Genomic DNA, 55,476 nt, shown 5'->3' on the forward strand with positions numbered 1-55,476 from the left:
GCTCGGCGAGCCGGGCATCGAACTCCTTGAGGGCGGTCTGCGCCTGCGCCAGATCGATCTGCGCCACGTCGAGCGCTTCGCGCTTCTCGGCGAGCGCGAAACGGCCGCGCTCGATCGAGGTGGTGACCTCGACGAGACGCTCCTGCGCCGCATCGCGCTCGGCGACCAGCTCGAGCATGCTGCGCGCACCCCCGGCACCGCCGCGCAGCACGTACTCGGTGAGCACGTCGCCGTCGCGCGTGATCATGGTGAGCGCGTCGAACTCGCGCAGCTTCGGCCAGGCGGCCCGCGCCGCGGCGAGATCATCGACGACGACCACGCGGGCGAGCAGCCCGCGCACCCCCGCGGGACCGGTCACCAGATCGGTGGCGGCGGTGACTCCGGCCGGCAGAGCGGCGAGCAGCTCGGGCTCGCGCGCCTCGGCCACCACGATCTCGACCCGACCGACGTCGGCGTCGCGTGCGACCACGAGCGCGTCGCTGGCGGCATCGCGCGTCGAGGCGAGCACCGCGTCGGCGAGCGTGCCGAGCGCCGCCGCAATCGCGGCCTCGAAGCCCGGCGTCACCTTGATCTGCTCGGCCACGCGACCCAGGATGCCCTTGGCCGTCGCGATCAACGCGGAGCCGTCGCGCTGGTCGACCGCCATGCTGAGGGCGCTCGTGCGGGCGGCGAGCGCGTCGCGCTCGCGCTCGGCGGTGTGCAGCTCTTCGCGCAGCGTCTCGACCTCGGCCTGACGCTCGCGCACGGCCTCCTCGGCGGCGACCACCGCGGTTTGCAGCCCCGCGTTGTCGTCATCCGCCTCGGAGTCGCCCTCGACCTCGAGCAGCTCGGCGCGCGCCGCCTCGCGGCGCTGCTCCGCCTCGGCGAGCGCGGTGCGCTGGCGCTCCAGCTCGGTGCGGGTGGCGGTGAGGCGCGACTCGGCGGCCGCGACGACACCCTGCAGTCGCCCCTTCTCGAGGTCGTGCTGCGAGACGAGCGCGCTCTGCGCGCTGATCTCCTCGTCGAGGGCATCGAGGCTCGCCCGCGCGGTGGCCGTCGCGGCGCTGACCCGGCCGAGCTCCGCCTCCGTCTCGGCGACGCCGGCCTGCAGCCGGACCGCCTCCTCGCGGGCCTCCTCGACCATGCGCGGCGAGATCGTCGTCGACATGCCCGGCAGCTCGGCCTGCTGGCTCAGCAGCGTCAGGCGCTGGTTGGCGAGGGTGAACAGCGAGCGCAGGTGATCCTGCACCTGCTCCAGCGCGAACGCCACGCGCCGCGCCTCATCCACGCCCTCCGAGTTCTGCGACTGCTCCAGCCGGGCCTGCCGCAGCTTCGACTGGTCAAGCTGCTCCTGCAGCACCAGCCGTTCGGTCTTGCGCTCGCTCTCGCTGCGCCCCACATCGGCGATCGCCGCCCGCAGCTGCACGACCTCGTCGGCGAGCAGGCGCGACTTCGCGTCGCGCACGATCGCCGCGATCGACTGCGCCTCGCGCGCGATCTCCGCCTGATGCCCCAGCGGCTTGAGCTGGCGCCGCAGCTCCCCCGCGAGGTCGTTCAGTCGCGTCAGGTTGGTCTGCATCGCCTCGAGCTTGCGCACGGTCTTCTCTTTGCGACGCCGGTGCTTGAGGATGCCCGCCGCCTCCTCGATGAAGCCGCGGCGCTCTTCGGGGGTGGCCCGCAGCACCTGGTCGAGCTGGCCCTGCCCGACGATGACGTGCATCTCGCGGCCGAGGCCGGAGTCGGAGAGCAGCTCCTGCACATCCAGCAGGCGGCACTGCTCGCCGTTGATCGCGTACTCGCTGCCGCCGTTGCGGAACAGCGTGCGGGTGATCGTGACCTCGGTGTACTCGATCGGCAGCGCCCCGTCGCTGTTGTCGATCGTGAGGCTGACCTCGGCGCGGCCGAGCGGCCCGCGGGTCGAGGTGCCGGCGAAGATGACGTCGTCCATCTTGCCGCCGCGCAGCGTCTTGGCGCCCTGCTCGCCCATGACCCAGGCCAGCGCATCCACGACGTTCGACTTGCCGGAGCCGTTGGGGCCGACGACACAGGTGACGCCGGGTTCGAAGGCGAAGGTCGTGGGCTGGGCGAACGACTTGAAGCCCTTGAGGGTCAGGCTCTTCAGATACACCTGCTCCCCTTTCCGGCTCCGCTCGGCGTGCTGGGACTACGGTACCCGAGGGTTGCGCTCAATCCGGGGAGCAGTAGGCTGATCGGCTGCCCTGTCGGCGGCGGAAAGGGCTGCCATGGTCACCGTCGAGGAGTTGGAGATTCCCCGGGAGCTGGATGACTCGGGCGCGGCGCGGGACTTCCTCGCCTGCGCCGAGGTGCGCAACACGGTCGACACCCTCAGCTTCGGCAGCGCCGACTTCGCCTATCCGGCCGAGGAGGAGCTTCCCGGCTGGCTCGATCAGGTCTACACACGCCGCCGATCGTTCGCGGTGCGCGTCAACGGCCGGATCGTGGCGCACGCCTTCCATCAGAGCCAGCCGGAGGGCGACGGCGTCGACACGGCGTGGCAGAACGTGCGCGTGCTGCCGGAGTTCCGCAGTCGGGGCATCGGCACCGCGCTGGCCGCGCACCTGGAGGGCCTGGCGCGCTCGGAGGGCAAGCGCCGCATCCTCGGCTGGGCGGCATCGCCGCCGGCGCCCGGGCCGCGCCTGGAGTCGCCCACCGGCCATGGCTCCGTCCCGGCCGGGAACGCGGAGGTGCGGTTCCTGCTCTCCCGCGGCTTCCGCCTGGAGCAGGTCGAGCGCGGCAGTCGGCTGGCGCTTCCGGTCGACGACGACCTCCTCACCGCGCGACGCCGTGACGCCGAAGAGCACGCGGGCGCCGAGTACCGCGTTCACCACTGGGTGGATCGCACCCCGGAGCGCTGGCGGGCCGACCGGGCGATGCTCATGACGCGGATGAGCACCGATGCCCCGAGCGCCGGCATGGAGGAGCCCGCCGACGTCTGGACCGTGCAGCGACTGCTCGACGCCGAGGAGCGCTGGGCGAAGGATCCGCGGCGCCAGCTGATGGCCGTCGTCGAGCACGTGCCGACGGCCACGCTCGTGGGCTACTCGCTGCTGATCGTTCCGCCCTCGCTCGCCCGCCCGGTCGACCAGGACGACACCCTGGTGCTGCGCGAGCACCGGGGGCACCGGCTGGGCATGCTGCTCAAAGTGGCCAACATCCGCGAGCTGCAGCACCGTTTCCCGGGCCACCCGTCGATCATCACCTTCAACGCGGAGGAGAACCGCTTCATGCTCGACGTCAACGAGGCGGTCGGCTTCACGCCGATCGCGTTCGAGGGCGCATGGCGGAAGGACCTGACATGACCGAGGGCGCGAACTACCTCGAGGTGAATCGAGCGAACTGGGATGCGCGCGCGCCGCTGCACGCCGCCTCGCCCGACTACCGTCTCGACGCCTTCCGCGCCGACCCGGCCCACCTCTCCGACGTGGTGCGCTTCGACCTGCCGCGGCTCGGCGACATCGCCGGGCTCCGGACCGTCCACCTGCAGTGCCACATCGGCACCGACACGCTGTCGCTGCACCGGCTCGGCGCGCACGTCACCGGCCTCGACTTCTCCCCCGCCTCGCTCGCCGAGGCCCGGCGCCTCGCCGCCGACGCGGGCGCCGAGATCGACTTCGTCGAGGCGGACGTGCACCGCGCGGCGGAGGTGCTCGAGCCGGGCACGTTCGACCTCGTCTACACGGGAATCGGCGCGATCGGCTGGCTGCCGAGGATCCGCCCCTGGGCGGCCGTCGTCGCGGCGCTGCTGAAGCCCGGCGGCCGGTTCTTCATGCGGGAGGGGCATCCGCTGATGTGGACGCTCGACGAGAGCGACGAACAGCGGCTGAGCACCCGCTTCGTCTACTTCGAGCACGACGAGCCCCTCGTCTTCGACAGCGCCGAGACCTACGTGGAGACGACCGGCACCATCACGGCCACCCGCACGATGGAGTGGAACCACGGCCTCGCCGAGACGGTGCAGGCGCTCCTCGACGAGGGACTGCAGCTGGAGGCGATCGCCGAGCACGACAGCGTGCCGTGGCTCGCGCTGCCGGGGCACATGACGGGGCCGGGCCCCGACGGCGAGTTCCGGATGCGCGACGACCGCCCGCGACTGCCCCTCACCTGGACGGTGCAGGCCCGGAAGCTCTGATCAGCGGCGGACCGCGCGGAGGCGCTGGCAGCTCGGGCAGAAGTGCGATCCGCGGTTCATGAACACCTCGCGGACGATCGGCCGCCCGCAGCGCGGGCACGGTTCGCCGTGCCGCCCGTAGGCGTTCAGCGAGTGCGAGAAGTAGCCACTCGCGCCGTTCACGTTGACGTACTGGGCGTCGAAGCTCGTACCGCCCTCGGCGAGGGCCTTGGCGAGCACCACGCGCACCTCGTCGAGCAGGCGCCGTGCGCGCGGCCGCGACAGCGTCTCGGTCGGCTGCTCGTAGTGGATGCGCGCCGCCCACAGCGCCTCGTCGGCATAGATGTTGCCGATGCCGCTCACGAGCGTCTGGTCGAGCAGGGCGCGCTTGATCGTGGTGCGCTTGCGGGCGAGCGCGGCGAAGAAGGCGCGCTCGGAGAAGTCCGGGTCGAGCGGGTCGCGGGCGATGTGCACCACCTGGCTCGGGATGCGCTGCTCGGGTCGGTCGCGCGTCGGCACCCGATCATCGAGCGCCATCGATCCGAAGATGCGCTGATCGACGAAGTCGACGCGCAGCGGGCCGTGCTCGGGATGCTCGAGGTCGAGCACGATGCGGGTGAGCCGGTCCCGGGGAGCCTCGGGTGAGCGCAGCAGGACCTGGCCGCTCATGCCGAGATGCACCACCACGGCCTCGTCGGCGCGCTCCGCGGCGAGCGGGATCCAGAGGAACTTGCCGCGACGCTCGGGGGCGTTCAGGCGCGCGCCGGTGACGCGGTCGACGAAGTCCTCGCTCGGACCCTCATGGCGGCGCAGGGAGCGCTCGTCGAGCACCGTGACGGCGCGGACGAGCGACGCGGTGACCGCCGGGACGAGCCCCAGGCGAACCACCTCGACCTCGGGCAGTTCCGGCATGTCGGCTCAGCGCTTGCGCGGCTGCAGGCGCGTCCAGGCTTCGAGCGCGGCGGCCATCTCGGCCTGCTTCTTGCTCGACCCCTCGCCCGTGGCGACGCTGTCGCCGGCGACGACGACGGTGGCGTGGAAGCGCTTCGAGTGGTCGGGGCCGCTGTCGGCGACGACGTAGCTCGGCAGTCCCTTGCCGAGGCGGGTCGACAGCTCCTGCAGGCTCGTCTTCGGGTCCATCGCGGCGCCGAAGCGATCCGGATCATCCAGCAGCGGGGCGATCAGGCGCAGCACGAGCGTGTTGGCCGCATCCTGACCCGCCGAGAGGTAGGCCGCGCCGATGATCGCCTCGACGGCGTCAGCGAGAATCGACCCCTTCTCGCGGCCGCCGGTGAGCTCTTCGCCGCGGCCCAGGCGCACGTGCGCGCCGAGTCCGATGTTCTGCGCGACCTCGGCCAGCGCCACCGCGCTGACGAGCGAGGCGCGACGCTTCGCGAGCTCGCCCTCGTCGAGGTGCGGGAAGTCGCGGTAGAGCATCACCGTGACCGACTGCCCGAGGATCGAATCCCCCAGGAACTCGAGTCGCTCGTTGTGGGCGATCCCGCCGTTCTCGTAGGCGAACGAGCGGTGCGTGAGCGCGAGCTCGATCAGCCCGGGCTCGATCTCGAGGCCGAGCTCGTCGACCAGTCGGGCGCGCAGCGCATCCGCGGATTCGCTCACGACGACCGACGCGTCGGGATCCGAAGGCGCGCTCGCACCGACAGAGCTACTCATGCCCACGACTCATTCGCGTCGCCCGAAGGCGTGCGAACGACTCAGACGTCAGCGACCTTGCGGCCCTTGTACTCGAGGAACAGCGGGGTGCCCGCGGAGTCCTCGACGACCTTGGCGCGGTGCGGCAGGCTGTAGACGGTCTTGCCGTTCTCGACGGTCTTGACCAGCGTGGGGACCTCGGCCTTCCACTGCGAACGACGGCTGCGCGTGTTGGAACGCGATTGCTTGCGCTTGGGAACCGGCATGGGTTTCTTCTTTCTTCGCGGCGCGCGGTCGCACCGCACACGTCTGGGTGGCTCTCGCGAGCCTCACTCTTCGGTCTGGAAGCCTTCGAGGGCGGCCCACCTGGGGTCGACTTCCTCGCGCGCTGGTCCTTCGGACGAGGAGGTCCGCTTTTCGCCCGTTTCCGGGTCAAGTCCTGGACAGTCCTCACGACAGACCGGCTGGAAGGGCAGTGCCAAGACCACCGCATCCCGCACGACCGGTTCAAGATTCACGTGATCTTCTTGAACCTGGAAGTCGAAAGCTTCGTCCTCAGAGTACGCGAAAAGCTCCTGGAATTCGACTTCGAGGTCCAGGCTCACCGGGTCGAGGCAGCGAACGCACTCCCCCGAGACGGTCGTGCGGATGTCCGCGCTGACGAGGATGCCGTCGTGCAGGCCCTCCAGGCGCAGGTCGAGCTCGACCGAGTCGCCTTCGCGCACGTACGCGGCGCCGGCGCCGAGCTGCTCGGGCGCGGTGAGATCCAGGTCCAGCTCGCGCATCGCGCCGGGGCGGTGCATGAGCTCATGGACGGGGATCAGGAACGGGGATGCAGGGGTGGCCACGGTCGCCGATTCTACGCGCCCGACGGCGCTCCCGCCCGCGCGGCGGGCGGAAGATCCGGTCACGCGGAGACGGCGGCGAACGCCTCGTCGTAGATCGCGAGGGCGCGGGCGACCTCGTCGTCCGTGACGACGCACGGCGGCACCACGTGCACGCGGTTGTCGGCGACGAAGGGAAGCAGTCCGCGGGCGAGCAGCTCCGCCTTCAGCGCGCCGATCACGGAGGCCGGAACGGGTTCGCGCGTCGCCGGGTCGGCCACCAGGTCGAGGGCCCAGAACACGCCCAGACCCCGCACCTCGCCGATCATCTCGTGCTTCTCGGCGAGCGCGCGCAGGCCCGGCCCGAGGAGGTCGCGGCCGATGCGGGCGGCGTTCTCGAGGATGCCCTCCTCCTCCATCGCGTCGATCGTGGCGACGATCGAGGCCATCGCGAGCGGGTGACCCGAGTAGGTGAGCCCGCCGGGGAAGACCTTCTCGTCGAAGCTGTGGGCGATCGCGGGCGAGATGATCACGCCGCCCGCGGGCACGTAGCCGGAGTTGACGCCCTTGGCGAAGGTGATGAGGTCGGGAACGATGCCGTCCGGGTTCACCGTCGTGTTCTGCCAGGCGAACCAGTCGCCGGTGCGGCCGAAGCCCGACATCACCTCGTCGAAGATCAGCACGATGCCGTGCTCGTCGGCCAGCTCGCGCACCCCGGAGAGGTAGCCGGGCGGCGGCACCAGGACGCCGGCGGTTCCGGGAATGCCTTCGAGGATGATCGCGGCGATCGAGCCGGGGCCCTCCGACTGGATGACGCGCTTCAAGTGCTGCAGCGCGCGCTCGGACTCCTGCTCCACCGACTCGGACCAGAACTCGCTGCGGTAGGCGAACGGTCCGAAGAAGTGCACGTGACCGCGGGCGAATTCGTTGGGGATGCGGCGCCAATCGCCGGTGGCGACGACCGCCGCGCCGGTGTTGCCGTGGTAGCTGCGGTAGGTGCTCAGCACCTTGTCGCGCCCGGTGAACTGCCGCGCCATGCGGATCGCGTTCTCGTTGGCGTCGGCGCCGCCGTTGGTGAAGAACACCTTCTCGAAGCCGGGACCGGCCTTCTCGACGATGCGCTTCGCGGCCTCGCCGCGCGTGAGGTTGGCGTGCGGCGGCGCGATCGTCGGCAGGATCGCGGCCTGCTCCTGGATCGCCGCCACGACCTTCGGATGCGTGTGCCCGATGTTGACGTTGACCAGCTGGCTGGAGAAGTCGAGGTAGCGCGTGCCCTCGAAGTCCCAGACCTCGCTGCCCGAGGCGCCCGCGATGACCAGCGGGTTGAGTGCGCCCTGCGCCGACCAGGAGTGGAAGACGTGCGCCCGATCGAGGTCGTGTGCGCGAGTGCCGTCGGAGGGGTCGAGGTGCGTGGTCATGGTGCGTCCTTGCGAGTGAAGGGGGTCGATGGCGACCGGGTGGTGGAGCTGGGCGAGGAGCCGCGTTGCGGTGCCTCGTGGTCAGAATACGGTCTCGATACGCCCTGCGGGCTACTCGACCAGCTGAGTCGTGCGAGCCGGTCAAGTAGCCGCGCCGCGGCGTATCGAGACCCGCCGAGCCGAGCCGGTCGAGCAGCCGCTGCGCGGCGTATCGAGACCTCGTCAGCCGAGCCGGTCGAGTAGCCGCGGAGCGGCGTATCGAGACCTCGGTGGTGGGGTCTCGATACGCCCTGCGGGCTACTCGACCGGCAAGGTGGCCCTGCGGGCTACTCGACCGGCAAGGTGGCCCTGCGGGCTACTCGACCGGCAAGGTGGCCCTGCGGGCTACTCGACCGGCAAGGTGGTGCTTACTGACCGCCCTCGGTGAGGACGACGTCGAGCGGCGTGTAGTCGCCGCCGACGACGACGCCCTCCTCCGCGAGCGCGTCCAGCGCCTGCTGGATGTAGATGTTCGAGTACGCGGAGGCCGCGGGCTCGGTGGTGATGAGGTTCAGGCCGTCCTGGTTGACCGCCGCGAGGGCGCCGGTGACGGTCTTGTCCCAGGCCGCCGAGTCGATGAGACCGAAGTCGCCACCGGCCCAGATCAGCTTGTTGACCTCGTTCATCTGCCACAGCTGGTGCGTCGGGCCGACCGGGAAGGCCGCCTCGGCGTTGATCGCGGCGTCGTAGGTGATCGCCGCGGCCTCCTCCGGGTTGTCCCGGGCGAAGATCCAGCCCTTGGTGACGGCCTTCAGGAAGCGCACCGCGGCGTCGGCGTAGGCCGGGTCCTCAAGGCGCTCGGTGTCGGCCCAGATCGCGTCCTGGAGCATCGCTCCGGCCGTGTCCTCGTACGAGACGACGTTGAAGTCCTCCGGCTGGTACAGCTCGCCGGTGTCGGGGTTCACGACCTCGAGGATCTGCGCCCACTCGTTGTAGGTCATCGCCTGCGCGGCGTCGACATCCCGGTCCAGTAGCGCGTTCATGCTGAAGTCCTGGGTCGTGATCGACACGCTGGTCGAGTCGAGGCCCTCGTCGGCCATGGCCGCGAAGATCTCCCACTCGTTGCCGAAGCCCCACGAGCCGATGCGCTTGTCCTCGAAGTCGGCGACCGAGCTGATGCCGCTGTCGGCCCACGAGACCTGCAGCGTGCCGGACTTCTGGAAGACCTGCGCGATGTTGGTCAGCTCGACACCGGTGGCCTCGAGGGTGCCGAGCACCTTCGGAACCCACGCGATGGCGAAGTCGACGTCACCGGCGACGAGCGCATCCTGCGGAACGATGTCGCCACCGGACGGGACGACCTCGACGCTGTCGAAGCCCTCCTCCTCGAAGTAGCCCTGGTCGAGGGCGACGTAGTAGCCCGCGAACTGCGCCTGCGGAAGCCACTGCAACTGCAGCTTGACCGAGGTGATCGGCTCGAACTCTCCCGAGTCGGTCGTGTCGGTCTCGGCGGTGGTACACGCGGCGAGGGTGAGCGCCGTGACGGCCGCAGCGGCGACGGCCGCGAGGCCGCGGCGAGTGCTGTGTCTCATGGTGTTCCTTTCAGGTGGGTGGTGCCGGGTGGTGCAGGGGGTTCCCGCCGGTCAGACCGGCGGGCGCCTCGTCGCCAGCTTCTCCAGAAGCGAGGTGACGAGGAAGAAGACGAGGCCGATCAGGATGCCTCCCGCGACGAACGCCCAGGCCAGCGCGGCGCGCCCCGACTTGGCGTAGGTCGCGATCGCGGTGCCGATGCCGTCTGCGGGTCCGCCGAAGTACTCGGCGACGAGGGCGGCGATGACCGCGAGCGAGCTCGCGATGCGGAGCCCCGTCATGAGGTACGGCAGCGCCGTCGGCAGGGTGAGCACGCGGAACGTCTGGCCGGGGCTGGCGGCGGAGGCGCGCAGCAGGTCGCGATGCACCGGCGTGGTCTGGCGAAGGCCGCGCAGCACGTTGACGAAGACCGGCACGAAGGCGGCGAGCGCCGCGACCGCCTGCCGTCCGAACTGGCTCGAGGCGCCGAACATCGTGTTGAGGATAGGGGTGAGGGCCACGATCGGCACGACGGCGATCGCCGCCACGATCGGAGCCAGCATCCCGTCGATCGGCTTCACGGCGGCCGCGAGTGCGGCGAACACGACCGCCACGACCGCCCCGATGACCAGGCCGATGAGGGCGTTCGTCGCCGTGATCAGCATCGCGTCGCTGATGATGCCCCAGCGCTCGACGATCTCGGCGCCGATCGCCGCGGGGCTCGGCAGCATGCGCGGCGCGGCGCCGAGCACGTCGACGTAGACGATCCACGCGGCCACCCCGACGACGCCCACGGCGATGGGCGCGGCGACCCGCAGCCAGGAGGGCAGCACGCGCGCGGTCACCGTTCGTTCGCTCTCTCGACGGGGGCGCCGTGCAGCGCCTCGCGCACCGCGGTGACGCGCTCGAAGTAGGCGGGCGACTCGCGCAGCGCCTCGTCGCGCACCACGTCGCCGAAGCCGGTCGCGAGCACCTCGGTGATGCGGCCGGGGCGCGGGCTCATGACGACGACGCGGTCCGAGAGGAACGCCGCCTCGGGGATCGAGTGCGTGACGAATACGACCGCGGCGCCTGTCTCGGCGGCGATGCGGGTGAGCTCCGACTGCAGGTATTCGCGCGTCATCTCGTCGAGCGCTCCGAAGGGCTCGTCCATGAGGAGCAGGCGCGGGCGCGCGGCGAGGGCGCGGGCGATCGCGACGCGCTGCTGCATGCCGCCCGAGAGCTGGTCGGGGTAGCGGTCGATGAACTCGGTGAGGCCGACGAGCTCCGCGAGTTCGGCGACCCGCGCCTCGCGCTCGGCCTTGTCGACCTTGTGCAGCTCGAGCGGCAGCGCGATGTTCGCCCCGACTGTGCGCCAGGGCAGCAGGCCCGCCTGCTGGAAGACGATCCCGTAGTCCTGGTCGATCCGGGCGCGCGCGGCCGGCTTGCCGAAGATCTCGAGCTCGCCGCTGGAGGCCTGGTCGAGGTCGGCGATCAGCCGCAGCAGGGTCGACTTGCCGCATCCCGAGGGGCCGATCAGGGAGACGAACTCGCCCGCCGCGACCTCGAGCTCGACCCCGCCGAGCGCGATCACGTCGCCGGAGGCGGTCGGGAACACCCGCCCGACCCCCGCGGCGCGGACGGCGGGCGCGGAGGCCTGGGGAGTTTCTGTGGTGGTCATGCGGCGGCTTCTCCCCTGCGGTAGTTCTTGAGTCCGAGTCCGACCAGGGCGACCGAGCCGGCGGCGATGAGGCCCAGCGCGATCGAGCCGAAGGTCGGTCCCCATGGTGCGGCCGGGTCGCTGGAGGCCTGCCCGGCGAGCTGGATGAGCATGCGTCCGATGCCGCCGCGCATGCCGATCGAGACCTCCGCGACGACGGCGCCGAGCACGGCGTTGGCCGCCGCGAGGCGCAGGGCCGGCAGCAGGTGCGGCACGGCGGCCGGCAGGCGCAGACGCAGCAGCGTCGGCCAGTAGCCGGCCGCGTAGCTGCGCATCAGGTCGACATGGATGCGGTCGGGCGCCTCCAGTCCGCGCAGCATCCCGACGGCGACCGGGAAGAAGGCCAGATAGGAGGCGATCACGGCGACCGAGAGCCACTGCGGCCACGGCATCACGTCGCGGTCGATCTGCAGCCCGATGCTGTTCATCACGGGGGCGAAGGCGATGAGCGGCACCGTCTGGCTGACGACGATCCACGGCAGAAGGCCCCACTCGACGACCCGCCAGCGCTGCATGAGCGCCCCGAGAAGGGCGCCCACGGCGACCCCGATCAGCCAGCCGACGGCGGCGATCCCGAGCGTGGTGAGCGCGGCCGTGATGACCGGGACGATGAGCGGCGGCGTGTCTCCCCCGCTGGTCGACTCGAACAGCCGCGTGAACATGTCGGAGATGTGCGGCATCGCACGATCGTGCGTGCGCGGCAGGATCATGACGCCCGAGCCGGTCTCGCCCTCGACGGCGCCGATGGTCACGCCCTCGGCGGGGCCGAGGAACTTGTAGCCCTCCCAGAGCAGGCCGACCGCGAGGACGCCCAGCGCTCCCCAGAGCGCGGCGATTCCCCGACGCGCGGAGCTCCGGGAGCGACTCATGCCTTGGCCGTGAGGTGATCCTGGAGTGCCGGGATCACGGTCTCGCCATAGACACGCAGTGTCTCTTCCTTGTTGTCGTGCTGCAGATAGCCGGCGAACTGGTGCACCCCGATCGCCTTCAGCTCTTCGAGCTTGGCGATGTGCTCCTCGGCGGTGCCGAGCACGCAGAACCGGTCGACGATCTCGTCGGGCACGAAGTCGACGTGGTCGTTGTCGGCCTTGCCGTGGGTGTTGTAGTCGTAGCCCTCGCGGCCCTTGATGTAGTCGGTGAGGGCCTGCGGCACGGCACCCGAGTCGCCGTACTTGGCGACGATGTCGGCGATGTGGTTGCCGACCATGCCGCCGAACCAGCGCGACTGCTCACGGGCGTGCACCAGACCTTCGTCGGTGCCGTCGGTGATGTAGAACGGCGCCGCGACGCAGAACGTGATGTCGTCGGGGTTGCGGCCCGCCTTCTCGGCGGCGTCGCGCACGACCGCGATCATCCACTTGGCGATGTCGACATCCGCCAGCTGCAGGATGAAGCCGTCGCCGACCTCCCCGGTGAGCTTGAGCGCGAGCGGGCCGTACGCGGCCACCCACACCTCGAGCTCGCTGCCGACGCTCCACGGGAAGCGCAGCTGGGAGCCGTTGTACTCGACCTCGCGGCTGTTGCCGAGCTCGCGGATGACGTGGATCGACTCGCGCAGCTCCTTGAGCGTCGTCGGCTTGCCGTTGGTGACCCGCACCGCCGAGTCGCCGCGTCCGATGCCGACGACCGTGCGGTTGCCGTACATCTCGTTCAGCGTGGCGAACACCGAGGCGGTGACCGTCCAGTCGCGCGTCGCCGGGTTGGTGACGAACGGCCCGACCGTGACCCGGCGGGTCTCGGCGAGGATCTGGCTGTAGATCACGTACGGCTCCTGCCACAGCAGGTGCGAGTCGAAGGTCCAGACGTGGCTGAATCCGTACTGCTCGGCGAGCTTGGCGAGGTGAACCGTCCGGCTGGCCGGCGGGTTGGTCTGAAGTACTGCTCCGAAGTCCATCGTCTACACCAGGTACTGCGACAGGCCGCGCTTGAGGTAGCGTCCGTCGCCCTTCGTTCCGAGATAGGTGTCGTCGTCGACGATCACCTTGCCGCGGCTGAGCACCGTGTCGACACGACCGTCGATCTCGAAGCCCTCCCACGCCGAGTGGTCCATGTTCATGTGGTGCTTCTTCTCGTAGCCGATGCTGGTGTGGCCGTTCGGGTCGTAGATCACGATGTCGGCGTCGGCACCCGGCTGGATGACGCCCTTCTTGCCGTACAGCCCGAACATGCGCGCGGGCGTGGTGCTGGTCAGCTCGACCCAGCGCTCGAGCGTGATCTCGCCGGTGACGACGCCCTGGTACATGAGGTCCATGCGGTGCTCGACGGAGCCGATGCCGTTCGGGATCTTGCGGAAGTCGCCCAGGCCGAGCTCCTTCTGATCCTTCATGCAGAACGGGCAGTGGTCGGTCGAGACCATCTGCAGGTCGTTGGTGCGCAGCGCCTGCCACATCGAGTCCTGGTGGCCTTCGGCACGCGAGCGCAGCGGCGTGGAGCACACCCACTTGGCCCCCTCGAACGCGCCGGCCTCGTCGCTGGAGGCGCCGAGCTGCTCCTCCAAGGAGAGGTAGAGGTACTGCGGGCAGGTCTCGCCGAACACGTTCTGCCCCTTGTCGCGCGCCCAGGCGAGCTGCTCGACCGCCTGCTTGGCGCTCACGTGCACCACGTAGAGCGGGGCGCCGGTGAGGTTGGCGAGCATGATCGCGCGGTGCGTGGCCTCTTCCTCCATCTGCCAGGCGCGCGCGATGCCGTGGTAGTACGGGTCGGTCTTGCCCTGCGCGACGAGCTGCTCGGCGAGCACGTCGATCGCGGGACCGTTCTCGGCGTGCATCATCGTGAGCATGCCGGTGTCGCGCGCGACCTGCATGGCCTTCAGCACCTGCGCGTCGTCGGAGTAGAAGACGCCCGGGTAGGCCATGAACAGCTTGAAGCTGGAGATGCCCTCGTCGACGAGCTTCGGCATCGCGGCGAGCGAGTCCTCGTCGACGCCGCCGATGATCTGGTGGAACGCGTAGTCGATCGCGCAGTTGCCGGCGGCCTTGGTGTGCCAGGCCTCGAGCCCGTCGAAGACGCGCTGGCCGTAGGTCTGCACGGCGAAGTCGATGATCGTCGTGGTGCCGCCGTGCGCGGCGGCGCGGGTGCCGGTCTCGAAGGTGTCGGAGGCGGCCGTGCCGCCGAAGGGCAGCTCCATGTGGGTGTGCGCATCCACGCCGCCGGGGATGACGTACTTCCCCTTCGCGTCGATGACCGTGTCGACGCTGTTCTCCAGGTCGACGCCGAGGGCGGTCGAACCCGGCTGCAGCACCGCGACGATGGTCTCGCCGTCGATGAGAACGTTGGCGGGGGTCCGGCCCGTGGCCGAGACGACCGTGCCGTTGATGATGAGGGTCTTCATGATGTCCTCCCGGGAGTCCGGACTACGGCTGGGGGATCGACGTGTAGGACTCCGGACGACGGTCCCGGTAGAACTGCCAATCGTCGCGCATCTGCTTGACCATGTCGAGGTCGAGGTCGCGGATGAGGACCTCCTCGTGCTCGCCCGAGCCGCGCTCGCCGACGAAGTTGCCGCGCGGGTCGATGACCTGGCTGGTGCCGTAGAAGTCGACCGCCAGGTCGCCGTACTCGTTGTCTTCGCGACCGACGCGGTTCGGCTGGAGCACGAAGTAGCCGTTGGCCACGGCGGCCGCCGGTCCCTCCACCTCCCAGAGCCGGTTCGAGAGCCCCGGCTTGGTGGCGTTCGGGTTGAAGACCATGTGGGCGCCGTTCAGGCCCAGCTCGCGCCAGCCCTCCGGGAAGTGCCGGTCGTAGCAGATGTAGACGCCGATCTTGCCGACGGCGGTGTCGAAGACGGGGTAGCCGCCGTTGCCGGGACGGAAGTAGAACTTCTCCCAGAAGCGGTCGAGGTGCGGGATGTGGTGCTTGCGGTACTTGCCGAGGATGGTGCCGTCGGCATCCACCACGACCGCCGTGTTGTAGTACACGCCGGTCATGTCCTCCTCGTAGATCGGGAGGATCATGACGACGCCGAGCTCCTTGGCGAGCGCCGCGAAGCGCTGCACGATCGGGCCATCGGCCGGCTCGGCGAACGCGTAGTACTTCTTGTCTTCGGTGATGCCGAAGTACGGCCCGTAGAACAGCTCCTGGAAGCAGACGACCTGCGCACCCTGCGCCGCGGCCTCGCGGGCGAAGCCCTCATGCTTGGCCAGCATGGACTCTTTGTCACCGGTCCAGGTGGTTTGGGTGATCGCGGCTCGAATGATCGACATGCTGGCTCCCTCGGTCGTGCTTTTGTTATTGTTCGCCGAAAACATTTCTCTGACGTTTCTGCACGTGACAGCGGCGTAAAACTCAGCATTGGGTATTCGGCCTCATTCGCAATCTACGACGGGACGCATCAACTTGGTAGCCCTCGAGCTCGACGAGCGCACTCCGCGCGGCATCGCGGCCGCCCTCGCCCGGCTCATCACGAGCGGCGATCTGGCGCCGGGTGATCGGCTTCCGACGGTGCGCGACCTCGCCGCCGAGCTCGGCGTCAGCCCCGCCACCGTCAGCCACGCCTGGCAGACCCTCGCCGCCGCCGGGCTGATCACGAGCCGGGGGCGCAGCGGCAGCTTCGTGCGCTCCGCCCCGCGCGAGTGGCTGCCGACCCGCTACCGCGGGCTCGAGGGCGGCGACGCGGCGCGGCTCGACCTCTCGCGCGGCACCCCCGACCCGGAGCTGCTGCCCGAGCTCGGCCCCGCGCTCGCCCGGGTCTCGGACCGCGCCTCCCCGGTCAGCTATCAGTCGAAGCCCGACATCCCCGAGCTCCACGACCTCCTGCGGGCGACCTGGCCGGCCCCCGTCGAATCCCTCACGGTGACCAACGGCGCCCTCGACGCAATCGACCGGGCGCTCGGTGCGCTCGTGCGCTTGGGCGACCGGATCGTGCTCGAAGACCCCACCTTTCCCCCGTTCCTGGACCTCGTCGAGCTGTACGGCCTGGAGGCGATCCCGGTTCCCGTCAACGCCGAGGGCATGCGACCGGAGGAGTTCGCGCGCGCCCTGGCGCGCGGCCCGGCGCTCGTGCTGCTGCAGCCGCGCGCACACAACCCGACCGGAGCCTCGATGAGCGCGGAGCGCGCCGAGCGGCTGGCCTCGCTGGTGCGCCGCAGCCGCATGGCGGAGCGCACCGTCATCATCGAGGACGACCACTCCTCGATGATCTCCCGCTCCCCCGACGTGTCGCTGGCCCGCTGGCTTCCCGAGCGGGTGCTGCACGTGCGCAGCTTCTCCAAGTCGCACGGGCCCGACCTGCGGATCGGCGCCCTCGGCGGCCCGCGCACCCTCATCGACCGCGTGGTCGCGCGGCGACTCCTCGGGCCGGGCTGGACCTCGCGCATGGTGCAGGCGCTGCTCTTCGAGCTGCTCACCGACCCCGAATCGATCGCGCAGCTCGACATCGCCCGCGAGAGCTACGCGGCGCGGCAGGCGGCGCTCTCGGCCGGGCTCGCCCGGCACGGCGTCGAGGCATCCGCCGCCGACGGCATCAACATCTGGCTCGAGGTCGACAACGAGCGCCAGGCGATGGTGCACCTGGCGGCGGCGGGCATCCAGGTGGCCCCCGGCTCGCCGTTCCAGGCGGGCGACCCGCTGCCGCGGCTGCGGGTGACGGCGGGGGTGGTGCCGGTCGAGACCGCGCAGGATGTCGCCGCCGTGCTCGCGACCGCAGCGCGCAGCTGAGGAGCGCGCCCGGCTACGATGGACAGACGGACCCCCGGGGCACTCTTGCCCCGGTGCGTCGCCCGGGGCTTTCGGGCGGCACGGCCCGCGCAGCCTCTTTCTGCGCCCTGCCGACCACCTCGACCCCCGGGAATCCCATGCCTCACACCCCCACCTCTTCGCCGACGACCGGCCCCGCCCTCGAGCCGCGGGCTCGCCGTGCGTCGCGACCTCTCATGGCGTCCGCCCTGGTCGCCCTCGGCGCGCTGACGCTCGCCGGCTGCGCGCCCGAACCCGCGTCCGGCGTCGACCCCGACGAGGGAAGCGCCGCCACGGCACTTGAGCTCTCGAACTGCGGGGTCCCCGTCACGATCGAACGCGCCCCCGGAGCGCGTCATCACGATCAAGTCGACGTCGACCGAGATGCTGCTCGCGCTGGGACTCGGCGACCGCATCATCGGCACCGCGTTCCCCGACGGCCCCGTGCCCGAGGAGTGGGCGGATGCCGCCGCCGACCTGCCCCTGGTGAGCGACCGGGTGCCGGGCGAGGAGGCCGTCCTCGAACTGGAACCGGACTTCATCTACGCCGGCTGGGAGTCGAACTTCTCCGCCGACGGCGTCGGTGAGCGCGCCGAGCTCGCCGCCCTCGGCATCGACACCTACGTCTCCCCCGCCGCATGCCGCAGCGCCGACGTGCCCGCCGAGCTCGACTTCGAGGAGGTCTTCCGCGAGATCGCCGAGGTCGCCGCGATCTTCGACGTCGATGCGAGCGAGCTGATCGAGGCCCAGCGCGCCGAGCTCGACGCGATCGTGCCCGACTCGCGCGGGCTGACCGCGCTCTGGTACTCCTCCGGCTCCGACACCCCCTACGTGGGCGCCGGGACGGGTGCCCCGCAGATGGTGCTGGACGCGATCGGGCTGCGGAACATCGCGGGCGACATCGAGGGCGGCTGGACCGCGCTCAGTTGGGAGGCCGTCATCGAGGCGGACCCGAGCGTCATCGTGCTCGTGGAGTCCGACTGGGGCAGCGCCGAGAAGAAGATCGCGCAGCTCGAGGGCAACCCCGCGACCGCGCAGCTGACGGCGGTGCTCGGCCAGCGCTACCTGATCGTGCCGTTCGCGGCGAGCGAGGCGGGGGTGCGCAGCGTCTCCGCGGCGAGCGACCTGTCTGCGCAGCTGGCTGGTCTGACGGCACCGTGAGTCCGGGCGTCGAGCGACTCTCCCCGGGACGAACCCTTCGCAGTTCGTCCCGGGGAGACGCTCGCCGCCCCGCTGCGCGCACGGCGGGACGCCTGCGCCTGCTGCTCGTGACGACGATCCTGGGCGCGGGCCTGCTCGCCTCGATCGCGGTCGCCGTGACGATCGGCCCGGCGGAGCTCTCCCTCGCGGAGGTCGCGGCCGCGGTCGGCGCCCATCTGACCGGCGGCGACTCGGGGCTCAGCGTGACGCGCGACGCGATCGTGTGGGAGCTGCGGTTTCCGCGCGTGCTGACGGCGGCGGCCGTCGGCGCGGGCCTCGCCCTCTGCGGCGCCGTGATGCAGGCCCTCACCCGCAACCAGCTCGCCGATCCGTACCTGCTGGGTCTGTCATCGGGAGCCTCGCTCGGGGCGGTCAGCGTGCTGCTGCTCGGGGCGGCCATCGTGCTGCCGCTCGCCGCCTTCGCCGGCGCCCTGCTCGCTCTGGGGGCGACCCTCGCGCTCGCCAACTCGCTGGGACGCATCACACCCACCCGCACGGTGCTCGCCGGGCTCGCCGTCTCGGCGCTCGCGGGCGCCCTGACCAGTTTCGTCATCTTCTGGTCGGTGACCGGCGACTCCTACCGCGAGATCCTGAACTGGCTGCTCGGCTCGCTCGCCGGTGCGCGCTGGTCCTCGGTCGCGATCGCGGGCACCGCTCTCATCGTGATCGGGATCCCGCTGATGCTCACGGGACGCCTGCTCGACGCCTTCGTCTTCGGCGACGCCACGGCGGCCTCACTCGGCATCCCGGTGCAGCGGCTGCGCTGGACGCTCCTGGCGGCCTCCGCCCTGCTCACCGGCGCGCTCGTCGCGGTCTCCGGCTCGATCGGCTTCGTCGGCCTGGTGCTCCCGCACGCCGTGCGGCTGCTCACCGGGCCCGGGCACCGCGCGCTGCTGCCGCTCTCGGCGCTCACCGGCGGCATCTTCCTGGTGTGGGCCGACACGCTCGCCCGCACCGCGTTCGACCCGCGCGAACTGCCCGTCGGCATCGTCACCGCGCTGATCGGCGCGCCCGTGTTCGCGCTGCTGCTGGCGCGCCGGAGGTCGGAGGCATGAGCGCGCAGGGGGCCACCGGCCCCGGACTCGACGCGCGCGGCATCACGGTCGTGCGCGATCACACGACGCTGCTGACGGACGTCTCGTTCCGCGCCCCCGCGGGCGCCCTCACGGCCCTTCTCGGACCGAACGGCGCGGGCAAGTCGACGCTGCTGCGGGCCGTTGCCGGCGTCGAGCGTCCCGATGCGGGCGAGATCCGCTTCGAGGGCGACGACCTCGCCGCGCTCGGCCGCCGCGCGCGAGCGCGACGGGTCGCGCTCGTCGAGCAGGATTCCTCAACCGATCTCGCCGTCACCGTGCGCGAGACGGCGCGGCTGGGGCGCACCCCGCACGAGTCGTGGCTCGGCGGCGACGACCCGGACGCGGTCGAGATCGTCAACGAAGCACTCCGCCTGTCGGGCGCGCACGCCTTCGCCGACCGCACGGTGCCGAGCCTCTCCGGCGGCGAGCGGCAGCGGGCATTCCTCGCCCGGGCTCTCGCCCAGGATCCGCGACTGCTCCTGCTCGACGAGCCGACGAACCACCTGGACGTCGCCGCGGCGCTGGAGGTGCTGACGCTGCTGGAGCGCCTCAGCGCGAACGGGATGACGGTCGTCGCCGCCCTCCACGACCTGAGCCTCGCCGCCGCCTTCGCCGACCATGTCGTGATCGTGCAGCACGGGCGCGTCGTCGCCGAGGGGCCGACGCGCGCCACCCTCGCCCCCGAACTGGTGCGCGAGGTCTACGGGGTGCGCGCCGTCTGGCTGGACAATCCGCTCACCGGACGCCCGCTGCTCGCCGTGGCGCCGGCCGAGGACCACGACATTCCCCGCAACGACCTTGCGAACAGCGATGCTGCGAACAGCGGCGCTGCGAACAGCGACGCTGCGACCACCCACGCCGCGACTCGCACCGTCGGCGCGGCACGCGGGCGGGCCACCGGCTAGGCCGGCGCCCGCATTTCGGCGTCGGACTCCGAACCCTCCCGGGCGGCCCCGCCGATCAGCGACGGCGGCAGCAGCAGCGCCCTCGCGCGCTGTCGCGCATCGGCCGAGGCGAGGATGGCGCGCCGCACCTCGAGCACAGCCCGGTCGTCGAGCGGGGCGGTCGACTCCGGCGCGAACGCGACCCGCTCCACGTCGTCGCGCACCCGGTCGAGAACCTCGCGCTCGCTCGCCAGCACGATGCCGAGCCGCGCCGCGAAGGCCCGGGGCGTCTCCGAATCGGGTGCCGACCAGCCGACGTCGCGGGCGGTGTCGCGCAGCTCATCCCACGCCGCCTGCGCCGCCCCGTCGCCGCGACGAACACGTCGAAGCCGCCGCCACCGGCGCAGCGCGCGCCAGGCCATCGGGGTGACCGCCGCCGCAGCCAGGATGACGAGCACGACGGTCGTGATCGCCGGGAGCGCCGCGAGTCCGTCGTCGACGGTCGCGGCGGCCGGGTCGTCGACGTCGAACCCGTCGTCGCGCGGATTGAGCGTCGGCCGGGTCGCATCCTGCCCATCACGTGGATTGGTGGGCCCGGTTCCCGGCACCGTCACGGCCTCGCTCGGCAGCGTCTCCGGGTAGCTCGGCACCGATCCCCGGCTCGGGGTGGGCTCGAAGCGCGTCCAACCGACTCCCTCGAAGTAGAGCTCCGGCCAGGCGTGCAGATCGTGCGTCGTCACGACGTAGGCGAGCCGCTCGCGACCGTCCTCCAGCGTGATGAGCGTCTCGCTGCCGGGCTGGAAGCCCACCACGAGCCGGGACGGGATCCCGAGCGTGCGCGCCATGATCGCCATCGTCGAGGCGAAGTGCACGCAGTAGCCGGACCGCTCGTCGAGGAACGCCGACACGACCTCGAGGCTCGCTCCGTCGCCGCCGCGCTCCAGCGGCGTCTCGGTCGAGTACTCGAAGTCGGGACCGCGCAGGTAGTTCTGCAGCGCCACCGCCGCGTCGTAGTCGGTCTCGGCTCGGTCCGTGACCTCGAGCGCCGTCTCGACGATGTTCGCCGGCACCTCATCCGGCAGCGCGAGCTGCCGTTCCAGCTCGGGCCCGGGCTCGGCGGCGTCGCGCAGCTGCGAGCTCGTCGCGAGCACGTCGAGGTAGTCCAGCTCGTAGGTCTGCTGGTAGGCGTTGCCGGAGGAGGTGCGGATCGACAGCCCGCCGGTCTCCACCAGCCAGGTGCCCTCGAGCCCTTCGATCTCGGTCACCGGGTACGGCACCGGCACCCAGCGGCTGCTGATCTCCCCGACCGTGAAGGTGCCCGCGCGCAGCGCGGTGCGCACCTCCTCGCTCTGGCCGTCGGGGCCGGGAAGCGCGCCGTCGATCTCCTCGATCGCGTCGGAGACATCCCCGACGAGCCAGTCGCCGCCCGAGAACACCGCCAGGGTGGTGAGCCGCAGATACGCCCCCGCCCCGGTGTCGGTCCAGTAGACGACCGCCTCCACCGGATCGGCCCGGCGCAGATCGCGGCCGAGCGAGATGAGCGGGTTGATGCCGGTCGCGTAGCCGACCACCGAGCCGCGGGTCCCCGATTCGGCGAGCGCGACCGGCGGCACAACGAGCGCCGCCACGACGGCCACCGCTCCGATCGTCGTTGTCGCGACGACGGTGCTTCGCGGCGTCGGAAGCCGCAGCAGCGCCAGCGCGCCGGCCGCGGCCAGGACGAACACCACCGGGTCCGCGAGCCCCGAGCCGACGATTACCGGGATCGCCAGGATTCCGACGACGGGCACGACGGTGAACGCGGGTCGGCGAAGCCCGAGGGCGATGCTCTCGGTGGTGACGGCGACGCTGACGCCGAGCAGCGCGAGCACGAAGACGATCCCGGCGTCGGCCTCGGCCGGCACCCGCTGGGAGGCGATCGAGGCGGCGCCCTCGCCCGGCAGCGCGCCGAGCTGCCGCCAGGTCTCATCGGTCGGAATGACGCCGAGCACGGCCGTTTCGGGGGCGAATCCGGCGACCAGCGCGAAACCCGCCGCGAGCAGGGCCAGCAGGGGCGCCACGCCGGTCGGAACCCCGATCGCCCGCGCGAGGGTCGCGACGATGATCGGCACGAGCATGAGGGAGGCCACGGCGAAGAACCAGCCGAGTCCCTGCAGCAGCGGATGCAGACCGCCGACCGCGACAAGCAGGGTCGCGCTCACCAGCGCCACGCGCGAGACGACGACGCGCGAGCCCCGCGGGGCGCGTCGCACGGTCGGCCGCGCGGGCCGCCGCTCAGTCGTCGACATCGGCGAACTCCACCGTGCCGCTCACGCGAGCCCAGACCTCCGCCGGGTCGTCGGCGATGCGCGCGACGACCGTCGCCCAGCCCGCCTCGCGCAGCCTCAGCAGCACGGTCTCGGCCGGTTCCAGCAGCACGGCGACCCCGGCATCCCGCGGCGAGCGCCGCCGGAGGAGCCAGTCGACGGTGTGGAGGTTCGGGTTGCCCAGCACGGCGATCACGGGGCCGCGCGCCTCCGCGTCGGCGGACGGCCGGTGGCCCTGCCCGGAGCGCGTCTCGACGCCCGCGAGGCTGACGAGGAAGTCGTCGATCCGGCCGCGCCCCTCCCAGCGGGATCCGATCGGCGCCAGCTGCGCCGCGGTGGTCTCCTCGATCGCGACGGTGAAGCCCTCCTCGTCGAGGTGGATGGCGACGGAGGCGAGCATCCGGACCGCCCACTCGAACGACTCGCTCGTGGCCTCGTCGTGCGCCGGGTCGCCATCGGGAAGCGCGTCGGGGTAGCCGTCGCGCTGGGTGTCGAGCACCAGCCGCACATCGGGGTGGCTGCGCTGCTCCTCGTGGCGCACCATGAGCTCGCCGTGCCGCGCCGAGGCGCGCCAGTGCACCCGGCGCATCGCGTCACCCGAGCGGTATTCGCGGGTCGTCAGATCGTCGTGGCTGCCCTGGGCGCGGTGCTGGGCGAGCTGGGCGCTGCCCTCCCCCTCCGCGAAGGCGGGACCGCCGGCGGGCAGCTCCGCCACGTCGGGCACCACCACGAGCGGATGGGTCCCCGTCGTCGCCACCACCGCGCGCACCATGCCGAACGGGTCGCCGTACTCGACGATGAGCGGGCCGAGCTCGAAGTGACCTCGCCGTGGCGGGCGCGCGCGGTAGCGCATCCGCCGCACGCGCCGCTCGGGCGACCCGGTCGGAATCGACGGAACCAGGACGGCGACGAGGTCGTCGTCCCACGGCACCGCGTCCTCGCAGTCCAGGGTCGGCGCGGGGGCCGCGGCGGTGTTGTGCAGCAGGACGGTGACCTGCACCGTGTCGCCCGCGACGGCGATCGCGGGATCGGTCTCGCGCTCGATCTGCAGCCTCGGCCGACGCACCCGCAGATACACCAGGGCCCCGATCAGCAGCGCGCTTCCGGCGGCGGCGATGGTCAGGAATTCGGCGCGCCCGGTCGCGTAGCCCGCGGCGGTGGCGGCGCCGACGAGGGCGAGGGTCACGACGGCGCGCGTCGTCAGCCGGATGGAGAGCTGCCGGCGCAGGCCCCGCGAGCGGCCGGGTCGTCGGGCGGTCATCGTCGCCCGACCGTCAGCTTCCGCCGCCCAGCGGAACGGGGGTGGTGGCGACAAGACGCTGCATGATCTCGATCGCCGTCTGGGCGCCGCGGTCGGCGCCCGTGCTGCGACTGAGCACCAGCCGGTGCGCGAGCACGGGGGCGGCGAGCGCGTCGATGTCGTCCGGCAGGACGAAGTCGCGGCCGTTGAGCGCCGCGCGGGCCTTGGCCGCGCGCGCCAGCTGCAGGGTCGCGCGGGGGCTCGCGCCGAGGCGCATCTCGCGGTCGTCGCGGGTGGCCGACACCAGGGCGACCGCATAGTGGCGGATCGCGGGGCTCACGAACACCCGGCGTGCCGTCTCGACCATGTGCCGCAGGTGCGCGAGCGAGATCACCGGCTGCAGGTCGGCGAGCGGGCTGTGCGTCGCGCGGTGCCGCAGCATCGCCGCCTCGCTCGCGGCATCCGGATACCCCATGGTCACGCGAGCCATGAAGCGGTCGCGCTGCGCCTCGGGGAGGGCGTAGGTGCCCTCCATCTCGATCGGGTTCTGGGTGGCGATCACGATGAACGGGTCCGGCAGCTCGCGGCTGGTGCCGTCGATGCTCACCTGGCGCTCCTCCATGCTCTCCAGCAGGGCGGACTGCGTCTTCGGGCTCGCGCGGTTGATCTCGTCGCCGATGACGAGGTTGGCGAAGATCGGGCCGGGCTTGAACTCGAACTCGTGGCGCGACTGGTCGTAGATCGAGACACCCGTGATGTCGGAGGGGAGCAGGTCGGGCGTGAACTGGATGCGCGAGATGGTGCCGTCGACGCTCTTCGCGAGTGCGCGGGCGAGCATCGTCTTGCCGACCCCGGGGACGTCCTCGACCAGCAGGTGCCCTTCCGCGAGCAGCACGGTCACCGCGAGTTCGATGACCTCCCGCTTGCCGTCGACGACCGTCTCGATCGCGTCCATCACCGCGCGGCCGTCGAGCGCGAACTCGGCGACGCCGACGGGCGCATCTTCGTCGGTCGCCGACCCGGGCACCACTTCGTGGGCGACGGCGGCGCGCGGGTTGGAATAGCGGTCGTCCGCGGCTGCGTTGCGCGCGCGACCCGACTCCTTCGGCTCGGTTCTCACCCTCGCGAGTCTGCCATCGCGCTCTGGTGCGAACAACGAATCTGGGTGGATACTCGGCAAATTCTGTGACCATTCCTCGCGCACCGGCCCTGACCGACGCCCGTGGGTGCAGCGACTCGGGTAGCGACTCTGGCGCGGCGACGGGGGCGCAGTTACGCGGCACAGCGGCGGGCGCGGCGACGGAGCCCGTCCGCGCGCCGCTACCGTCGCGGCATCGGCAGGGGCGGCTCCCGCCGTTCCGGTGGCGGCATCGCGACAAGCTCTCGCTCGCCCGGCCGCCCTCCCGCGCGAGGTCGCTCGTCGATCCGCCACCCCTGGTTGTGCACGAGGAGGTGATGGAATCGGCACAGCAGCACGCCCCGATCGACGTCGGTTCGCCCGCCGCCTGCCCAGCCGTCGAGGTGATGGGCCTCACACCACGACGGCGGTCGGTCGCAGCCGGGGAAGCGGCATCCGCCGTCTCGCGCGGCGAGCGCGACTCGCTGCCGTTCGGTGAACAGCCGCTGGGTGCGGCCCACGTCGAGGACGCGGTCGCCGTCGAAGGCGATGGGGACGGCGCCGGACGCGCACGCGACCCGCTGCGCGGTGGCGATCGAGACCCGCGCTCGGCTGCCCTCCAGCGCGGCGGCGCCGACGCCGGAGACCAGCGCCTGATGGTCAACGTGGATGCTCACCCCGGGCCTCCGCTGGGCGAACACCCGTCCGCGGTCGGCGGCGCCCGCGATTCGCACCATGTCGACGAAGGCGTCGAGCATCAACTGGCTCGTGCTGCGCGGATCGCGCACGACCGCCTCAGCGCGCGCGACCGCCTCGGGCTCGACGAATCGCGGCCCGCCGCGGCGCGGCGCCGTCACCAGGTCGAAGGCCTCGGTGACGAGCGCGGCCGATTCCGGGTCGAGCAGCCCCGACAGCTTGGTCATGCCGTCGTTCTGCGGACTCAGACGCAGAAACCGCTGCCGCCGCAGCGCCTCTTCGCGGTTCGACACCCCGTCCGCGTCGAGCGCGTCGCGCATCGCGCGCGCCTCCGTGGCGAGCTGACGCACCGAGAGCTCCGGGGCGACGGTGACCAGCAGCGCTTCGGCTTCCGCCAGCCGCTCGGCATCGACAGCGTCGCCCGGCGCGCCGAGCCCGGAGCGGATCGCGTCCGCCGCCCGCACCGACAGCTCCCCCGCGTCGACGGCCGCGATGATGGGCGGCGCGCTGTCGGCCTCCTGCGAGGCCACCATCAGCTCGCCGACGCGCACCAAGGCTCGCGCCTCCCCCGCCGTCACCCCGGCGAGACGCTCAAGCAGCTGCTCGGGCGAGCGCGCCCCTTCCCGCTGGGCGAGCCCCTGGTAGCCGAGCTCACGCGCCGAGCGGCGGGCCACCTCGGCGGCCACCCGCGCGGCTCCGGCATCGATCTCGCGCCGCAGCGCCGCGAACTCGCGCTGACGTTCCAGCAGCTCCGGATCGGTGAGCCGGCCGAGCGCCTCAGTGGGCGGCACCCGCAGGACGCGCGGTGCCGCAAGAACCGAGGACGGGGAGCCGGACATGACCCCATTTTCTCATTCTTCGAAGATATGTTCGAGTGTTTCGAACAGGTTCTCGAATTCGATCGTGTGGAGGAGACGACGCGCATCCCGGTCCGTCGCGAGCGAGGGACTACTCCTCGACCGGATGCCCCTCGGCGTCGCGAACACCCGCCGCGTAGCCCTCGTTCCAGGCCTCGTCGGAGCCGACGCGGAACAGGTCCTCCTCGGCGGGACGCACCAGCGCCCGCGCGCCCGGCTCGTCGAGGGCCCCCACCAGGTGCCCGAGGCCGCGCACCACCGCGACCGGCACCGCCGACGCCTTGCCCTTGACCAGGTCGGCCGCGGCCGCGATCTCGTCGGCGACCGCGACGATCGTCGCCTCCAAGGCGACCCCGTTCGCGTCGGTGCGGCCTCGCCAGTCCTCGACGACGCGGAGCCCGGCCGCGCCGATCGCCGCATCCGTCTGGCCGATGCGCCAGGCCCGTCCGAGCGTGTCGGTGATCACGATGCCGAGCGCCACCCCGAATCGCTCCCGCAGCGCGGCGCAGAGCGCGCGCGCGGAGGCGTCCGGGTCCTCCGGCAGCAGCAGCACCACCCCGTCGGGGGCGTTCGAGCCGTCGACGCCGGCGGCGGCCATGACGAGCCCGAGCGGGTTCTCGACGATGCGCGTCACGCCCTTCGCGTGCGGGCGCGAGGCGACGAGGCGCACCGTCTGCGCGGTGATCGCGTCCTCGCGATCGGCCGCCGCGATCGCGCGGCCCTCGGCCTTCGAGACGACCTTCGAGGTGACCGCCAGAATGTCGCCGTCCTGCATGCCGCCCGCGGCATCCACGGCGTCGCCGATGATCGCCGCGAGATCGTCGCCCGCCGTGATCTCGGGGATCCCGGGCAGCCCCCATACCTCCAGCCGCATGTCGCTCATCGGCTCAGCCCCGGCAGGACCTCACGGCCGAAGACCTCGAGGAACTCGCGCTGGTTGCGCCCGACGTTGTGCAGGTAGATGCGATCGAAGCCGAGATCGAGGTAGCGCTGCAGGTGCGCACGGTGCACGTCCGGATCGGAGCTCACGAGCATCCGCCCCTCGAAGTCCTCCGGGCGCACGAGCCGGGCGATCTGGATGAACTCGTACGGCGAGCGCACATCGCTCTTGCCGAACGGCATCGCGCCGTTGGGCCACTCGGTCAGCGCGTTGGCCATCGCCTGCTCGTCGGTCTCGGCCCACGAGACGTGCAGCTGCAGGATGCGCGGCATCGTCGCCGGATCGCGGCCCGCCTCGCGCGCGCCCTGGGCGAAGCGCTCGAACAGCAGCGCGATCTTCTCCGCCGGCGAGCCGACCGTGATCAGCCCGTCGACGGTACGGCCGGCCCGGCGCGCGGTCAGCGGCCCCGCGGTGGCGACATAGATCGGCGGCGCCTGCTCGGGCATCGTCCAGAGCCGCGTCGACTCGAGGGTGAAGAACTCCCCCGCGTGCTTCACGTCGCGGCCGGCGGCGGAGGCAGAGAACAGCTTCTTGATGACGTCGACCGCCTCGAACATCCGGTTGATCCGGTCGGGGGCCTCGGGCCAGTACTGGCCGACGATGTGCTCATTGAGCGCCTCGCCGCTGCCCACGCCGAGCCAGTGCCGGCCCGGGTACATCGCGGCGAGCGTCGCGGAGGCCTGGGCGACCATCGCCGGGTGATAGCGGAAGGTCGGGGCAGTCACCCCCGTGCCGATGTCGCCGGCGGTGCGCTCCGCGGCGGCGGTGAGCACGTTCCAGACGAACCCGGCCTGGCCCTGCTGCGGGGTCCAGGGCTGGAAGTGGTCGGATGCCGAGGTGCCGGTGAATCCGTGCTGTTCGGCGAGCGCGGCGAGCGCGACCGCCTCGGCGGGCGCGAACTGCTCCAGCTGCGCGGCGTAGCCGATGTGGGGGCGGGGGCTCGCGGCGCGGCTTGACGCGCCGGTCTCGGGGGGCATTGCTCCATTCTGGCGCGTTGCGCGGCGCGGTGCGCGGTGCGGGCGGGTTTCGACAGGCTCAACCCGCGCTCCCGGCTCAACCGGCGGGTGCGACGTACCCTGGGGGCATGGCAATGACGCCGTACCCCGTCCAGCGCGCGGCTCCCGCCGAGGCCGCGACCGTCGCGAAGCTCCTGCACGACTTCAATACCGAGTTCGATACCGAGAGTCCGGGCATCCCGGTGCTGACCGAGCGGCTCACCGAGATGCTGGCGACCGACCGCACGCTCGCCTACCTCGGAGGCGAGCCCGCCCGCGGCGTCGCTCTTCTCACGAGCCGCCCGAACGTCTGGTATGCGACCCCGGTCTGGCTGCTCGACGATCTGTACGTCGAGCCGGAGGTGCGCGGCGAGGGCATCGGCGGCGCGCTCATCGAGCGCATCCTGGCCGATGCCTCCGCCGCACGCGTCGCGGCGATCGAGATCCTGGTCGATGCCCCCGACCTGGACGCGCAGCGCTTCTACGAGCGCCACGGCTTCCACGGCGTCGAGCCGGTGACCGGCGAGCGCGCCTACTACTACGCGCTCGAACTGAGTTGAGCGCGGTCTAGAGCACCACGATCAGCGCGATGGCGGTGAAGACCGCGACCGCCAACAGGATGAAGTTCGTCCGCAGGAGCTTGTACTCCTTGTAGCGGACGTGCTCGATGATCGCGAGCACCTGGACGAGCGCCAGCCCCACGGCCGCGGCCACGGAGAGCCACGGCAGGATGCCTGTCAGGCGCGGCAGAATCAGCCCGATCGCTCCCAGAATCTCCATGACGGCGACGAACCGCACGAGCGGCTTGTTCCCGCGCGCCACCCAGGTCATCTGGGTCGACAGCGTCTCGTAGGGGGTGGTGATCTTCTTGGCTCCGGCCATGAGGAAGAGGGCGGCGAGCAGTCCGGAGGCGATCCAGGCGGCGATTTCCATGCGGGGTTTCCTTACGTTTCGTGAGTCAGTTACGGTTAGTAACGAAAGACATTCCTACACGACACCCTCACCGCACTGCAGGGTGCCTGACGCACACGGAGGTAAGAAATGGCCGAACAGCCGAACGCCGAGCCGACGGCCACCGAGAGCGACGCCCGCGAGATCGACATGGAGCAGGTCTGCGGCCGGGAGCCGCGCGACAGCGCCCCCGTGCGCGCCGTGCTCGACCGCCTGAGTGACAAGTGGAGCCTGCTCGTGATCGCGACCCTCGAACCCGGCACGATGCGCTTCACCGAGCTGCACCGAGCGATTCCGGGCATCTCGCAGCGCATGCTGACCCTCACCCTGCGGACGCTCGAACGCGACGGGCTCGTCTCACGGATCAGCTACCCGCAGATCCCGCCACGCGTGGAATACACCGTGACCCCGCTCGGCGCCACGCTCATCCCTGCGGCGCTCGGCCTCGTGCGCTGGGCGTTCACCCACATCGACGAACTCGAAGCCAACCGCGAACGGTACGACGCGGAGCACGCCGAGTAGCCGCGCGAGCTCGACCGAGCGCGCGCGGCCGGTCGCCTAGCCGAGCGCGCGCAGGCGCGGCGCCAGGTCGCGCTCGAACAGCTCGAGGAAGCGGCGCTGGTCGTGACCCGGGGCGTGGAAGACCAGGTGGTTGAGCCCGGCGTCGACGTACTGCGCGATCTCGGCGACCACCGCATCGGGGTCGTTGCCGACGATCCAGCGCGACGCGATCTGCTCGATCGGCAGCGCATCCGCCGCCTTCTCCATCTCCATCGGGTCGGTGATGTCGTGCTTCTGCTCCTTGCTGAGCGCCAGCGGCGCCCAGAAGCGCGTGTTGTTCAACGCGGTGTCGTAGTCGGTGTCGTACGAGAGCTTGATCTCGATCATCCGGTCGATGTCATCGAAGGAGCGCTCGGCCTTCGCGGCCCCCTCCTTGACGGCCGGGATGAGCTGCTCGGTATAGAGGTCCATCCCCTTGCCGGAGGTGCAGATGAAGCCGTCGCCGGCGCGACCGGCGTAGCGCGCCACCATCGGGCCGCCCGCCGCGATGTAGACGGGGATGCCACCCTCGGGCACGTCGTAGATCGAGGCGTCGTGCGTCGAGTAGTACTCGCCCGCGAAGTTGACCCGGTCGCCCGTCCAGAGCTCGCGCATCAGGTCGACGGCCTCGCGCAGGCGCGCGAAGCGCTCCTTGAACTCGGGCCAGTCCTGCTCGCCCGCGCCGCGGAATCCGGTGGCGATCTCGTTGAGCGCCTCCCCCGAGCCGACCCCGAGGAAGATGCGCTCCGGGTAGAGCACGCCCATCGTGGCGAACGCCTGCGCCAGCACGGCCGGGTTGTAGCGGAACGTCGGCGTCATCACGCTCGTGCCGATGCGGATCTTCGAGGTGCGCTCCCCGACCGCCGCCATCCAGCTGAGCGAGAACGGCGCATGCCCGCCTTCGTGCCGCCACGGCTGGAAGTGGTCGCTCACGGCGACGCTCTCCATGCCGTGCGCTTCGGCCGCGACGGCGATCTCCACCAGCTCGCGAGGACCGAATTGTTCGGCCGAGGCCTTGTAGCCGAGGGTGAGCGGAGCCATGGCGTTCCTTTCCGAACAGGTCGAACCTCTAGTCTCGCAGAGTCGCCCCGCGGAAGGATCCTCATGCCAGCCGATCGTTCACTGCATCTGATGAATCGGATGCACCGCCTCCTGCTCGCGATCACCGGCGGCCGCCTCGGCTGGCGGGCGAGCGGGATGCCGATGCTCGAGCTCACGACGATCGGCCGCTCGAGCGGGCAGCGGCGCTCGACCATGCTGAGCTCGCCGCTGCAGCGCGGCGGCGCGATCCTCGTCGTCGCCTCCCGCGGCGGCGACGACCGGCATCCGGCCTGGTACCTCAACCTCGTCGAGAACCCCGAGGTCGAGGTCGTGTTCACGGGCGGGGAGCCCCAGACGATGCACGCCCGCGTCGCCACGCCCGCCGAGCGCGCGGAGCTGTGGCCGATCGTGACGAGAGACCACCGCAACTACGCCGGCTACCAGTCGAGGACGCGGCGCGAGATCCCCCTGGTGTGGCTCGAGCCCCGCACCTAGAGTCGACCTCATGTCCTTCCCGGCATATCTTGACGGCGTCGCCACCGAGCCCGAGGGCTACTAGCCCGCGGGCGCGCTCAGTCGCCCCAGAACGGTCGGACCACGATCGAGCCGGCTTCGGCCATCGGATGCGCCTGCGCGACGTCGGTCGCCTCGGCGAGGCTGGTGCACTCCAGGATGTCGAAGCCCGCGATGTGCACCGTCGCATCGGGCGGTCCGTCGCCGACGATCGCGCCATCCGCCTCGCCCGCCAGAATGTCGCCGGCCACACGCTGTCCGCTCGCGTCGAATCGCGCCACCCACTCGTCCGTTCGGCGCCCGAGGTCGTCGTTCGGCTGGAAGTCGGGGCGCGGGCAGACGAACATCATGAATCGCATCGTTTGCTCCTTCGACGGCCTGTTTGAACCGTAGGACGAGCGGCCGTCGCACGCAATGCCCGCCCGCGACGCACGAAGGCCCCGGACGCTCGCGCGCCCGGGGCCTTCTCTCCGGTGCCACCACCGGAGCTATTCAGTTAGAAGGTGGTGACCAGCGTGTTCGACGCCGACATCAGCGCGACCACGGTCGCGTTGATGATGCCCGCGATGTACGGGTTGCCGGTCGCGCGGTAGATCTTGCGCGAGATGACCGCCGTCACGAACAGGATGACGATGACGGGGAACAGCCAGATGCTGAAGATCCCGCCGAAGCCGTCGATCGTGTAGCCGGTGATCGCGAAGGTCGTGTACTGCGCCACGACGAGCACGATCGGGGCGAGCGAGTTGAACACACCCAGCAGGAGCGTGTTGAGCCACTCCTTGCCGCGCAGCGTCATGCGGTTGAACACGTTGATCGCGATCGAGTTCGCCACGAAGTAGATCAGGAACAGCGGCAGCACGATGAGCGCGTAGCCGATCTTGTCCGCGGGGAACCACTTGATCGCCATGACCCAGAGGCGGAAGTCGGTCTTGAAGAAGTAGTCAAGAACGAAGACCACACCGAAGGCGGCGGTCACGGTGAGCGCGGCGAGGCCGACGCCGTGGAAGAACTTGCCCCAGCCCGGCAGCATGCCGGCCTCGCGCAGGTTCAGGCCGTTCTTGCGACCGAAGGCGAAGTAGGAGATCGCCATGATGATCGCGCCCAGCACGCCGTTGATCGCGGCCCACAAGGCGATGAAGAACACCGCGCCCTGCGGGAAGATCGACGGAGCCGAGTTGAAGAACGTGCCGTAGAGCCACGTCTGCTGGCTGAGCCACACGTAGCTGACGCCCGAGATGACGGCCGAGACGGCGAGGCCGCCCCAGAACCACGCGAGTCCCTTGCGGGTCGGCGCGGTGATCGCCGGAGCTTCGCTGACCTTGAGCGCCGCGAAGGCACGCGTGAACAGCATGGCCCGCGTGAAGGCGACCAGGAAGATCCCGAAGCCGACGAGGCCGAGAGCGGTGAAGAACTCCTTGACCTGCCAGACCTGCGAGCCCGAGTCGATGTCCTCCGGAGCGCCGAGCGACTCGTCGAAGAAGTCGAGGAGGTGCCCGACCGCGCCCGACGAGATCGTCGACCAGGGGTGGGTCTGCGGCATCGAGTAGATGACGCGCATCGCCTCTTCGCCGTCGATCGTCTCGGTGTAGACCTCGCCGGCCTCGCGGACGTCGCCAGCCTCGGCCGGGTCGGTTCCGAAGTGCAGGAACGACTGCGCGTTGGCGGTCGACAGGTACTCCCGCGGCGGGGTCAGCACGGCCCCTTCGGGGCTGTAGCTGCGGAAGAAGAACTCGTCGTACTGCGCGGCGATGACGCCCACATCACGCGAGCCGTAGATGTTCGTGTACGCGAAGTCGGCATCCCAGTACACCGGGTCGTTGTCGACCAGGAGCACGGCGGCGATGAGCTGCTGCTCGGCCGCGTCATCGATCGGCACCGACCAGTTCGCGGCGCGGGCGCCGTTCGAGTGGCCGGAGACGCCGATGCGGTCGACATCGACGTACGGCAGGTCGGCGATGAGCTTGACCGCGTCGTACATGCCGGTGCCGTTCACCGCGAGCTCGTCCGCGGGCAGCGGGTCCGAGTTGCCGTGGCCGTACATGTCGATCGACATGACGACGTAGCCGCGGCGCGCGAGCTCGACGTAGTTGGCGTCCTGCATCTCGCGGTTGTTCCACCAGCCGTGGCTGACGACGATCGCCGGTGCCTGGTTGTCCGCCGTGGCCGTGCCCGGCTTGAACAGCAGCGCGTTGAGCGTGCGTCCGGACGAGGTCTCCCACTGCAGGTCCTTGACGGCGACGCTGCCGCCGGCGGTCTGCACGGCGGAGGCGACGATCGCCGACACCAGCATGACCACGAGCGACAGTGCAAGCCAGAAGCTGTTGCGCTTCAGCAGCCCTTGTTTCATAGGTCTCTAACTCCCTTGTTATGGATGACGCGATCACGCTCGCGTCGGCGGTTGGGGTGTTCCGGTTCGCGGCGGGGTGCTCCGCGCGTGCGTTCCGGTGTTCAGCTCCGACCGTCCTGCGGCAGGTTATTGCCGCGGGACGGCGGGCCGGACATCATTTCAGCGAAGTTGCACGAACGTGCACGCCTCGCGGGGTCTGGGGGGCTACGGAGCGGTCGCCGCGTGCACGGCGACGCCGTGGTAGCGCTCGAGCTCGGCCGCGCACTGCTCGATCTCGTGATCGAGCGCGAAGTCGTCCCAGCCGAGGATCGGGGCGAGTGCCCGTCCGAGCTCGTCGAGCACGGCGGCGGTCGCGCCGCCGGTGAACGCCAGGCTCGTGCGGCGCAGCACGACGTCGGTCAGGTGCACGACGTGCTCACGCCGCACCAGGTACTCGAGCTCGCGGGTCGAGAGCACACCGCCGACGAGAAGGCTGTCGGTGCCCGCGTCCATGAACGCGGCCACGGCGGCGGCCCGGGTGCCGTAGCGCTCGAAGAGCAGCTCGCGCCGCACCGAGTCGAGGCGCGGCAGGTTGCGACTCAGCCACTCACGACGCGCCTCGGGCGAGGCCGGGTAGTCCGCCCCTCCCCCGATCGGCACGCCCACCGTCGAGCCGGAGCGCGGGCGATCGATCACCTCGAGGGCGCGGTCGGCGAGTTCGGCGCCGAGGGCGCGGAACGTCGTCCACTTGCCGCCGACCAGGCTCAGCACGGGCGGCCGGTTCTCGGCCTGGTCGAGGGCCACGTGGTAGTCGCGGGAGACGAATCCCGGAGCCAGGTCGCCGTGGTTGGGAAGCGGACGGATGCCGGAGTAGCGGAAGACGATGTCGGAGCGGTCCACCGCGACGCCGGGGAACACGTGCCCGATCAGGTCGAAGAAGTAGTCGACCTCCTCCTCGGTGCACACGGCGCGCTCCCGCGGATCCGCCTCGATGTCGGTCGTGCCGACGAGCACGCGGCCCTTGAGCGGGTAGATCAGCACGATGCGTCCGTCGGAGTGCTCGAAGAAGATCTCGTTGCCGTGGGTGGCGGCGAGCAGCTCCGGATTGTCGAGCACGATGTGCGAGCCCTTGGTGCCGCCCATCAGCTCGGTCGAGCGCCCGAAGGCGCCGTTGGTCAGGTCGGTCCACGGTCCCGAGGCGTTGACGACGACGTCGGCGGCGACCGTGAACTCCTCGCCGGTCTCCTGATCGCGGAGCCGAACGCCGTTGGCCTCCATGCCGATCGCCTCGACGTAGTTCACGGCATGGGCGCGCTTGTTCGCGGCGAGGCCGTCGAGCAGCACGTCGAGCGCGAGCCGCTCCGGGTCGTGCACCGAGGCGTCGTAGTAGCTCGCGGTGTACTTGACGCGGGGGTCGAGTTCGGGGAACGCGGCACGCGAGGCGTCCCGGCCGAGGAACCTGTGGCGCGGCACGCTTCCGCCGTCGCGGGAGAACAGGTCGTAGATCATCATCCCGATCTTGATGAGCGCGGCCCCGCGCTCCTGCGGGCGACCGGAGCCGTGACGCAGGAAGCGCAGCGGCGCCGAGAGGATGCCCGAGAAGGTCGAGAAGATCGGGATCGTGGTCTGCAGCGGTCGCACGAAGTGGGGCGCGATCTTCAGCAGCGAGTTGCGCTCCTGCACCGATTCGCGCACGAGGCGGAACTCGCCGTTCTCGAGGTAGCGCACCCCGCCGTGGATCATGTGGCTCGACGCGGCGGTGGCTCCGGAGGCGAAGTCGGAGCGCTCGACGAGCACGACGTCGACTCCCTGCATCGCCAGATCGCGGAAGGTCGCGATCCCGTTGATGCCGCCCCCGACGATCAGCACGCTCGTGCGGCCCGCGGCTCGCAGGGACGTCACGGCGGAGCGTTCGGGTGTGGGCACGTGCTTCATTGCGATCCTCGTCCTCGGAGTGTGGGCACTGTCGTCGTCTATCGTGGGAAGCCGGGCACATTCGCGCAAGCCGCGTGAACGGATGTGCAGATTCGGGAAGGATCGCCATGCCAGCACAGTCGGCGGAGGACCTCAAGGTGCGCGCCGCGCTCACCGCGGCCCAGATGTACTACCTGCAGAACCTCACGATGGATGCCATCGCCCGCGAGCTGAAGACCTCGCGATCCTCGGTCTCCCGTCTGCTCGCCCACGCCCGGGACACCGGCCTCGTCGACATCCAGATCAACTCGCCGCTGGAGCGCGGCGGGCAGCTCGAGCAGGAGATCGCGCGGCGCTTCAAGGTGACGACCCACGTCGTGCCGATCCCCGAGACCACGAGCGACGTCGACCGTCTCGAGCGCGTCGGCATGACCGCCGCCCGGCTCCTCGGCCGCTACGTCGACTCCAACATGACGGTCGGCGTCGCCTGGGGCTCCACACTGAGCGCGATCAGCCGGCACCTCGTGCGCAAGGACACGCACAACACGGTGATCGTGCAGCTGAACGGCGCCGGCAACACGCAGACCACGGGCATCGACTACGCGAGCGAGATCCTGCAGCGCTTCGGCGCGACCTTTTCGGCGCAGATCCAGCAGTTCCCGGTGCCGGCCTTCTTCGACGACCCGCAGACCAAGGATGCGCTCTGGCGCGAGCGCAGCACCAAGCGCGTGCTCGAGATCCAGTCCCGCATGGACGTCGCGGTATTCGGCCTCGGCTCGCCGTTCGCCGAGGTGCCGAGCCACGTCTACATCGGCGGCTACCTGGATGCGCAGGACTACCGCTCGCTCAGCGCCGACAAGGTGGTGGGCGACGTCGCCACCGTGTTCTTCCGGCAGGACGGCAGCTGGAAGGACGTCGCCCTCAACGCCCGCGGCACCGGCGTGCACTTCGACCGGCTGCGCCGCGTCGCGCGGCGCGTGTGCGTGGTCTCCGGCTCGCAGAAGCTCGCGAGCCTGCGCGGGGCGCTCGCCGCGCAGCTGATGACCGACCTGGTCATCGACGAGGGCCTGGCCCGTCGCCTGGTCAGTACGGCGTAGTTCCTGCACATCCGTGCATCAGGTGGTGCACGGATTCCGACCTGGGTAGTTTGGCCCCAGCGCGCGCTCGCGCCAGCACCCGCAGACAAAGGAGTTCTCGCCGCATGTCGTACATCGTCGCTCTCGATCAGGGCACCACGAGCACGCGCGCCATCGTGTTCGATCACGCCGGTCGCGTCGTCTCCAGCGGTCAGCGCGAGCACGAGCAGATCTTCCCGCAGGCTGGCTGGGTCGAGCACGACGCCACCGAGATCTGGACCAACACCCGCGAGGTCATCGGCATCGCGCTCTCCAAGGCCGACATCACGCGCCACGACATCTCCGCGGTCGGCATCACCAACCAGCGCGAGACCGCCGTCGTCTGGGAGCGCAAGACGGGCAAGCCGATCCACAACGCGATCGTCTGGCAGGACACCCGCACCCAGGACCTCGTGGATGCCCTCGCCGCGAACGGAGGCACCGACCGCTTCAAGAAGCAGACCGGGCTGCCCCTGGCCACCTATTTCTCGGCGACCAAGATCGCCTGGATCCTCGACCACGTCGAGGGCGCCCGCGAGCGCGCCGCGACCGGCGAGCTGCTCTTCGGCACGACCGACAGCTGGCTGCTCTGGAACCTCACCGGCGGCCCCGACGGCGGCGTGCACGCGACCGACGTGACGAACGCCAGCCGCACGCTCCTGATGGATCTCGAGACGCTCTCCTGGAGCGACGAGCTGCTCGAGGCCTTCGACATCCCGCGGGCGATGCTGCCCGAGATCCGCTCCTCCTCCGAGGTGTACGGCGACGTGGAGGAGTCCAGCCTGCTGCGCGGGGTGCCGATCGCCGGCATCCTGGGCGATCAGCAGGCCGCCACCTTCGGTCAGGCGGCGTTCGAGCGCGGTGAGTCGAAGAACACCTACGGCACCGGCAACTTCCTGATCGTCGGCACCGGCGACGAGATCGTCAACTCGACGCACGGACTCATTACGACGGTCGCCTACCGTCTCGGCGACGAGGCCCCGCGCTACGCCCTCGAAGGGTCGATCGCCGTGACCGGCTCGCTCGTGCAGTGGCTGCGCGACAACCTGGGGCTCATCTCCTCCGCGCCGGAGGTGGAGACGCTCGCGGCCAGCGTCGAGGACAACGGCGGCGTGTACTTCGTGCCCGCCTTCTCCGGGCTGTTCGCTCCCTACTGGCGTCCGGACGCCCGCGGTGCGATCGTCGGACTCACCCGCTACGTCAACAAGGGCCACATCGCGCGCGCCGCGCTCGAGGCGACCGGGTTCCAGACCCGCGAGGTGCTCGACGCCGCCAACGCCGACACCGGGGTTCCGCTGACCGAGCTGAAGGTCGACGGCGGCATGGTCGCGAACGAGGCGCTGATGCAGTTCCAGGCGGACATCCTGGGCGTTCCGGTGATCCGTCCGGTGGTCGCCGAGACCACCGCCCTCGGTGCCGCCTACGCGGCCGGGCTGGCGGTCGAGTTCTGGAAGGACCTCGACGAGCTTCGGTCGCTCTGGCAGGAGGACAAGCGCTGGGAGCCGGCCATGGAGGAGCCCGAGCGCGCGCGTCGCCTCGCCGAATGGCACAAGGCGGTCACCCGCACCTTCGACTGGGTCGACCCGGCCTCGGCCTAGCCGCCGCGGGCGCTACTCGCGCTCGGCCTGCAGGAAGTCGGCGACCGCGCGCGGCACGTAGGGCGCAACATTGCCGCCGAGCGCCGCCACCTGGCGCACGAGCGAGCTCGACACGTGCGCGTGGGCGGGGTCGGGCAGCAGGAACACCGTCTCGACGCCGGCGAGGTTGCGGTTGACGATCGCCATCGGCGTCTCGTATGCGACGTCGACCTGCGAGCGGATGCCCTTCACCAGCACGCTCGCGCCGACATCCGTGCAGTAGTCGACGAGCAGCCCGACGCTCCAGCTGGTGACGAGGATGTTGCCCGACAGCTCGGCCTCGGCGATCGACTCCTGGATCAGGGAGACGCGCTGCGCGATCGGCAGCAGGGCCGCCTTGTCGGGGTTGTGCACGACGAGCACGTGCACCTCGTCGAACATGTTCGCCGCGCGCTCGATGACGTCGATGTGTCCCAGAGTGACCGGATCGAACGAGCCCGGGACCACCGCGATGCGCTTCATGCGTCACACCTTAGCCGGTCGCCGTGACCTGGCTGTGACCCACTACGACTTGGCGAGGAACGCGCGCTCGGCATCGTCGAGCCGTCGCGCGAGCGCCGCGGCGAGCGCCGGCTGCTCTCGCAGCGCCGGGTCCGCCTCCAGCACCTCGGATGCGAGCTCGCGCGCCTCGGCGATGAGATCGCCGTCGCGCGCGACCCGCAGCAGCTTCAGCGACGAGCGTCCGCCGGACTGCGCCCGCCCGAGCACATCGCCCTCGCGGCGCAGCTCGAGGTCGACCTGCGCGAGGTCGAAGCCGTCGAGCGTCGCGGCGACCGCCGCGACGCGCTCCAGCGCGAGCGATTCCGGCTCGGCGTGCGTGACGAAAAGCGCGAGTCCGGGCACCCCGCCGCGACCCACCCGGCCACGCGGCTGGTCCAGCTGCGCGACCCCGAAGCGGTCGGCGTCGAGCACCACCATCGTCGAGGCGTTGGGCACGTTGACGCCGACCTCGATCACCGTGGTCGCGACGAGCACATCGATCTCCCCCGCGGCGAAGGCGCGCATCGTCGCATCCTTCTGCTCGCTCGACATGCGACCGTGCAGCGGCTCGATGCGGCGCCCCGCCAGCGCCGGATGCGCCCGCAGCTCCGCCAGCACCGTCTCGACGGCGGCGGGCGGGCGCGGCGAGGCTCCCTCCGCGGCGGCCTGCGCCTCCGCCTCCGCCGATTGCTCCTCGACCGCGGTCGCGTTGATCGCCGGGCACACGACGAAGCCCTGCCGTCCCTGCTCGAGCTCCTCGGCGAGCCTCTGCCAGATGCGCTGCTCCCACTGCGGGTGCTCGGCGAGCGCCACCAGATGACTCGCGATCGGGGTGCGCCCCGCCGGGAGCTCGCGGATCGTCGAGACGTCGAGGTCGCCGAACACCGTCATCGCCACGGTGCGGGGAATCGGCGTCGCCGTCAGCACGAGCACGTGCGGACTGCGTCCCTTCAGGCGCAGCGCCTCGCGCTGGTCGACCCCGAAGCGGTGCTGCTCATCGACCACCACGAGACCGAGGTCGGCGAACTGCACGGTGTCGCCGATCAGCGCGTGCGTGCCCACGACGATCCCGGCACTTCCGGAGGCCGCGGCCAGCAGCGCGCGCTTGCGGTCGGCGGCGGGCAGCTGGCCGGTCAGCAGGACCGGCCGCACCCGGGCCGCGAGGTCGGGTCCCAGGCTCGCCACAATCGAGCGGAGATGCTGCGCCGCGAGCACCTCCGTCGGAGCGAGGAACGCCGCCTGCCCGCCCGCGTCGACCACGGTCAGCATCGCCCGCAGCGCCACCAGCGTCTTGCCGGAGCCGACCTCGCCCTGCACGAGACGATTCATCGGGATGCCCGCCGCCAGCTCCGCCTGGATCTCCGCGCCGACGGCGCGCTGGTCCCCGGTCAGCTCGAACGGCAGCGCCGCCTCGAACTCGGCCACCCGCGGCCCCGGCTCGCGCGGGGTCGCCGCCTCGGCTCGCCTCTCGGCGCGCTGGGCGAGCAGCGCCGCCTGCAGCACGAAGGCCTCCTGGAAGCGCAGCGCATCCTGCGCCGCACGCCACTCGGAGTCGGTGCTCGGCCGGTGCACCAGCTCGAGCGCCCGCCGGAAGGTCAACAGCCTGCGGGACTCGCGCACCGACGCCGGCACCGGGTCGTCGAGCTCGGGCAGCGTGTCGAGGATGACCCCGATCGCGCGCTGCAGCTGCCAGCTCGCGAGCGTCGAGGTCGCCGGATACAGCGGGATCGGCTGCTCCGCCCACGCGCGCGCGTGCTGCTCGGCGCCCGCGGTCGTCGAGGCGAGCGCGCCGCCGGCGGCATCCGCCTCGTCGAACAGCTCGTAGTCGGGGTGAGCGAGCTGCCGCGCGCCGCGGTACTCCCCCACCTTGCCGGCGAAGATGCCGCGCGCGCCGGGCTGCAGCTCCTTCGCGCGCCAGCCCTGGTTGAAGAACGTGAGGGTGAGGTGGCTGCGACCGTCGCTGATCACGACCTCGAGGATGCTGCCCTTGCGATTGCGCATCGAGCGCTCCTGCACGCTGCGCACCTCGGCCACGATCGTGACGGCCTCGTCGAGGGCGAGCTCGCTGATCGCGGTGAGCTCGCCGCGGCGGGCGTAGCGGCGCGGGTAGTGGGCCAGGAACTCGCCGACCGTGCGGTAGCCGAACGCCTTCTCGAGCGCCTTCGCGGTGCGGTCGCCGAGCACCGCCACCAGCCGCTGCTCGAGCGGGTCCGCTCCCGACGCATCCACGCTTCGAGGCTACCGGCGCCCGCCGACCCGCACCCCCGAAAACATGGTGCCAATTGAGCTTGGCGCCAAGCTGAATTGGCACCATCGAAAAGGGAGGGGGCCGCGCCGGTAGCGTGGGGGCATGACGCGCATCATCGCGGGGTTCGCGGGGAGCCTCCGGCTCACGGTTCCGACGAGCGGCACCCGCCCCACCAGCGACCGGGTGCGCGAGGCGATCTTCTCGGCGCTCGAGGCTCGGGATGCCCTCCGCGGCGCCCAGGTGCTCGACCTGTTCGCGGGCTCCGGCGCGCTCGGCCTCGAGGCCGCCAGCCGCGGCGCCCGCCGCGTCGTGCTCGTCGACAAGTCCCCCGCCGCGACGCGCGTGATGCGGGCCAACGCGGCGACCATCACGCGGGCCGCGCCGCGCGGCGAGAGCCCCGAGATCACGGTGTCGAGCCAGTCGGTCACCGCCTACCTGGTCGGCGCGGCGGGGTCCTTCGACCTGGTGTTCATCGACCCGCCGTACGAGCTCGACAACGCGGCCCTGCGACACGACCTCGAACTGCTCGCGCCGCGCCTGGCGCCCGACGCGACCGTCGTCGTCGAGCGCTCGACCCGCGACCCGGAGCCGGCGTGGCCGGACGGCTTCGAGCTCGAACGGCAGAAGGCCTACGGCGAGACGACGCTGTACTGGGTCGCCGCCACGAGCGCGTGAGGGCCTAGCCGGACGCGCCGTCCCAGTCCGCGTACGGGTCCCATCCGCCGCGCTCGTCGAGCACCTCGCCGTCGAGAGTGACGCCGTCGCCGTCGACGACGGAGCCGATCGCGCGGAACCCGCCGGGCAGGCGCGCGCCCGCAGGGAACGTCGCCAGCAGCGCGTGATCCTCGCCGCCGTGGAGGACTCGCTCCAGCGCCACCACTCCGGTGTCGAGATCGGCGGCGCGAAAGTCGATTCGCACCCCGGAGGCGCGCGCGATGCGGCGCGCGTCGAGCACGAGGCCGTCGCTCACGTCCAGCATCGCCGTCGCGCCAGCGTCCGCCGCAAGCGCGCCGTCGCCGATCGGCGAGCGCGGGGCGAGCTGCGCATCCAGCACCGCATCGAATTCGGGGCGCAGCGCGGCCGCCGCGACGGAACTGGGCTCGCCCTCCGCATCCACACCGCGCTCGAACAGCAGCCGGATGCCCGCCCCGGCGAGCCCCAGCGCGCCGCTCACCGCGACCACATCGCCCGGACGCGCCCCCGAGCGCAGCACCGGCGCGCGCCCGTCGAGACTGCCGAAGGCGGTGATCGCGAGCGTCAGCGAATCCGCGACCGAGAGGTCTCCGCCGACGACCCCGCAGCCGGGCGCGAGCGCGTCGCACGCCTCCCGGAAGCCATCGGCCAGCTCCTCCAGATCGGTCACGGGGGTGTCGGCGGGCGCGATGAGCGCCACCAGCAGCGCCGTCGGACGCGCGCCCATCGCCGCGACATCGGACAGGTTCGTCACCGCCGCCTTCCAGCCCAGCTGGTACGGGCTCGACCAGGCGCGGCGGAAGTCCGGCCCCTGCACCATCGTGTCGGTGGTGATGACGATGCGCCCGTCCGGCACCGCGAGCACGGCGGCGTCATCGCCCGGCCCGACCAGGGTCGACTCCGCCTCGGGCAGGCGCGGGAACAGGCGCTGCAGCACCGCGATCTCGCCGATCGAGCCGAGAGTGTCCATCTGCCCACGCTAGCCTGAACGGGATGTCTTCACGCCGCTCTCGCGCGCTCGGTTTCGCGCTCCTTCTTCCGCTGCTCGCCGTGCTGAGCGGATGCGCCACCACCGTCAGCCTCGACGCGGCCCCGGACGCGAACAACCCCGACTGCGCCAACGTCACGGTCCGCCTGCCCGACACGGTCGGCACGCTGGACGCGCTCGAGACCGACGCCCAGGCGACCGGCGCCTGGGGGGATCCGGTCGCCGTCATCCTGCGCTGCGGCGTCGAGGTGCCGGGCCCGTCGACGCAGCTGTGCATCGAGATCCCCGGCACGGGCATCTCGTGGCTGCTCGACGACACCGACGCCCCCAACTACCGCTACACGAGTTACGGGCGCGACCCCGCTGTCTCCGTCGCCGTCAACACCGAGATCATCAGCGCGGGCGTCGCCCTCGACGACCTCGCCAACGCGGTCTCGTTCACCCCGCTGAACGGCCGGGAGTGCACCGGCTTCGCCGACACGGTGACCGGTGACGATCTCGACGCCGATCCGGACGTCGAACCGACACCCGCGCCCACGCCGTAGACCGGCGAGCTACCGTGCGGTCTCGAGTCCGAGGCCGATGAGCTCGTCGATCAGCTCCGGGTAGCTCAGACCGCTCGCCAGCCAGCACTTCGGGAACATCGAGATCGGGGTGAACCCGGGCATCGTGTTGACCTCGTTGACCACGAAGTCGGTGCCGGTGAAGAAGAAGTCCACCCGCGCGAGTCCCGAGCCGCCGAGCGCCTCGAAGGCGCGCGCGGCGATCCGCTGCATCTCGGCCAGTTCGCTCTCGCCGAGCGGTGCCGGACAGATCAGCTCGACACCGGGCACATCGCGGTATTTGGCGTCGAAATCGTAGAAGGCGCGGCCGGTCACCACGATCTCACCGGCGACGCTGACCCGGGTGGGGGCACCCTGGCGGCCTTCCAGCACGGCGCACTCGAGCTCCCGGCCGACGATCGCCTGCTCGACGAGCACGTGGTGGTCCTCCGCGAACGCGACATCCAGCGCCGCGTCGAGCGCATCCCAGTCCGACACCTTCGTGACGCCCACGCTCGAGCCGGCGCGCGCGGGCTTCACGAACACCGGCAGGCCGAGCTCGCGCACGCGCTGGCCCCAGAGCTCCGCGTCGGCGGCGAGCGCCGCCCGCGTCAAGGTCACCCACGGCGCGACGCTGACGCCCGCGGCGAGCAGCACGCTCTTGGTGAAGTGCTTGTTCATCGCCAGCGACGACGCGAGCACGCCGTTGCCGACATAGGGCACCCCGAGCAGCTCCAGGGCGCCCTGGATCGTGCCGTCCTCGCCGAACGGACCGTGCAGGATCGGGAAGGCGACATCCACCTCGCCGAGCGAGCGGGTGACGCCCTCGGCGTCGGTGACCGTCCACTCGCGACTGGCCGCCGAATCCGGCAGGTGAACCCGCGACCCGTCGTCGGCGACCTCGGGCAGCCCGTGCAGGGTGAGCGAGGCCGCATCGTCGGGGTGAAGCGTCCAGGCGCCCTCGCGCGTGATCCCCACCGGGATCACCTCGAACCGCTCGCGATCGATCGCGCCGAGCACCCCACCCGCGGTCGCGCAACTGATCGCGTGCTCGCTCGAACGACCGCCGAACAGCAGGGCGACGCGGATGCGTGAGCTGGCCATCACTCGCCCTCCGGTTCGCCGCCGTCGGTCGTCAGGTGCGGTGCGATGTCCTGCGGGGCGAGAGTGCCCGCGAGCACCTCCGCCACCTGCGAGACGATCGGCATGTCGACGCCGCGCTCGGCGGCGAGCTCCAGCACGGGCGCAACCGAGCCGATGCCCTCGGCCGTCTGGTTCATCTGCGCGATCACCTCGTGGTAGTCGTAGCCCTGCCCGAGCAGACGCCCCGCCGTATTGTTGCGGCTGAGCGGCGACTCGCAGGTGGCGATCAGATCGCCGAGCCCGGCGAGGCCCGCCAGGGTCTCCGGGCGGGCACCGAAGGCGACCGCGAAATCGGTCATCTCGACGAGCCCGCGGGTGATGATCGACGCCTTCGTGTTCTCGCCGTAGCCGACGCCGTCCACGATGCCGATCGCGACGGCGATCAGGTTCTTCAGAACGCCGCCGAATTCGGTGCCGATGACATCCGTGTTGACGAAGGAGCGGAAGTAGCGGTTCGTCGCCGCCTTGGCGACCTCCGTCGCCGTCGCGAGGCTGGTCGAGGAGACGACCGCCGCCGTCGGCTGCTCCTTCGCGATCTCGAGCGCCAGGTTCGGCCCCGACACCACGGCGATGCGGTCGGGCGAGATCTCCAGCTCCTGCTGGATGACCTCGCTCATCCGCTGGCGCGTCGCCCGCTCGACCCCCTTCATGAGTGAGACGACCGGCACCCCGTCGGGGATGAGCTCGCGCACGATGCGCAGGTTCTCGCGCAGCGACTGGCTCGGCACGCTGAGGTACACGTGCTCGGCGCCCTCCAGCACGTCGGGCAGGCGGGAGCTCGACCACATTCCACGCGGCAGGTTCACCCCGGGCAGGTAGTCGGAGTTGCGGCGCGACTGCGTGATCTCGCGCGCAAGCTCGGGACGGCGCGCCCAGATCGACACGCTCGAGCCGCCGTCGGCGAGGATCTTCGCGAAGGTCGTGCCCCACGAGCCGGCGCCGAGCACCGCGACGCGGCGCGTCCCCGGCGGGACGACCGGCAACGGCGTGGTCCGGGGGTATGCCGTGGCGCCATCGGCCTGAGTCTGGGTCACGCATCCGCCTTCCGGGTCTCGCCCTCGCGAGACCACCGCCCCCATTCTGCCGTGTCCGATCGCAAGCGCCCGCATCCCGCCTACCCTGGAGGGGTGAGCAACCGGGTCGCCGCCGCCGCAACGCGACCGCTACGCGCGGTGCCCGAGTTCTTCCGCGGCGTGGCCCTGCTCGGGCGCGGCTTCGCGTTCTGGTCGGTTCGGCCCGGGCTGATGGCGCTCGGGCTCCTTCCCGCCGTGCTCGTCGGCGCGGGCCTCATCACCGTGATCGTGCTGCTCGGGACCTTCCTGCAGCCGATCACCCGCGCGGCCACCTTCTTCGCCGAGACCTGGGACTCAGGCTGGCGCGGTGCGCTTCAGGTGGTGATCGCGATCGCGCTCATCATCGCGACCCTCGCCCTCGCGGCGCGCGTCTTCACCGCGCTCACGCTGCTGATCGGCGCGCCGTTCTACGACCGCATCCAGCGGGCCGCCGACCAGTCGCGCGGCGTCGTGCCGCCGGATCGCTCCCCCGGCGTCTGGCGCACGATCGGCGACACGGTCGTGCTGGTGCTGCTGTCGATCGGCGCCAGCATCGTGGTCGCCCTCGTCGGCGTGATCCCCGTGATCGGCACGGTCGGCGCCGCGGTGCTCGGCTTTCTCGCCACCGCGCGGGCGCTCAGCTGGGAGCTGACGCTCGCCCCGTTCGGCACCCGCGGACTCGTCGGCCGCGAGGGCCGGGCGGCGCTGCGCCGGCGCCGCGCCCGCAGCTTCGGATTCGGCGTCGCCGTGCAGGCCTGCTTCCTCATCCCGTTCGGCGCGATCATCGCGATGCCGGCGGCCGCCGCTGGCGCGATCCTGCTCGTGCGCGACGTGCTCGGCGAAGACGACTCCCCCTCGCCCTCGGCCTCCCCCGCGGCGAACACTGCCGAAGCACCCGAGCGCGACTGACGAACGGGGCGCGCATGTGAGTTTGGGGCGCGCTCCGCAATCTCGCGGGGTGCGCTGGCGCGCGGGGCCGCGGGGCGCGGCGGTGCGACCTAGGTGCGGTCGTCGAAGCGGCCGATCTCGGACTGCCCCTTGCGGGCCGGGTCCCAGCGCTCGGCGGGCGCGGTCTCCCCGCGCAGCTCCTCCAAGAGCAGCGTCACACGGCGCATGATCTCGGCGGTCGCCTCGGCGAGCGCCGTCGGATCGGCCGCGCGGCCCTCCCAGGCGGAGAGATCCACCGGCTCGCCGACGTTCAGCTCGATCGTCTTGCGCGGGAACAGGCTCAGCTTCTTCGAGTAGCGCGGCAGCACCTGCTGCGCACCCCAGTGCGCGACCGGGATCACGGGGACCCCGTGCGCGAGCGCCAGCCGGGCCGCACCGAATTTGCCGCGCATCGGCCACAGCTCCGGGTCACGCGTCAGCGAGCCCTCCGGGTAGACGATCACGGCGAGACCGTCGTCGACCAGCCGAGAGGCGGCCGAGAGCGGGTCCGCGGTGCCGCGCCCCTGACGCTCCACGGGAATCTGGCCGGTGTAGCGCAGCAGCCCGCCGATGATCGGAATGTCGAACAGTCCGGCTTTCGCGAGGAAGCGCGGCACGCGTCCGAGCTTCCAGAGCAGGTAGGCGGTCACCAGCGGGTCGAAGTTGGTGACGTGGTTCGGGGCGAGCACGAACGCGCCCGACTTCGGAATGCGCTCCGGATTGCGGATCCGGTAGCGCGCCAGCAGCAGCAGCAGGGGCAGCACGAACGCCGCGATGACCCGCCACCCGAAGGACTTCTCCGACCGCGTGCGCGCCACGCCTAGGCCTCGACGGTGAAGTCGGCGCCGAGGTCCGTCAGCTTGTCGACGAAGTGCTCATAGCCGCGACTGATCAGCCCCAGGTTGCTCACGCGCGAGGTGCCCTCGGCGGCGAGCGCGGCGATCAGGTAGCTGAAGCCGCCCCGCAGGTCGGGGATGCGGACGTCGGCCGCGTGCAGCGGCGTCGGCCCGGTGATCACGGCGGCCTGCTCGAGCTTGCGTCGCGGGACGCGGCGGGTGAGCGACTCGAGTCCGTCCTGGTGCACGACGATGTTCGCGCCCATCTCGACGAGCGCCTCGGTGAATCCGAAGCGGTTCTCGTACACCGTCTCGTGCACGGTCGAGATGCCCTCGGCCTGGGTCAGGGCGACGATGAGCGGCTGCTGCCAGTCGGTCATGAAGCCGGGGTGCACATCCGTCTCCACCTGCACGGCCTTGAGCGCGCCGCCCGGGTGCCAGAAGCGGATCCCGTCCTCGGCCACCTCGAACTCGCCGCCGGCCTTCCGGTACACGTTCAGGAACGTCATCAGCTCAAGCTGCTTGGCGCCCTTGACGAAGATGTCGCCGCCGGTGACAAGCGCGGCCGAGGCCCAGCTGGCGGCCTCGTTGCGGTCGAAGATCGCACGGTGCGTGTAGCCCTTCAGGTGCTCGACGCCCTCGATGAAGATCGTGCGGTTCGGCTCGGTCCAGATGATCGCGCCCATCTTCTGGAGGATCGCGATCAGGTCCATGATCTCCGGCTCGATGGCCGCGTTCTTCAGCTCGGTCACACCGCTGGCCCGCACCGCCGTCAGCAGCACCTGCTCGGTGGCGCCGACGCTCGGGTAGGGCAGTTCGATGTTCGCACCGCTCAGCCCGTCGGGGGCGGTGATGCGGATGCCCTCGTAGCTCTTGTCGACGACGGCGCCGAAGGCGCGCAGCGCATCCAGGTGGAAGTCGATCGGACGGTCGCCGATGCGGCATCCGCCGAGGTCCGGGATGAGCGCCTCGCCGAGCGAGTGCAGGAGCGGGCCGCAGAACAGGATCGGAATGCGGCTGCTGCCGGCGAGCGCGTCGATCTCGGCGAAGTGCGCGCGGGCGACGTTCACCGGGTCGAGCACCAGCACGCCATCCTCGGGGCTGGTCACGGCGACGCCGTACGCCTCGAGCATGCGCGAGACGATCTGCACGTCGCTGATCGCCGGGACGTCCTGCAGGATGCTCGGGGTCTCGCCGAGCAGCGCCGCCACCATCGCCTTCGTGGCGAGGTTCTTGGCCCCGCGCACGTTGACCGTGCCGCGCAGCGGCTTGCCACCGCGGATGACGATGGTGTCACCCGTCAGACCGACGCGCTCGCCCGCTTTGCGGGCATCATTCGCGAGGTCGTTCGTCGCGATCGAATCCACCACTTTGCTTCTTTCTGTTGCAGGCACCGACGGCTAGGAGGCGGTCTTCGCCGGGAGAGTCGTCGGTCGCCACGACGCGCGAGAGGCCTCGAATTCGGTGATGCGCTCTTCGTTGCGGAGCGTCAGCCCGATGTCGTCCAGCCCCTCCAGGAGCCTCCAGCGAGTGTAGTCGTCGATGTCGAACGGAACCGTGAAGTCGCCGACCGTGACGGTGCGCTCGACGAGGTCGACGGTCGCCTCCATGCCGGGGTTCGCCTCGAGCATCTCCCAGATCGTGGTGATCTGCTCCTCGGTGATCGTGCCGGTGAGCAGGCCCTGCTTGCCGGAGTTGCCGCGGAAGATGTCGCCGAAGCGCGGGCTGATGACGGCGGCGAAGCCGAAGTCGCGCAGCGCCCAGACGGCGTGCTCGCGGCTGGAGCCGGTGCCGAAGTCGGGTCCGGCGAACAGGACGCGCGCCCCCTGGTAGGAGGGCTGGTTGAGGATGAAGCTCTCGTCCTGGCGCCAGGAGTGGAACAGCGCGTCATCGAAGCCGGTCTTGGTGACGCGCTTGAGGAACACCGCCGGGATGATCTGGTCAGTGTCGACGTTGGAGCGGCGGAACGGCACGGCGACGCCGGTCACCTGGGTGATCTTCTCCATCAGCGGGCTCCCGTCTCGTCGTGGGCCAGTTCTCCGTCGTGGGCGCTCTGCCCGTCGTCAGCGAGTGCCTGGTGACCCGAGCGCGTGCCGCGCGCGGCACTCGCCGGCGTCAGGGATGCATCCCGCGCGTCGGCCTCGAGGTCCCAGGGGGAGGAGAGGGTGCCGCGGATGGCGGTGGCGGCAGCGACCAGCGGAGACACCAGGTGGGTGCGACCGCCCTTGCCCTGCCGACCCTCGAAGTTGCGGTTCGAGGTGGAGGCGCAGCGCTCCCCCGGTGCCAGCTGGTCGGGGTTCATGCCCAGGCACATCGAGCAGCCCGCGAAGCGCCACTCGGCCCCGAACTCCTCGAACACCTTGTCGAGCCCCTCGGCCTCGGCCTCGAGACGCACCCGCGCCGAACCGGGCACGACCATGACGCGCACGCCGTCGGCCTTCTTGTTGCCCTTGATGACGGAGGCGAAGGCCCGCAGGTCCTCGATCCGGCTGTTCGTGCACGAGCCCATGAAGACCGCGTCGACCGCGATCTCCTTCATCGGGGTGCCCGCGGCGAGGTCCATGTACTCGAGCGCACGCTCGGCCGCGGCGCGCTCGTTGTGGTCGGCGATCGTCGCCGGGTCCGGCACCGTCTCCGAGAGCGAGACGCCCTGACCGGGGTTGGTTCCCCAGGTCACGAAGGGCTCGAGCTCGTTCGCGTCGAGGTACACCTCGGCGTCGAAGACCGCGTCGTCGTCGGTGCGCAGGGTCTCCCAGTAGGCGACCGCCGCATCCCAGTCGGCGCCCTCGGGCGCGTGCGGACGCCCCTTCAGGTAGTCGTAGGTGGTCTGGTCGGGGGCGACCATGCCGGCGCGCGCGCCCGCCTCGATCGACATGTTGCAGATCGTCATGCGGCCGTCCATCGACAGCGAGCGGATCGCGCTGCCGCGGTACTCGAGCACGTAGCCCTGGCCGCCGCCGGTCCCGATCTTCGCGATCACCGCGAGGATGATGTCCTTCGCCGTCACGCCCGGTCGCAGCTCGCCCTCGACGGTGATCGCCATCGTCTTGAAGGGCTTCAGCGGCAGGGTCTGGGTGGCGAGCACGTGCTCGACCTCGCTCGTGCCGATGCCGAAGGCCATCGCGCCGAACGCGCCGTGCGTCGAGGTGTGGCTGTCGCCGCAGACGACGGTGCTGCCGGGCACGGTGAGCCCGAGCTGCGGGCCGACGACGTGCACGATGCCCTGGTCCTTGTCGCCGAGCGAGTGCAGACGGATGCCGAACTCCTTGGCGTTGTTGCGCAGCGTCTCGATCTGGGTGCGACTGGTGAGGTCGGCGATCTGCTTGTCGATGTTGATCGTCGGGGTGTTGTGGTCCTCGGTCGCGATCGTCAGATCGGGCCGACGCACCGGGCGCCCGGCCGTCCGCAGTCCGTCGAAGGCCTGCGGGCTGGTGACCTCGTGCACGAGGTGCAGGTCGATGTAGATGAGGTCCGGCTCGCCGTTCTCACCGCGGGTGACGAGGTGGTCGGCCCAGACCTTCTCGGCAAGGGTCTTTGCGCTCATAGCTGTATCGGTTCCTTCTTCGCTGGATGTCGAATCGGCCGGATGTCAGGGCGTGACGGTCTCCGCGACGAGGGAGGCCGGTGGGTGACTAGGCCTCGTCGCGGCGACGAAGGAGAAGAAGCCGATCGAACAGCATTCGATCAGGGTAGCACCGGGTGGCTGGACGCCGCCGTCGCCGACCGCCTCACGGCGAAGTGTTGGGATACGCTCAGGTATCGCCGAAAGTCGAGGTTCGGATGCCGTATCGCGTTGCCGTCGTTGACGACCACGAAGCGATCGGGCTGGCCCTGGCTCAGGCGCTCGCCCCGCACCAGGACCTCGAGCTCGTGACGAGCGTCGAGACGGTCGACGAGCTGCTCGCCGCCGGCCAGTCGGTCGACCTGGTGCTGCTCGATCTGCGGCTCGCCGACGGGTCCTCCCCGCGGCGCAACGTCGAACGGCTCGCCAACGCGGGAACGAGGGTCGTCGTCTACACCTCCGGCGAGAACCCCGAATACCTCCGGATGATCGCGGGAAGCGCGGTGGTCGGGGTCGTCCGCAAGTCGGAGCCGGTCGCCGTACTGTTCGACACGATGCGGGCGTGCGCCGAGGGGGCGACGGTCATGTCCACCGACTGGGCGGCCGCGATCGACGCGGATCCGCGTCTGGCCGAGGCGGGACTCCGCGCGGAGGAGCGCGAGGTGCTGCGAGCTCTTCGCCGCCGGGTTCGGCCGCGACGACATCGTGGGCGTTCTCGAGCTGTCTGCGGCTCAGGTCGACGAGGCCGTCGCGACGCTGCGAGACAAGTACGCGCGTCTCCAGGCGCCGGCCGGCCGCAGCGACCTGTTCGCCCGCGCCCTCGACGACGACTTCCTGCCGTTCACCGATCTCGCCGACACGTCCGGCGGCGCACCGCGATGAAGGGCACGCTTGCGACGCCCGTCTACGTTGCCATGTCGGCCGGCGTCGGCTCGGCCGGGCTCGTCTTCGGGTTCATCCGCGCACCGCTCGCGCTCGATCAGGCGGCGACGATGGCCACCTGGTGGACAGTCCTGGCGGCAGCCGGGTTCATCCTTCCCGCGGCCGCGCTGACGCTGACTCCGTTCCTCGGGCTGCGCGTCGCCGCCGTGCTCGCGAACGTCAGCGCGCTGAGCTTTCTCGCTGCCGGGGCGACAGTCCTGCTCGCCATCCCCGAGGGCACCTCGGTCGACGTGCTCGGCACGCCGTGGCCGCTCACCATCTCGGCTCTCGCCTCGTCGATCGCGGCCGTCTGGTGGCGCCCGTCATTCGCCATCGCGTACCTGCTGGCGACCGTGATCGCCGTGGAGGGGGTGCGCACGACCCTCGGACGGCCTCACTTCGATCCGGGCTTCCTGCTCATCGACACCGCCTACACATTGCTGTTCAACGGGGTGTTCGTCGCGCTCGCGCTCGCGCTGCGACGACGCGCCCGCACCCTCGACGAGAGCTTCGACACGGCCGCGGCCGAGACGGCGAGCGCGGCGCGCGCCGACTCCCGTGCGCGCGAGACGGCGCGCGTCGGAGCCCTCGTGCACGACACGGTGCTGGTCGCCTTGCTGAGCGCGGCCCGAGCGGAGCCCGGGCAGGCGGATGCGGCCGCTCCCCTGGCGCGCCGGGCTCTCGCCGCGCTGGAGGCCGAGGATGCGGACCGAGACGCAGCGCAGACTTTCCGTGACACGGCGTGGCGGATTCAGGCCGCGGCCACCGAGATCACGCCTGCCGCCGAGGTCGTCATCTCGGGCGAGCTGGATCACGCGCTGCCGCCGGAGGCGGGCGCGGCGCTGCGTGAGGCGAGCGCCGAGGTGCTGCGCAACAGCCGCGACTACGCGGGTGTCGCGGCGCAGCGCGTCGTGATGATCAGAGGGGACGACGGCCGCATCCGGGTCGAGATCGTCGACGACGGCGCGGGATTCGACCCGCAGCAGGTCCCCGCGCATCGCCTCGGCATCCGGGTCAGCGTGATCGACCGGATGGCCGCGGTCGGCGGCGCTGCGCGGATCGCCTCGCAGCCGGGGGTCGGAACCCGCGTGCGTCTCGAGTGGGGTCCGGCATGACGGGCGCCCGAGCGCGCACGGCTGCGGAGGCGCCGGCCGTACCTCGCGGAGCGGCGCCGGGCGATCCGACGCGTCTGCTCGACGTCGACCGGCTTGCCGGCTGGTCGATCTTCGCGCTCTTCTCGATCACCATGCTGGCCTTCGTCGTCAACACGGGCCCGGCGAGCCAGACCGTGTGTGGGCTCACCGCCGCGGCGGCCCTCATCGCGGCCGCTGGTCTCTGCATCGCGCCGGGACCCGACACCCTCTCGCCGGGGCGCATCGCCGCGATCCTGGCGCTCACCACCTACTGCAATGCGGCGATGACCTGGCAGTTCGCGCCCGGCGAATGGCCGGGTTGGGCGTCGTGGAACTTCGGCATGACGGCGCTCGTCATGATCGGGGTCGCCTTCCGCGGTCGCATCCTCTGGTCGTGGGCGGGCGTCGTGATCATGTCCGCCGTGGCGATCAGCTGGAGCACGATCACGGCCGGGTCCCCCGTGCTCGGCTTCGAGCTCTCGTACATGCACCTCGCGATCAACGTGCCGGTGACGTTCTTCGCGATCGGCATGCGGCGCACCGCGCAGACCATCACGCGCCTGCAGGAGGTCGAGCACCGGCGCGCCGTCGAGTCCGCCGCGGACGAGGCGCGCGCCGACGAACGCGAGCACGAGCTCGCCCGCGTGCGCGCCATCGTCGCCGAGCCGCTGCGCGACATCGCCGACGGTGTGACGACACCCTCCCCGACCGATCTGCTGGTGCTCGAGGCACGGCTGCGTGACCGCATCCGAGGACGCGCCCTCGAAGCGCCCCGTCTCCGCGCCTCGGTGGATGCGGCCCGCCGCCGCGGCATCACCGTGCTGCTGCTCGACGATGCGGCCGCCCCCGCCCCCGACGAGTGGCTCTCCGACGGGCTCGCCGAGGCCGCCGAGGTGCTCGACAGCCAGCCCGACGGCATGATGACCGTGCGCCTGAGCGGCGGCGCCGAGACCTGGCAGCTGACCGTCGTGGCCAACGGCAGCCTCACGACGCGCACGCGTCGGGAGCACGTCGCGAGCTAGCCCTTCGCGTCGGTGTCCACCGGCAGCTCGGCGTCGCCGTTGCCGTTGGCGCCCGGGATGTGCGGCTCCGGAATCCGGCCGTGGTCGATGCGGATCTTGACCAGGCTCGCGATGACCGCGATCGCCATCGCCGCGACGATGACGGCGAGCGAGGTGAAGGTGCCGATCTCGGGCACCGCGTCCAGGTGCTGACCGCCGTTGATGAACGGCAGCTCGTTCTCGTGCAGCGCGTGCAGCACGAGCTTCACGCCGATGAAGGCGAGGATGAACGCGATGCCGTACTTGAGGTACACGAGCTTGTCGACGAGGTCGCCGAGCAGGAAGTAGAGCTGGCGCAGGCCCATCAGCGCGAACACGTTCGCGGTGAACACGATGAACGGACTCTGCGTGATGCCGAAGATCGCCGGGATCGAGTCGAGCGCGAATACCACGTCGGTGGTGCCGAGCGCGATCAGCACGATGATCACCGGGGTGAAGACGCGCTTGCCGTCGATCGTCGTGCGCATCTTGGCGCCGTCGAACTCCTCGGTGATCGCGATGCGCCGACGGAAGAATGCGATCAGCTGGTTCTCCGTCTCGGCCTCGTCCTCGTGCCCGGTGAAGGCCTGGTTGAAGGCGGTGTAGATCAGGAAGGCGCCGAAGATGTAGAAGATCCAGGAGAAGTTCTCGATGAGCGCCGCGCCCAGCAGGATGAAGATTCCGCGGAACAGCAGCGCCAGGATGATGCCGATCATCAGCAGCTCCTGCTGGTACTTCCGCGGCACCGAGAAGCGGCCCATGATGATCAGGAACACGAACAGGTTGTCGATCGACAGGCTGTACTCGGTGAGCCAACCGGCGACGAACTGCCCCGCGTGCTCGGCGTCGCCGAGCCACAGCATCAGCAGCGCGAAGACGATCGCGAGCGCGACGTAGAAGCCGATCCAGAGCGCCGACTCGCGCGTCGACGGGATGTGCGGGCGTCGGAATGCGAGGAACACGTCGAAGCCGAGGATCAGCGTGAGCGCGATGAGTGATCCGACTTCGAACCAGAGGGGAAGAGCGAGTTCCACGGGGGACCTTTCACGAGGGAGGAGACAGCGATGCCTCGAACGTCTCTCCCGCGCGGTCACTCCGTGGAGTGCTCGCGATCGCGACCGGGGTTCCAACGCTGCAACCCGTGATGACGGCCGCGATGAGGTGGGATACTCCCCTTCGCGTCGCCCACTCTACGGGAATAAACTCGAAGAATGAGCAATGACGGTGTCCTGCACAGTGACGACGAGATCCGCGCCGAGGCGCGGAAGCGGCTGAAGGCCCGCAACGACTTCTGGACGATGCTCGCCATCTTCGGCGTCGTCGTGCTGATCCTGATCGCCGTCTGGTACTTCTCCAGCGGCCCGAACTCCTACTTCTGGCCGATCTGGCCGATCTTCGGCATGTCGATCGCGGCCGTGTTCGTGGGGCTGGATGCCTTCGGCATCACCCGCCGCCACATCACCGAGGCCGACATCGACGCCGAGGTCGCGAAGATGACCAAGCGCAAGCCGTAGGCCTGCCTCAGACCACCTCGAGCCGCCGCGACGGGTCGTCGCTGGCGGCGAGCACCTCGTCGACCAGCCCGTGGTCGCCGACCCTGGTCGGGTCGAGCCACTCGTCGTAGAGTTCCGGGCGCACGA

52 protein-coding genes (2 of these 52 running past the window's edge) are annotated in these 55,476 nt (G+C 71.0%); 17 read left to right on the forward strand and 35 right to left on the reverse strand.

The features are described 5' to 3' along the window. A protein-coding gene (locus AC0L6Y_RS08255; RefSeq protein ID WP_473550717.1) for an AAA family ATPase crosses the window boundary here: on the reverse strand, positions 1–2,107 show its 5' portion. 1,580 nt of this gene lie to the left of the window's left edge; 2,107 of the gene's 3,687 nt are visible here — the first part of the coding sequence; it begins with the start codon at positions 2,105–2,107; the stop codon falls past the left edge of the window. A 115-nt stretch (positions 2,108–2,222) separates the two neighbouring features. On the opposite strand from AC0L6Y_RS08255, the gene AC0L6Y_RS08260 reads away from it, so the two are divergent. After that, complete coding sequence (locus AC0L6Y_RS08260) at positions 2,223–3,299, forward strand: GNAT family N-acetyltransferase (protein WP_473550720.1); 1,077 nt, start codon at positions 2,223–2,225, stop codon at positions 3,297–3,299. Continuing rightward, positions 3,296–4,129, forward strand: coding sequence for a class I SAM-dependent methyltransferase (locus AC0L6Y_RS08265; RefSeq protein WP_473550723.1), 834 nt, complete (start codon positions 3,296–3,298; stop codon positions 4,127–4,129). The genes AC0L6Y_RS08260 and AC0L6Y_RS08265 overlap by 4 nt, the downstream gene beginning before the upstream one ends. Here the strand turns inward: AC0L6Y_RS08265 and mutM are convergent, their stop codons facing one another. From mutM to AC0L6Y_RS08325, 12 genes are all read right to left on the reverse strand, one after another. Next, positions 4,130–5,020: a bifunctional DNA-formamidopyrimidine glycosylase/DNA-(apurinic or apyrimidinic site) lyase gene (gene mutM / locus AC0L6Y_RS08270; protein WP_473550727.1), complete on the reverse strand. Its 891-nt coding sequence runs from the start codon at positions 5,018–5,020 to the stop codon at positions 4,130–4,132. A gap of 6 nt (positions 5,021–5,026) precedes the next feature. Then, positions 5,027–5,782: a ribonuclease III gene (gene rnc / locus AC0L6Y_RS08275; protein ID WP_473550729.1), complete on the reverse strand. Its 756-nt coding sequence runs from the start codon at positions 5,780–5,782 to the stop codon at positions 5,027–5,029. A 41-nt stretch (positions 5,783–5,823) separates the two neighbouring features. Further along, positions 5,824–6,027, reverse strand: a complete 204-nt coding sequence (rpmF, locus tag AC0L6Y_RS08280) for a 50S ribosomal protein L32 (protein ID WP_294179235.1) — start codon at positions 6,025–6,027, stop codon at positions 5,824–5,826. 63 nt (positions 6,028–6,090) lie between these two features. Next, positions 6,091–6,609 (reverse strand): YceD family protein, encoded by a 519-nt coding sequence (locus AC0L6Y_RS08285; RefSeq protein ID WP_473550732.1) that lies wholly within the window; start codon positions 6,607–6,609, stop codon positions 6,091–6,093. A gap of 59 nt (positions 6,610–6,668) precedes the next feature. Beyond that, a complete protein-coding gene (locus AC0L6Y_RS08290) occupies positions 6,669–8,003 on the reverse strand; it encodes an aminotransferase class III-fold pyridoxal phosphate-dependent enzyme (protein WP_473550735.1) in 1,335 nt (444 codons plus the stop codon). A 407-nt stretch (positions 8,004–8,410) separates the two neighbouring features. Beyond that, positions 8,411–9,574: an ABC transporter substrate-binding protein gene (locus AC0L6Y_RS08295; protein WP_473550737.1), complete on the reverse strand. Its 1,164-nt coding sequence runs from the start codon at positions 9,572–9,574 to the stop codon at positions 8,411–8,413. 51 nt (positions 9,575–9,625) lie between these two features. After that, a complete protein-coding gene (locus AC0L6Y_RS08300) occupies positions 9,626–10,396 on the reverse strand; it encodes an ABC transporter permease (protein WP_473550740.1) in 771 nt (256 codons plus the stop codon). After that, positions 10,393–11,211, reverse strand: a complete 819-nt coding sequence (locus tag AC0L6Y_RS08305) for an ABC transporter ATP-binding protein (protein WP_473550744.1) — start codon at positions 11,209–11,211, stop codon at positions 10,393–10,395. The genes AC0L6Y_RS08300 and AC0L6Y_RS08305 overlap by 4 nt, the downstream gene beginning before the upstream one ends. Then, positions 11,208–12,119, reverse strand: coding sequence for an ABC transporter permease (locus AC0L6Y_RS08310; protein ID WP_473550748.1), 912 nt, complete (start codon positions 12,117–12,119; stop codon positions 11,208–11,210). Before AC0L6Y_RS08310 ends, AC0L6Y_RS08305 begins: the two co-directional genes overlap by 4 nt. Continuing rightward, positions 12,116–13,144 (reverse strand): TIGR03842 family LLM class F420-dependent oxidoreductase, encoded by a 1,029-nt coding sequence (locus AC0L6Y_RS08315; RefSeq protein ID WP_473550752.1) that lies wholly within the window; start codon positions 13,142–13,144, stop codon positions 12,116–12,118. The genes AC0L6Y_RS08310 and AC0L6Y_RS08315 overlap by 4 nt, the downstream gene beginning before the upstream one ends. Before the next feature lie 3 nt (positions 13,145–13,147). After that, a complete protein-coding gene (hydA, locus tag AC0L6Y_RS08320; protein WP_473558385.1) occupies positions 13,148–14,584 on the reverse strand; it encodes a dihydropyrimidinase in 1,437 nt (478 codons plus the stop codon). A gap of 19 nt (positions 14,585–14,603) precedes the next feature. Next, on the reverse strand, positions 14,604–15,452 hold the full coding sequence (locus AC0L6Y_RS08325; RefSeq protein WP_473550756.1) for a nitrilase-related carbon-nitrogen hydrolase: 849 nt from the start codon (positions 15,450–15,452) through the stop codon (positions 14,604–14,606). Between the two features lie 133 nt (positions 15,453–15,585). Here AC0L6Y_RS08325 and AC0L6Y_RS08330 point away from each other — a divergent pair, with 133 nt between their 5' ends. The 4 genes from AC0L6Y_RS08330 (at position 15,586) to AC0L6Y_RS08345 (ending at position 20,104) form a co-directional block, all read left to right on the forward strand. Then, positions 15,586–16,905 (forward strand): aminotransferase-like domain-containing protein, encoded by a 1,320-nt coding sequence (locus AC0L6Y_RS08330; protein WP_473550758.1) that lies wholly within the window; start codon positions 15,586–15,588, stop codon positions 16,903–16,905. Between the two features lie 318 nt (positions 16,906–17,223). Further along, a complete protein-coding gene (locus AC0L6Y_RS08335; protein ID WP_473550761.1) occupies positions 17,224–18,084 on the forward strand; it encodes a putative F420-0 ABC transporter substrate-binding protein in 861 nt (286 codons plus the stop codon). Between the two features lie 107 nt (positions 18,085–18,191). Next, positions 18,192–19,178 (forward strand): putative F420-0 ABC transporter permease subunit, encoded by a 987-nt coding sequence (locus AC0L6Y_RS08340; RefSeq protein WP_473550765.1) that lies wholly within the window; start codon positions 18,192–18,194, stop codon positions 19,176–19,178. Beyond that, positions 19,175–20,104 carry an ABC transporter ATP-binding protein gene (locus AC0L6Y_RS08345; RefSeq protein ID WP_473550768.1) on the forward strand — a complete coding sequence of 310 codons (930 nt, stop codon included), beginning with the start codon at positions 19,175–19,177 and terminating at the stop codon, positions 20,102–20,104. Before AC0L6Y_RS08340 ends, AC0L6Y_RS08345 begins: the two co-directional genes overlap by 4 nt. Here AC0L6Y_RS08345 and AC0L6Y_RS08350 read toward each other — a convergent pair. From AC0L6Y_RS08350 to AC0L6Y_RS08375, 6 genes are all read right to left on the reverse strand, one after another. Continuing rightward, positions 20,101–22,371 (reverse strand): transglutaminase TgpA family protein, encoded by a 2,271-nt coding sequence (locus AC0L6Y_RS08350; RefSeq protein WP_473550771.1) that lies wholly within the window; start codon positions 22,369–22,371, stop codon positions 20,101–20,103. The two genes, AC0L6Y_RS08345 and AC0L6Y_RS08350, sit on opposite strands and share 4 nt — an antisense overlap. After that, the gene (locus tag AC0L6Y_RS08355) at positions 22,358–23,650 is read right to left on the reverse strand and encodes a DUF58 domain-containing protein (RefSeq protein WP_473550774.1); all 1,293 of its coding nucleotides are present in this window, start codon (positions 23,648–23,650) and stop codon (positions 22,358–22,360) included. Before AC0L6Y_RS08355 ends, AC0L6Y_RS08350 begins: the two co-directional genes overlap by 14 nt. A gap of 13 nt (positions 23,651–23,663) precedes the next feature. Then, the gene (locus AC0L6Y_RS08360) at positions 23,664–24,749 is read right to left on the reverse strand and encodes an AAA family ATPase (protein WP_473550777.1); all 1,086 of its coding nucleotides are present in this window, start codon (positions 24,747–24,749) and stop codon (positions 23,664–23,666) included. A 200-nt stretch (positions 24,750–24,949) separates the two neighbouring features. Beyond that, positions 24,950–26,281: an HNH endonuclease signature motif containing protein gene (locus AC0L6Y_RS08365; RefSeq protein ID WP_473550781.1), complete on the reverse strand. Its 1,332-nt coding sequence runs from the start codon at positions 26,279–26,281 to the stop codon at positions 24,950–24,952. Between the two features lie 109 nt (positions 26,282–26,390). Further along, positions 26,391–27,182 (reverse strand): coenzyme F420-0:L-glutamate ligase, encoded by a 792-nt coding sequence (locus AC0L6Y_RS08370; protein ID WP_473550785.1) that lies wholly within the window; start codon positions 27,180–27,182, stop codon positions 26,391–26,393. Then, positions 27,179–28,216, reverse strand: coding sequence for a TIGR03557 family F420-dependent LLM class oxidoreductase (locus tag AC0L6Y_RS08375; protein WP_473550789.1), 1,038 nt, complete (start codon positions 28,214–28,216; stop codon positions 27,179–27,181). Before AC0L6Y_RS08375 ends, AC0L6Y_RS08370 begins: the two co-directional genes overlap by 4 nt. A gap of 107 nt (positions 28,217–28,323) precedes the next feature. Between AC0L6Y_RS08375 and AC0L6Y_RS08380 the strand changes: the two genes are divergently transcribed. Further along, on the forward strand, positions 28,324–28,794 hold the full coding sequence (locus tag AC0L6Y_RS08380; protein WP_473550792.1) for a GNAT family N-acetyltransferase: 471 nt from the start codon (positions 28,324–28,326) through the stop codon (positions 28,792–28,794). Between the two features lie 7 nt (positions 28,795–28,801). On the opposite strand, the gene AC0L6Y_RS08385 is transcribed toward AC0L6Y_RS08380, so the two are convergent. Further along, positions 28,802–29,167, reverse strand: coding sequence for a DoxX family protein (locus tag AC0L6Y_RS08385; protein ID WP_473550795.1), 366 nt, complete (start codon positions 29,165–29,167; stop codon positions 28,802–28,804). A 108-nt stretch (positions 29,168–29,275) separates the two neighbouring features. On the opposite strand from AC0L6Y_RS08385, the gene AC0L6Y_RS08390 reads away from it, so the two are divergent. Continuing rightward, positions 29,276–29,707, forward strand: coding sequence for a winged helix-turn-helix transcriptional regulator (locus AC0L6Y_RS08390; RefSeq protein ID WP_473550799.1), 432 nt, complete (start codon positions 29,276–29,278; stop codon positions 29,705–29,707). 36 nt (positions 29,708–29,743) lie between these two features. Here AC0L6Y_RS08390 and fgd read toward each other — a convergent pair whose 3' ends face one another. Continuing rightward, positions 29,744–30,766, reverse strand: coding sequence for a glucose-6-phosphate dehydrogenase (coenzyme-F420) (fgd, locus tag AC0L6Y_RS08395; RefSeq protein WP_473550802.1), 1,023 nt, complete (start codon positions 30,764–30,766; stop codon positions 29,744–29,746). A 63-nt stretch (positions 30,767–30,829) separates the two neighbouring features. Between fgd and AC0L6Y_RS08400 the strand changes: the two genes are divergently transcribed. Further along, positions 30,830–31,261 (forward strand): nitroreductase/quinone reductase family protein, encoded by a 432-nt coding sequence (locus tag AC0L6Y_RS08400; protein WP_473550806.1) that lies wholly within the window; start codon positions 30,830–30,832, stop codon positions 31,259–31,261. A gap of 77 nt (positions 31,262–31,338) precedes the next feature. On the opposite strand, the gene AC0L6Y_RS08405 is transcribed toward AC0L6Y_RS08400, so the two are convergent. From AC0L6Y_RS08405 to AC0L6Y_RS08415, 3 genes are all read right to left on the reverse strand, one after another. Continuing rightward, positions 31,339–31,638 carry a YciI family protein gene (locus AC0L6Y_RS08405; RefSeq protein ID WP_473550808.1) on the reverse strand — a complete coding sequence of 100 codons (300 nt, stop codon included), beginning with the start codon at positions 31,636–31,638 and terminating at the stop codon, positions 31,339–31,341. Between the two features lie 137 nt (positions 31,639–31,775). Further along, the gene (locus AC0L6Y_RS08410; protein ID WP_473550812.1) at positions 31,776–33,626 is read right to left on the reverse strand and encodes an alpha/beta hydrolase family protein; all 1,851 of its coding nucleotides are present in this window, start codon (positions 33,624–33,626) and stop codon (positions 31,776–31,778) included. Positions 33,627–33,830: 204 nt separating this feature from the next. Beyond that, entirely contained in the window at positions 33,831–35,540 is a 1,710-nt protein-coding gene (locus tag AC0L6Y_RS08415; RefSeq protein WP_473550815.1) for a glycerol-3-phosphate dehydrogenase/oxidase, read from the reverse strand. A 107-nt stretch (positions 35,541–35,647) separates the two neighbouring features. Between AC0L6Y_RS08415 and AC0L6Y_RS08420 the strand changes: the two genes are divergently transcribed. Both AC0L6Y_RS08420 and glpK read left to right on the forward strand, forming a co-directional pair. After that, on the forward strand, positions 35,648–36,616 hold the full coding sequence (locus AC0L6Y_RS08420) for a sugar-binding transcriptional regulator (RefSeq protein ID WP_473550820.1): 969 nt from the start codon (positions 35,648–35,650) through the stop codon (positions 36,614–36,616). 104 nt (positions 36,617–36,720) lie between these two features. Continuing rightward, entirely contained in the window at positions 36,721–38,232 is a 1,512-nt protein-coding gene (gene glpK / locus AC0L6Y_RS08425; protein WP_473550824.1) for a glycerol kinase GlpK, read from the forward strand. A 12-nt stretch (positions 38,233–38,244) separates the two neighbouring features. Here glpK and coaD read toward each other — a convergent pair whose 3' ends face one another. Together coaD and AC0L6Y_RS08435 are read right to left on the reverse strand one after the other, a co-directional pair. After that, on the reverse strand, positions 38,245–38,733 hold the full coding sequence (gene coaD / locus AC0L6Y_RS08430; RefSeq protein ID WP_473550827.1) for a pantetheine-phosphate adenylyltransferase: 489 nt from the start codon (positions 38,731–38,733) through the stop codon (positions 38,245–38,247). 42 nt (positions 38,734–38,775) lie between these two features. Further along, positions 38,776–40,980 (reverse strand): ATP-dependent DNA helicase RecG, encoded by a 2,205-nt coding sequence (locus AC0L6Y_RS08435; RefSeq protein WP_473550831.1) that lies wholly within the window; start codon positions 40,978–40,980, stop codon positions 38,776–38,778. Positions 40,981–41,101: 121 nt separating this feature from the next. Between AC0L6Y_RS08435 and rsmD the strand changes: the two genes are divergently transcribed. After that, positions 41,102–41,674: a 16S rRNA (guanine(966)-N(2))-methyltransferase RsmD gene (rsmD, locus tag AC0L6Y_RS08440; protein WP_473550834.1), complete on the forward strand. Its 573-nt coding sequence runs from the start codon at positions 41,102–41,104 to the stop codon at positions 41,672–41,674. 4 nt (positions 41,675–41,678) lie between these two features. On the opposite strand, the gene AC0L6Y_RS08445 is transcribed toward rsmD, so the two are convergent. Next, entirely contained in the window at positions 41,679–42,662 is a 984-nt protein-coding gene (locus AC0L6Y_RS08445; protein WP_473550837.1) for a thiamine-phosphate kinase, read from the reverse strand. 23 nt (positions 42,663–42,685) lie between these two features. Here AC0L6Y_RS08445 and AC0L6Y_RS08450 point away from each other — a divergent pair, with 23 nt between their 5' ends. Further along, positions 42,686–43,225 (forward strand): DUF3515 family protein, encoded by a 540-nt coding sequence (locus AC0L6Y_RS08450; RefSeq protein ID WP_473550840.1) that lies wholly within the window; start codon positions 42,686–42,688, stop codon positions 43,223–43,225. A gap of 9 nt (positions 43,226–43,234) precedes the next feature. On the opposite strand, the gene AC0L6Y_RS08455 is transcribed toward AC0L6Y_RS08450, so the two are convergent. Together AC0L6Y_RS08455 and AC0L6Y_RS08460 are read right to left on the reverse strand one after the other, a co-directional pair. Further along, entirely contained in the window at positions 43,235–44,326 is a 1,092-nt protein-coding gene (locus tag AC0L6Y_RS08455) for a D-alanine--D-alanine ligase family protein (RefSeq protein WP_473550843.1), read from the reverse strand. Then, the gene (locus tag AC0L6Y_RS08460) at positions 44,326–45,348 is read right to left on the reverse strand and encodes an NAD(P)H-dependent glycerol-3-phosphate dehydrogenase (RefSeq protein ID WP_473558388.1); all 1,023 of its coding nucleotides are present in this window, start codon (positions 45,346–45,348) and stop codon (positions 44,326–44,328) included. The genes AC0L6Y_RS08455 and AC0L6Y_RS08460 overlap by 1 nt, the downstream gene beginning before the upstream one ends. A gap of 144 nt (positions 45,349–45,492) precedes the next feature. On the opposite strand from AC0L6Y_RS08460, the gene AC0L6Y_RS08465 reads away from it, so the two are divergent. Beyond that, entirely contained in the window at positions 45,493–46,326 is an 834-nt protein-coding gene (locus AC0L6Y_RS08465) for an EI24 domain-containing protein (protein WP_473550846.1), read from the forward strand. An 89-nt stretch (positions 46,327–46,415) separates the two neighbouring features. On the opposite strand, the gene AC0L6Y_RS08470 is transcribed toward AC0L6Y_RS08465, so the two are convergent. From AC0L6Y_RS08470 to leuC, 4 genes are read right to left on the reverse strand one after another with little or no spacing between them, the layout of a single operon-like run. Beyond that, positions 46,416–47,162: a lysophospholipid acyltransferase family protein gene (locus AC0L6Y_RS08470; RefSeq protein WP_473550849.1), complete on the reverse strand. Its 747-nt coding sequence runs from the start codon at positions 47,160–47,162 to the stop codon at positions 46,416–46,418. A gap of 2 nt (positions 47,163–47,164) precedes the next feature. Beyond that, positions 47,165–48,547, reverse strand: a complete 1,383-nt coding sequence (murA, locus tag AC0L6Y_RS08475; protein WP_473550852.1) for a UDP-N-acetylglucosamine 1-carboxyvinyltransferase — start codon at positions 48,545–48,547, stop codon at positions 47,165–47,167. A 33-nt stretch (positions 48,548–48,580) separates the two neighbouring features. Further along, positions 48,581–49,186, reverse strand: coding sequence for a 3-isopropylmalate dehydratase small subunit (leuD, locus tag AC0L6Y_RS08480; protein WP_473550856.1), 606 nt, complete (start codon positions 49,184–49,186; stop codon positions 48,581–48,583). After that, positions 49,186–50,724, reverse strand: a complete 1,539-nt coding sequence (gene leuC, locus AC0L6Y_RS08485) for a 3-isopropylmalate dehydratase large subunit (protein WP_473550859.1) — start codon at positions 50,722–50,724, stop codon at positions 49,186–49,188. The genes leuD and leuC overlap by 1 nt, the downstream gene beginning before the upstream one ends. A gap of 236 nt (positions 50,725–50,960) precedes the next feature. Here leuC and AC0L6Y_RS08490 point away from each other — a divergent pair, with 236 nt between their 5' ends. Together AC0L6Y_RS08490 and AC0L6Y_RS08495 are read left to right on the forward strand one after the other, a co-directional pair. Next, positions 50,961–52,778, forward strand: coding sequence for an ATP-binding response regulator (locus AC0L6Y_RS08490; protein WP_473550862.1), 1,818 nt, complete (start codon positions 50,961–50,963; stop codon positions 52,776–52,778). Continuing rightward, entirely contained in the window at positions 52,775–53,818 is a 1,044-nt protein-coding gene (locus AC0L6Y_RS08495) for a hypothetical protein (RefSeq protein WP_473550866.1), read from the forward strand. Before AC0L6Y_RS08490 ends, AC0L6Y_RS08495 begins: the two co-directional genes overlap by 4 nt. Here AC0L6Y_RS08495 and AC0L6Y_RS08500 read toward each other — a convergent pair. Beyond that, positions 53,815–54,870, reverse strand: coding sequence for a TerC family protein (locus AC0L6Y_RS08500; protein ID WP_473550868.1), 1,056 nt, complete (start codon positions 54,868–54,870; stop codon positions 53,815–53,817). The two genes, AC0L6Y_RS08495 and AC0L6Y_RS08500, sit on opposite strands and share 4 nt — an antisense overlap. Before the next feature lie 177 nt (positions 54,871–55,047). Between AC0L6Y_RS08500 and AC0L6Y_RS08505 the strand changes: the two genes are divergently transcribed. Further along, positions 55,048–55,350 (forward strand): 2TM domain-containing protein, encoded by a 303-nt coding sequence (locus AC0L6Y_RS08505; RefSeq protein ID WP_473550871.1) that lies wholly within the window; start codon positions 55,048–55,050, stop codon positions 55,348–55,350. Between the two features lie 7 nt (positions 55,351–55,357). Here the strand turns inward: AC0L6Y_RS08505 and AC0L6Y_RS08510 are convergent, their stop codons facing one another. Next, positions 55,358–55,476, reverse strand: partial view of an SOS response-associated peptidase gene (locus AC0L6Y_RS08510; protein ID WP_473550873.1) — the final stretch only. The gene runs 514 nt beyond the window's last position; 119 of the gene's 633 nt are visible here — the last part of the coding sequence; its start codon lies beyond the right edge, outside the window; it ends in the stop codon at positions 55,358–55,360.

Source organism: Pseudolysinimonas sp. 10J20-29 (assembly GCF_055809595.1).

Bases quoted from the DNA above. Each gene is read 5' to 3' on its own strand.
- AC0L6Y_RS08260 (WP_473550720.1), top strand. From the start codon at position 2,223: ATGGTCACCGTCGAGGAGTTGGAGATTCCCCGGGAGCTGGATGACTCG.
- AC0L6Y_RS08265 (WP_473550723.1), top strand. From the start codon at position 3,296: ATGACCGAGGGCGCGAACTACCTCGAGGTGAATCGAGCGAACTGGGAT.
- mutM (WP_473550727.1), bottom strand. From the start codon at position 5,020: ATGCCGGAACTGCCCGAGGTCGAGGTGGTTCGCCTGGGGCTCGTCCCG.
- rnc (WP_473550729.1), bottom strand. From the start codon at position 5,782: ATGAGTAGCTCTGTCGGTGCGAGCGCGCCTTCGGATCCCGACGCGTCG.
- rpmF (WP_294179235.1), bottom strand. From the start codon at position 6,027: ATGCCGGTTCCCAAGCGCAAGCAATCGCGTTCCAACACGCGCAGCCGT.
- AC0L6Y_RS08290 (WP_473550735.1), bottom strand. From the start codon at position 8,003: ATGACCACGCACCTCGACCCCTCCGACGGCACTCGCGCACACGACCTC.
- AC0L6Y_RS08295 (WP_473550737.1), bottom strand. From the start codon at position 9,574: ATGAGACACAGCACTCGCCGCGGCCTCGCGGCCGTCGCCGCTGCGGCC.
- AC0L6Y_RS08305 (WP_473550744.1), bottom strand. From the start codon at position 11,211: ATGACCACCACAGAAACTCCCCAGGCCTCCGCGCCCGCCGTCCGCGCC.
- AC0L6Y_RS08310 (WP_473550748.1), bottom strand. From the start codon at position 12,119: ATGAGTCGCTCCCGGAGCTCCGCGCGTCGGGGAATCGCCGCGCTCTGG.
- AC0L6Y_RS08315 (WP_473550752.1), bottom strand. From the start codon at position 13,144: ATGGACTTCGGAGCAGTACTTCAGACCAACCCGCCGGCCAGCCGGACG.
- AC0L6Y_RS08325 (WP_473550756.1), bottom strand. From the start codon at position 15,452: ATGTCGATCATTCGAGCCGCGATCACCCAAACCACCTGGACCGGTGAC.
- AC0L6Y_RS08345 (WP_473550768.1), top strand. From the start codon at position 19,175: ATGAGCGCGCAGGGGGCCACCGGCCCCGGACTCGACGCGCGCGGCATC.
- AC0L6Y_RS08350 (WP_473550771.1), bottom strand. From the start codon at position 22,371: ATGTCGACGACTGAGCGGCGGCCCGCGCGGCCGACCGTGCGACGCGCC.
- AC0L6Y_RS08355 (WP_473550774.1), bottom strand. From the start codon at position 23,650: ATGACCGCCCGACGACCCGGCCGCTCGCGGGGCCTGCGCCGGCAGCTC.
- AC0L6Y_RS08365 (WP_473550781.1), bottom strand. From the start codon at position 26,281: ATGTCCGGCTCCCCGTCCTCGGTTCTTGCGGCACCGCGCGTCCTGCGG.
- AC0L6Y_RS08370 (WP_473550785.1), bottom strand. From the start codon at position 27,182: ATGAGCGACATGCGGCTGGAGGTATGGGGGCTGCCCGGGATCCCCGAG.
- AC0L6Y_RS08375 (WP_473550789.1), bottom strand. From the start codon at position 28,216: ATGCCCCCCGAGACCGGCGCGTCAAGCCGCGCCGCGAGCCCCCGCCCC.
- AC0L6Y_RS08380 (WP_473550792.1), top strand. From the start codon at position 28,324: ATGGCAATGACGCCGTACCCCGTCCAGCGCGCGGCTCCCGCCGAGGCC.
- AC0L6Y_RS08385 (WP_473550795.1), bottom strand. From the start codon at position 29,167: ATGGAAATCGCCGCCTGGATCGCCTCCGGACTGCTCGCCGCCCTCTTC.
- AC0L6Y_RS08390 (WP_473550799.1), top strand. From the start codon at position 29,276: ATGGCCGAACAGCCGAACGCCGAGCCGACGGCCACCGAGAGCGACGCC.
- fgd (WP_473550802.1), bottom strand. From the start codon at position 30,766: ATGGCTCCGCTCACCCTCGGCTACAAGGCCTCGGCCGAACAATTCGGT.
- AC0L6Y_RS08400 (WP_473550806.1), top strand. From the start codon at position 30,830: ATGCCAGCCGATCGTTCACTGCATCTGATGAATCGGATGCACCGCCTC.
- AC0L6Y_RS08405 (WP_473550808.1), bottom strand. From the start codon at position 31,638: ATGCGATTCATGATGTTCGTCTGCCCGCGCCCCGACTTCCAGCCGAAC.
- AC0L6Y_RS08410 (WP_473550812.1), bottom strand. From the start codon at position 33,626: ATGAAACAAGGGCTGCTGAAGCGCAACAGCTTCTGGCTTGCACTGTCG.
- AC0L6Y_RS08415 (WP_473550815.1), bottom strand. From the start codon at position 35,540: ATGAAGCACGTGCCCACACCCGAACGCTCCGCCGTGACGTCCCTGCGA.
- AC0L6Y_RS08420 (WP_473550820.1), top strand. From the start codon at position 35,648: ATGCCAGCACAGTCGGCGGAGGACCTCAAGGTGCGCGCCGCGCTCACC.
- glpK (WP_473550824.1), top strand. From the start codon at position 36,721: ATGTCGTACATCGTCGCTCTCGATCAGGGCACCACGAGCACGCGCGCC.
- coaD (WP_473550827.1), bottom strand. From the start codon at position 38,733: ATGAAGCGCATCGCGGTGGTCCCGGGCTCGTTCGATCCGGTCACTCTG.
- rsmD (WP_473550834.1), top strand. From the start codon at position 41,102: ATGACGCGCATCATCGCGGGGTTCGCGGGGAGCCTCCGGCTCACGGTT.
- AC0L6Y_RS08445 (WP_473550837.1), bottom strand. From the start codon at position 42,662: ATGGACACTCTCGGCTCGATCGGCGAGATCGCGGTGCTGCAGCGCCTG.
- AC0L6Y_RS08450 (WP_473550840.1), top strand. From the start codon at position 42,686: ATGTCTTCACGCCGCTCTCGCGCGCTCGGTTTCGCGCTCCTTCTTCCG.
- AC0L6Y_RS08455 (WP_473550843.1), bottom strand. From the start codon at position 44,326: ATGGCCAGCTCACGCATCCGCGTCGCCCTGCTGTTCGGCGGTCGTTCG.
- leuD (WP_473550856.1), bottom strand. From the start codon at position 49,186: ATGGAGAAGATCACCCAGGTGACCGGCGTCGCCGTGCCGTTCCGCCGC.
- leuC (WP_473550859.1), bottom strand. From the start codon at position 50,724: ATGAGCGCAAAGACCCTTGCCGAGAAGGTCTGGGCCGACCACCTCGTC.
- AC0L6Y_RS08490 (WP_473550862.1), top strand. From the start codon at position 50,961: ATGCCGTATCGCGTTGCCGTCGTTGACGACCACGAAGCGATCGGGCTG.
- AC0L6Y_RS08495 (WP_473550866.1), top strand. From the start codon at position 52,775: ATGACGGGCGCCCGAGCGCGCACGGCTGCGGAGGCGCCGGCCGTACCT.
- AC0L6Y_RS08505 (WP_473550871.1), top strand. From the start codon at position 55,048: ATGAGCAATGACGGTGTCCTGCACAGTGACGACGAGATCCGCGCCGAG.